Here is a 54866-nt window from a genome sequence, read left to right as displayed (position 1 = left end):
CTGGATTTGCTGCTTCCGAACATCTGCCTACTCCCCTTTGCTGGCCGGTGCGCCGGCCTGTTTCCAGTCAAATACCTGGGTGGCGCCCCCCGCACCACTCCCCAATGTCACCTTCACCCGTTGCGGGGTGAAGTCAGCCGGCAGCATCACGCTGCCGGTGAGCTGCTGGAAGTACCGGAACGAGTAATCCTGTCCCGGCACCTTGCTGCGCTGGTGCAGTTCATCCCAGCTGATGGTGGCCAGCTTGCCGTTCTTCACGCCTTCCACCGTAAACCGCATCTGCCCCTGGCTGATCGCCCCGCGGTTGAGGTTCTGGGTCAGCACCACGCTGTACTGCCAGGTGCCGGCCGATTCCGGGCTGAACTCGATCGAATGGGTATTGAGGCCCTTGCGCTGGCTGGTCGAGCCCACCAGCCGCTCATAGAAGGCGACATCGGCCCGCAGCCCGGCGATTTCCTCATCGCGCTCGGCCAGCGAGGACTGCACTTCGTTGTTGGCCGCGCGGCTGATGCGGTCCGAGGCTTCCAGCGTGGCCTGCTTCTGGCGAAGTTCGGTCAGCTGGGTCTGCAGGGTGTCAGCGCGCTTCTCGGCGGCCTGTACGCGCTGGCCCTGTTCGCCACGCGGGGCGCCGAGCCAGCAGCCGCCAAGCACCGCCAGCACCAGGCTGAGCAGCCAGATGCCGGCCATCACCAGCAGGCGACGGCGGTCGGCGGGCGGTTGCTGCGCACCCGGCAGGCGGACCTGCACACGCATGGGAGGGCGGTTGTTCATGGGTAGTCTCCGTGGCATCGCAGTGGCGATGCCAATACGGCCCCTGGGGCAAACGACGGGCTAGTGTATGACAGGAACGGCAGCTTTCCGGCGTGCCGGCCGGCAATGGCCGGTGGTATTCAGCCACTTCATCGTCGATAGTGTGGCACCCCGCACAGTTCCGTCGCTGGAGCCCGCCATGACCGAAGCCCACCTGTTCGTGATCGGCATCCTGCTGGCCTGGCTGGCTGGCATCCGTGTCTATCTCACCGTGTTCGGCGTGGGCCTGGCCGGCCTGCTGGGCTGGGTCGACCTGCCGCCCGCCCTGCAGGCCACTGAATCGTGGTGGGTGCTGGGCACCTCGGCCGCACTGGCAGTCGCCGAATTCTTCGCAGACAAGATCCCCGGGGTGGATTCGGCCTGGGACCTGGTGCAGACGCTGGCCCGGGTGCCTGCCGGTGCGTTCCTGGCGGCAGCGACATTGTCGCCCGATGGTGATCTGGGTACCGGCGCCCTGGTGGCCGGTGCCGGCGTCGCACTGGCCAGCCACGGCCTGAAGGCGGGAACCCGCGCCCTGCTGAACACCTCGCCGGAACCGGCCAGCAACTGGGTGGCCTCCGCCGCCGAAGACACCGTGGTGATCGGCGGGTTGGCGCTCGCGCTGGCCCATCCCTGGATCGCGCTGGTGGTCGTGCTCACCTGCAGCCTGGCCGGTGCCCTGCTGGTCTGGCTGGTCTGGCGCGCCCTGTGGAAAGGCGTGCGCTGGCTGGCGCGTGGCGGCAGCGATGGCGGACAACGAGAACCCCGTACCGGCTGACCGGCAGGCTTGTCGCATAATGGCCGCGAACACCAGGAGCATCGATGGCCGCAAACGAATCCGCCGCGGGCCCCCGCCCGGCGCGTGCTGAAACCCCTCCGGCCGATCATTGGCAACGCTGGGCCACCGCGGCCGCCGCACCGGCGCCGCCGGTATTGGCGCCGGTGCCACCGGTGCCGGCCCCGGCATTGACCGCGCCCGCTGACGGTCGCCTTGCGGCGCCGCCGCCGTTGCCTTCGGCCGCTACGCTGCCCGAAGCGGGCAACAGCGATGCAGCGCCGGTCGACGCCGACGCTCCCTATCGGGTGCTGATCGTCGAAGACGACCGTGCCCAGGCCCTGTTCGCGCAGAGCGTGCTGCACGGTGCGGGCATGCAGGCCATCGTGCTTGGCGATGCCGATGGCGTACAGCAGGCCATGCGCGAGCAGCGCCCCGACCTGATCCTGATGGACCTGCACCTGCCTGGACTGGACGGCATGCGCTTGACCGCGATGATCCGCCAGCAGCCGGGCATGCAGCTGCTGCCGATCGTGTTCCTCAGCGGCGACCCGGACCCGGAACGGCAGTTCGAAGTGCTCGACTGCGGCGCCGACGATTACCTCAGCAAACCGATCCGGCCACGCCACCTGATTGCCGCCGTGGCCAACCGCATCCGTCGCGCGCGCGCGCAGGCTGCGACCCTGCCGGGAGCCAACGGCGCACCGGCAACCAGCAACCCGGAAACCGGGCTGCCGACCCGCCATCACGTGCTGCAGCAGCTCAACGCCACACTCGCCCAGCAGGAACGCGGCGGTGTGTTCTTCGTGGAGATATCCAGCGCGCTGGGCCTGCGTGAGCGCTATGGCTATGCGGCATTCGAACGACTGATGGTGCAGGCCGGGCAACGCCTTGCCGAGGCCGGCCACCCGCACCTGCTGGCACGCCTGAACGACAACAGCTTCCTGCTGCTGGCGCGCAATGCCGATGAAGAAAGCCTGGAAGCCATCGCCGGCACCCTGCGCGAGCAGCTGTCCGCGCGTGCCTTCGTGATCCGCGACGATGAGTCGGTGCACCTGCGCGGCGTGGTTGGCTACGCGCCGCTGTCGTCGGGTTTCGACGATGCCAACAGCGCGCTGGAAGCGGTCGAACGCACCACCCTGCAGGCACGCCTGCTCAGCGCCGGCGTAGCCGGCCACGTGCATCGCCAGGTGACGACCGAACAGGAACATCTGGCGCTGCTGGAAGGCCAGCTGGAGCTTGCCTACCAGCCGATCGTCGCCGTTGCCGGCGGCAGCAGCGCGCAGTACCAGCTGCTGCTGCGCCTGCGCCAGAACGACGGCACCGTGCTGACCGCCGGCCAGGTGATCCCGGCTGCGGAAGCGGCCGGCCGTATTGCCGACCTCGACCAGCAGGTGCTGGAGCACGCGATGGGTCTTCTCGACCTGTATCGCCATGCCACCCAGCCACTGAACCTGTTCGTTTCGCAATCGCTGCGCACCCTGCAGCGCGATGCGTTTGCCGATTGGCTGCTGGAATCGCTGCAGCAACGCGATCTGCCAGGCAGTGCGCTGGTGATCGACGTGCGCCTGCCCGATGCACTCATCCATACCGTCCCGCTGCAGCAGTTCTGCCAGCGCATGGCCAGCGCCGGCGTGCGTTTCTGCCTCAGCCAGTTCGAGCCGGGCAGCGAAGCCCTGGCCCTGCTCACCCAGCTGCCGCTGTCATTCGTGCGCATGGCCGCACGCTTTTCCAGCAGCCACTCCAACCCGGATACGCGCGAAGAACTGCGGCGCTCGATCGAGCAGGCCCATGCAGCCGGCCTGCAGATCATCGGCCAGCAGATCGAGGATCCGCAGGCCGCAGCGGCGATGTGGGTCGGTGGCGTCGATTACATCCAGGGCAACATGGTGCAGTCGGCCGGCAGCGACCTGAACTTCGACTTCCACAACGCGGTGCTCTGAGTGCCGATGGTGGTCGCCCTGCTGGCGGCACTTGCACTGGCAGGCATCGCGCTGCTGGTGCTGGGCATGCGGTTGCGTTCACGCAATCGCACGCTGGCGGCGCTGCAACGCGATCGCTTGACCCTGGCCAGCGAGCGCGACCAGCTGCGCCGCACAACCGAGCGCCAGGGCCAGCTGGAACAGCAGCTGCTGCAGGCCAAGCAGGCCGCCGAGGCCGCCGTGCTGGCCAAGGGGGAGTTCCTGGCCACCATGAGCCACGAGATCCGTACGCCGCTCAACGGCATCCTGCCGATGCTGGAGCTGATCGCACGCGGCCCGCTGGGCGAAGACCAGCGGCAGATGCTGGCCACCGCCTCGGCCAGCTCGCAGCAACTGCTGCGCATCGTCGATGACATCCTCGATTACTCGCGGCTGGAAGCACAGGCGCTGGAACTTGAGATCACCACCTTCAACCTGCGCGAACTGCTCGACGGTGTCGTGCAGCTGCTGCAGCGTGCCGCCGAGGCCAAGGGCCTGGCGCTGAGCCTGCACCTGGATCCGGCCGTGCGCCTGCCGGTGCGCGGCGACCCGGTGCGCCTGCGCCAGGTGCTGGGCAACCTGCTGGCCAACGCCATCAAGTTCACCGCACGTGGCCAGGTGCAGTTGCGGGTAATGCGGCTGGGCGAGGGCCCTGCCCAGCACCAGCTGCGATTCGAAGTGGTCGACACCGGCATCGGTATCGACCCATCCCTGCAGGCACGGTTGTTCCAGTCGTTCAGCCAGGCCGATGCCTCCACTACCCGCATCTATGGCGGTACCGGCCTGGGCCTGGCCATCTGCAAGCGCATCACCGATCTGATGCACGGCGATATCGGCGTGCGCTCCACGCCCGGCCAGGGCGCCACGTTCTGGTTCGAAGTACCGCTGCTGAAAGTGCCTGGCGACCTGCCCGCGCTGGCGCGCGCGCCGGCGCCATTGCTGCTCTACAGCAGCGACGCGCAGCTGCAGGCGCGGGTGGAACGCATCGCGGTACACCACGACCTGCAGGTGCAGCCCCTGGCGAGCCTGGACGATGTGATCGAACGCCTGCGCAGTGCAGCGCGACCGGGCCACAGCGCGCCACTGTGGCTGCTGGTGGATGCACGCCGGCGCCGCAATGGCGAAGCGGCGCTGCAGCGGGCGTTGGCCGAACGTGGCGACGACGATGCGCTGCAGGTGGTGTGGCTGCAGGACGAAGCGCTTGAACCCCGCGCGCGCCAGCAGGCGTTGCCGGGCACGTTCAGCGACGCCGCCCTGCATGCACTGCTGGGGCAGCCGACGGCCGTCGCGCGTCCGACCGCGTTGCTGGCCGACGCCGGCAACGCGATGCCGCCCGCCGCCTTGCCAGCCCTGGATCTGTGCGTGCTGCTGGTCGAGGACAATACGGTCAACCGGATGGTGGCCGAGCACCTGCTGAAGACCTTCCATTGCCGGGTCCTCAATGCCGCCGATGGCGAACAGGCATTGATCGCACTGCGCGAAGGCGGTATCGACGTGGTGCTGATGGATTGCCAGATGCCGGTGCTTGATGGCTATCGCGCGACGCAACGCTGGCGTGACGAGGAAGCCGAGGCAGGCCGCACGCGGTTGCCGATCATCGCGATGACCGCCAATGCCATGGCCGGTGATCGCGAGCGCTGCCTGCAGGCGGGCATGGATGACTATCTTTCCAAGCCGATCGCCCGCGAAGGGTTGCATGCCCTGCTGCAGCGCTGGGGCCAACGGGCCGGCACAACCGTGGCGCCGCGTGTGCCCGAGCCGGTCACAGTCGATGCCCCTCCTGCAATGGCGACGCCGCCGTCGCAACCCGTGCTCGATCGCAGCGTGCTGGAGGAACTGCAGGCGGTGATCGGCGATGCCGCCAGCCAGATCGTCGCGGTGTTCCTGGAGGATGCTCCCCTGCTGGTACAGCATCTGCAGCAGGCCGCGCAGGCCGGTGATATCGAACACCTGCAGGCGTTGTCGCACAGCCTGAAATCGTCCAGCGCGAATGTCGGCGCGTTGTCGCTGTCAGCGGTCGCGCAACGGATCGAACGTGAGGCGCGCAGCGGCAGCCTGCAGCGCCCTGCGGTGGCAGTGGCGCTGCTGGTGGCCGAATTCGCCCGCGCACGGGTGGCCCTGACCGGTTACCTGGCGCAGCAGCGCAGCGACCCGGTCGGCTGAATCACTCTTCGAGCTTGCTCAGCAGGTACTTCGGCTCGCCGATACGCTCGATCAGCTCAAGCTGGGTTTCGAGCCAGTCGATGTGCTCTTCCTCGGAATCAAGGATCTTCACGAACAGCTGGCGGCTGACGTAATCGCCAACGGAATCGGAATAGGCCACCGCCTCGCGCAGGGTAACCACGCCATCGCGTTCCAGCGACAGGTCGCACTGCAGGATCTCGGTCGGGTTTTCACCGATGCGCAACTTGCCCAGCGCCTGGAAGTTCGGCAGGCCTTCAAGGAACAGGATGCGATCGGCAAGCATGTCGGCATGCTTCATCTCTTCGATCGACTCCTTGTACTCATGCTCGGCCAGTTCCTTGATGCCCCAGTTCTTGAGCATCTTGGCGTGCAGGAAGTACTGGTTGATCGCGGTCAACTCGTTGTAGAGGACCTTGTTGAGGAATTCGATGACCTTGGTGTCGCCCTTCATGGGGATGCTCCTGCACGCTGAAATCGCGGGCACTGTAACGCCTTGCGCGTGCGCGTGAAGGAACGCGAATCGTGCGCATTGGCCTGTGCGGCCAGCAGTGAAGGAGAGGAGAGCGCGGCGTCAACGCACCGCCAATGACTCAGGCGACCTGTGCCAGGCCCAGTACCGGCAACGGCAGATCGTGGGTAGCGCGTGCCTTGGCCAGCAGATCGCCGGCCATGTCCAGACAGGAACCGCAGGTAGCGCCGCATCCGGTACGCATGGTCAGCTCGGCCACCGACGTGACGCCATGGCTGGCGGCTTCGCGGATCTGGTGGTCGGTAACACCGTTGCAGATGCAGACGTACACGGGCAGGAACCAAGGCAGCAGGCCGGTAGCGGCCTGATGGCTATTCCAATGGAAACGAGAATGGTTGTCAATCAGAGACCTGAACCATTCTCGATACCGTTCAGCCGCTCAGGTGATCGGCCCGTCGCCCTGTGCCTTCTTGGGCCAATAGCCGCGGCTGCGCGGACGCTTGCGGGGCCGGTCGTGGCCGGCGGTATGGCCGGGCATCCAGGCCTCCGCCGCGCTCTTGGGCATGGCACTGATGCCCTGCCCTGCCACGCCTTGGGCCAGCGGTGCCAGATGACGCAGCGCACGCGCATAGACGCCCCGCTTGAACACCACCACGTGTTCCACCGGGTACCAGAAATCCACCCAGCGCCAATGATCGAACTCGGGCGAGTCGGTGTGGTCCAGGCTGACGTGGGCTTCATCACCGGTCAGCCGCAACAGGAACCAGACCTGCTTCTGGCCGATGCAGACCTGGCGCTCATTGCGACGAATGGCACGCGCCGGCAGCTTGTAGCGCAGCCAGCCCGGTGTCGCTCCAAGCACTTCCACGTGCTCGGGCAGCAGCCCGGTTTCTTCCTGCAGTTCACGATACATGGCCTCGACAGGCGTCTCGTCGGTGTTCATGCCACCCTGCGGGAACTGCCAGCCATCCCGGCGCACGCGTCGTGCCCAGAACACCTGCCCGTCCTGCCGCATCAGCACGATGCCGACGTTCGGTCGATAGCCGTCCGGATCGATCACGATGCGGACTCCTAAGAAAATCTACTGGCTGGGACTATCCCATGCCCTCTGCCGGGCCACAAGCACGATACAAAAGTGTTGACAGTCCTCGTACACATCAGCAGAATAGCGGGCTCACCAAGGCTATGTAGCTCAGCCGGTTAGAGCACAGCACTCATAATGCTGGGGTCGGTGGTTCGAGTCCACCCATAGCCACCATGTTGAAGTTGTTTTTCAACATGAAAAATGTGAAAATAGTTCTACGTTACATTGCCCCTTAGCCAAGCGGTAAGGCACCTGACTCTGACTCAGGCATCGGTGGTTCGAATCCATCAGGGGCAGCCAAATTAAAAAGCAAAAGGCCTGATCGAAAGATCAGGCCTTTTGCTTTTTAATTTGGTCGCGCATTCCACCCTATCCCCGCGCCGTTGGCGCGCCCCCTTGAACATCAAGGGGGCTCCTCTTCAGAAAGACCACCACCACGGGTAGTGCCGGCCGCTGGCCGGCAACCTGGTCACGCACTCCACCGCTGGCACCCGACCTCCAGGCCACCATTGCGCTTCTGGAGAAAAGCCCCCTTCTTGTTGAAGGGGGCGCGCCAACGGCGCGGAGATAAGGTGAAATGCCTGTCCGCAAGCCCATAACGCAAAAAGCCCGGCCAAAGGCCGGGCTTTTTGTAGTTCTGGGCGCAGTGGATCAGCGCTTGGAGAACTGGGTGGCGCGGCGGGCCTTGTGCAGACCGACCTTCTTACGTTCGACTTCGCGGGCGTCGCGGGTCATGAAGCCGGCCTTGCGCAGCTCGGACTTCAGGGTTTCGTCGTACTCGACCAGAGCACGGGCGATGCCCAGACGGATCGCACCGGCCTGGCCGGTGGTGCCGCCGCCAGCGGCGGTGACCAGGATGTCGAAGCTCTCGGTGTTCTTGGTCAGCTCGAGCGGCTGGCGCACGATCATGCGAGCAGTCTCACGGCCGAAGAACTCGTCCAGCGGACGACCATTGACGGTGATGTTGCCCGAACCCTTGCGCAGGAACACGCGAGCGGTGGAGGACTTGCGGCGGCCAGTGCCGTAGTTTTGAGTGATAGCCATGATTAGATATCCAGAACCTGCGGCTGCTGTGCGGCGTGCGGATGCTCAGTGCCGGCGTAGACCTTGAGCTTGCGGTACATCTGGCGACCCAGCGGGCCCTTCGGCAGCATGCCCTTGACGGCAGTCTCGATCACGCGCTCCGGGTGACGCTCAAGCGCCTGAGCCAGCGACTCGGTCTTCAGGTTGCCGATGTAACCGGTGAAACGGTGATACATCTTGTCCTGCAGCTTCTTGCCGGTGACGACAATCTTTTCTGCATTGATGACGACCAGGTAGTCGCCGGTATCAACGTGCGGGGTGTAGACCGGCTTGTGCTTGCCACGCAGACGGCGGGCCAGCTCGGTGCAGAGACGGCCCAGGGTCTTGCCCTCGGCGTCGACGAGGTACCAGTCGCGCTGGACGGTCTCGTTCTTGGCAGTGAAAGTGCTCATGAAGAACTCTAGTTAGGTCGGGCTCATTGCGGCGAAGGACTCGCCGGAACTCTGCCACGCGTTGTGAAAGATGGAGCGTAAGGGGCGGCATTGTACGCAGCTTGCCCTGCGGGCGCAACCAGCGCGTGGCGCCCGGCTTGGCAGGGGGGCGGGGGCGGGCGAGAATCGGGGTCTCCCCGCTCCACGCCGTGCCGCCATGACCGTGCTCCGCCAGACCACCCCGCTCGACCACCTGCTGACCGAGGCGCAGCGCGCCCTGGACACGGTGTTCGGCAACCCGCCGGCCAGCCGCCCCTACCCGGCCACCGATACCGGCGAGCCGGGAATGGACAGTGCCGAGCGCCGCCATGCGGCAGGGCTGATGCGGATCAACCACGTGGGTGAAGTCTGCGCCCAGGGCCTGTACTTCGGGCAGGCAGCGGTCGCGCGCGACCCGGCAACCCGCGAACACCTGCTGGACGCCGCCCAGGAAGAGACCGACCACCTCGCCTGGTGCGCCACCCGGCTTGGCGAACTGGACAGCCGCCCGAGCCTGTTCAACCCGCTGTGGTACGCCGGCAGCTACACCATCGGCACGCTGGCCGGGCTGCGCGGCGACGGCTGGAACCTGGGCTTCGTGGTGGAAACCGAGCGCCAGGTGGAAGCCCATCTGGATGAGCACCTGGTGAACCTGCCTCCGGCCGACCTGCGCAGCCGCGCCGTCATCCAGGTAATGAAGGAAGACGAGGCGCGTCATGCCGAACATGCCGAGCAGGCCGGTGCCCGCCGCCTGCCGTTCCCCATTCCCGGCGCGATGGCGCTGGCCTCCAGGGTGATGAAGGCCATCGCCTACCGCATGTGAAGGGGCAACCCCCACCAACGGTGGGGGCCTACCAAACCACGCGGTGGAGGCCTACCAAACCACACGGTGGGGGCCTACCAAACCACACGGTGGGGCCCGACCGTTGGTCGGGCCGCCTTAGTTCGGCGACACCAGCTTCAGGCCGATCACGCCAGCCACGATCAGGCCCACGCAGGCCAGGCGCGCCGGTGAGGCGCTGTCGTTGAACAGGTAGATGCCCAGCACCGTTACGCCCATGGCGCCGATGCCGGTCCAGATCGCATAGGCCGTGCCCACCGGGATGTTCTTCATCGCCTGGCTCATCAGGTACAGGCTGATCAGGGCCGACACCACCGTAAGTGCGGTGGGCAGGGGTTTGCTGAAGCCTTCGGAGTACTTCATTCCAAGGGCGAATCCGATCTCGAACAGACCGGCCAGCAGCAGATAGATCCAGGGCATGGGTGGGAGCTCCTTACCTTTTTGAAGAAAAACAAAACGGCCCGGTGTTTTCACACCGGGCCGTGGGTCGGTACATCACCGTGGAACGAACAACTGCGCAAGGCGCGCGTTCCACGGGGCGGGTCGTCCCGCCTGGGTGGCGATGCCCGGAGGCATCGCGCACGGGTCACTCAGCCAGGTTGCGCCCGTGGAACAGCTCTTCGATCTCACGCTTGAGCAGCGCTTCGATCTTCATGCGTTCCTTGAACGACAGGTTCTTGGCCTTTTCCTCGAACAGGTACTGGTCCAGGTCGAAGTCCTTCAGGTGCATCTTCGTGTGGAAGATGTTTTCCTGGTAGACGTTGACGTCGAACATCTCGTAACGCGACTTGATGTTCTTGGCCAGGAAGTTCTGGATCGAGTTGATCTTGTGATCGATGTAGTGCTTCTTGCCCTTCACATCGCGGGTGAAGCCACGCACGCGGTAGTCCATGATCACGATGTCCGATTCCAGACTCTCGATCAGGTAGTTCAGCGCCTTCAGCGGCGAAATGACGCCACAGGTAGCCACATCGATGTCGGCGCGGAAGGTCGCGATACCTTCCTGCGGGTGCGTTTCCGGATAGGTGTGCACGGTGATGTGCGACTTGTCCATGTGCGCGACCACGGCATCGGAGATCAGCTCCTTGCCGGCCTGCTTCTTGTCGATCACCGGTTCTTCGGAGATCAGGATCGTCACCGAGGCACCCTGCGGATCGTAATCCTGGCGGGCCACGTTGAGGATGTTGGCGCCGATGATCTCAGCGACATCGGTCAAGATTTGAGTCAGCCTGTCGGCGTTGTACTCTTCATCGATGTATTCAATGTAACGCTGACGCTCCTCTTCGGTGCGCGCGTAACACACGTCATAGATGTTGAAGCTCAGCGCCTTGGTGAGGTTGTTGAAACCCTGCAACCTCAGGCGAGGCAACGGCTTGACCACGGCGGTCGATTCCTGTGTAAGAAGAGAAAGGATGAATTATGCGGCATAAGTGTCCCCGGGGGGAACGTGAAGACGCTCAGGTTCTGGCACACTGTTTGCCCTTAACAATTGCGCTGGTTAAGCTCCGCTATCGACCCCGTGAATCCATTCATGGAATCCGTTCATGCGCAGAGGGAGCGCCCCTATCGTGTCAACCGTGCGCCTAGCTAGCAGCCCATTGGCCTTGGACATCGCAACAATCGACCGCTTCCTGGCCCACAGCCACCGGCGGCGCTATCCCACCCGGACCGACGTCTTCCGACCGGGTGACCCGGCGGGAACCCTGTATTACGTCATCAGCGGCTCGGTTTCGATCATGGCCGAGGAGGACGAAGACCGTGAGCTCGTGCTGGGCTATTTCGGCGCGGGCGAGTTCGTCGGCGAGATGGGCCTGTTCGTGGAGTCGGACCGCCGTGAGGTGATCCTGCGCACCCGGACGGCCTGTGAACTGGCAGAAATCAGCTACGAGCGCCTGCATCAGCTGTTCCTCGGCCCACTGTCGGCCGACGCCCCGCGCCTGCTCTACGCGCTGGGCCAGCAGATTTCCAAGCGCCTGCTGGACACCAGCCGCAAGGCCAGCCGCTTGGCATTCCTGGATGTCACCGACCGCATCGTGCGCACCCTGCACGATCTGGCCCAGGAGCCGGAATCGATGAGCCACCCGCAAGGCAGCCAGCTGCGCGTCTCGCGCCAGGAACTGGCCCGCCTGGTCGGCTGCTCGCGCGAAATGGCCGGCCGCGTGCTGAAGAAGCTGCAGACCGATGGCCTGCTGCACGCGCGTGGCAAGACCGTGGTGCTGTACGGCACGCGTTGATGGCTGGGCAGTCGCCGGGCACGACCCGGCGCTACCCAAGGTGTCCACCACGGTAGCGCCGGGCCATGCCCGGCGGATCGCGGCAGGTGCGACCTACCATCGCACGTCCCGCACACCCGCTTCCGCTAGGCTCGGGGAATGGAACTGAGCAGCGAATTCTGGTGGTTCATCCTCATCGGCCTTGGTGCACAGCTGGTCGATGGTGCGCTGGGCATGGCCTTTGGCCTGGTCTCCTCGTCGGTGATGCTGGCCATGGGCATTCCGCCGGCACAGGCCAGCGCGGCCATCCACACCGCCGAAGTGTTCACCACGGGGGCGTCCGGCGTGTCGCACCTGGTCGCCGGCAATGTCGATAAACGCCTCTTCTTCCGATTGGCCCTGCCCGGTGCGCTGGGTGGCGCCATTGGCGCCTACGGGCTGACGCAGTTGCCCGGCGAAGTGATCCGTCCGCTCATCTACCTCTACCTGCTGGTGCTGGCCATCATCATCCTGGCCCGCGCGGCCCGCCGGCTGATGCCCAGGGGCGAGGTCAAGCGCGTGCCTGTGCTGGGCTTCGTGGCCGGCTTCCTCGATGCCAGCGGCGGCGGTGGCTGGGGCCCGGTGGCCACCTCGACCCTGCTCGCCCGCGGCGGCCAGGCACGTACCACCATCGGCACGGTCAATGCCGCCGAGTTCGTGGTCACCCTGACGGTTTCCGCCACCTTCCTGCTGTCGATGGGGTTGCACCACCTGCAGATCGTGGCCGGCCTGCTGATCGGCGGCATGATGGCCGCGCCAGTGGCGGCCCTGCTGGTGAAACGGCTGAAGGAGCGCTGGGTGCTGGTGGCCGTCGGTGTGCTGGTGCTGGCCATCAGCCTGTTCCAGATCGGCCACGCGGTGACCGGGTACCTGGGCCGCTGACCGCTCGCCGGGCATGGCCCGGCGGACCTCATGGATCAGATCTTGTCGCCGCCGCGATCGACGCAGCCCCAGTTGAGGATGCGGGTGCCGGCCGGCAGCACGCGGCGGAAGAACGCCACCTTGGCCGGTTTCGGGTTGACCACGACCGGTGCCTTCGCCGCCAGCAGCAGCGGCAGGTCGGCGGTGCTGTCCGAGTAGGCGATATCGATGTCGCCGTAGCCGCGTTCGCGCAGCATGCGCATCTTTTCTTCATTGTGGCAGTGCCGGGTCGGCCCGACGCCGCCCATCCGCGGCCCCACTTCGGTGCCGATGACCGGCACGTCCTGATGGGCGACGAAGGCCAGGATCGCGCGCGCCAGCTCCGGCGGCGCACCGGTGGCCACCACCACACGATCGCCCCTGGCGCGATGTGCAGCAAACACATCCAGCGCCTGTGGCAGCAGTTTCGCGCGCATCTGCGCTTCATTGCGGATCACATAGGCGTCGATCACCTTGTTGAACTCGCGCGCGCGGTGCAGGCCAAAGCTGCCGATCCACACATAGACCGAGATGCCCGCGCGCCGGGTCGGCAACATCGCCACCATCGGCCCGGCAATCGGGGTGACCAGCAGCGCGGCCAGCATCCGCAGGGGATTGCGCTTGATCAGCGAGGCGAACAGGTGGGTACCCGAATCACCGTCGTACAGGGTGTGGTCGAAGTCGAAGACCACCAGCGGCGCATCCTCGCGCGGCGTTGGATAGTGCGTTTTCATGCAGCGAAGAATAGCTGACGCAGGCCCTCGCCCGGCTCTTCAACCCGCATGAAGGCCTCGCCCACCAGGAACGTGTGGATACCGGCATCGCGCATCAGGGCTACGTCCTGCGGGCCGAGGATGCCGCTCTCGGTGACCAGCAGGCGGTCGCGCGGCACCGCGTTGCGCATGTCCAGCGTGGTCTGCAGCGATACCTCGAAGGTGCGCAGGTTGCGGTTGTTGATGCCGATCATCGGCGCCGGCACCTGCAGTGCGCGCTCCAGTTCGTCGATGTCGTGCACTTCCACCAGCACATCCATGCCCAGCGACATCGCCAGTTCGGAGAGCGTGGCCAGCTGGGTATCGTCCAGCGCGGCCACGATCAGCAGGATGCAGTCGGCGCCAAGCACGCGCGCCTCATACACCTGGTAAGCGTCGATGACGAAGTCCTTGCGCAGCACCGGCAGCGTGCAGGCCTCGCGCGCCTGCTGCAGGTAGGCGTCGGCGCCCTGGAAGAAATCGACGTCGGTCAGCACCGACAGGCAGCTGGCGCCGCCGAACTCGTAGCTGACGGCGATGTCGGCCGGGCGGAAATCGGCACGGATCACACCCTTGGACGGGCTGGCCTTCTTCACCTCGGCAATCACCGCCGGCTCGCCATTGGCAACGGCCGCCTGCAGCGCGCGCACGAAGCCGCGTACCGGCGGGGCGCTCGCCACGGCAGCCTGCAGGTCTTCAAGCGGGCGCTGGGCGCGGCGCAGGGCCACTTCTTCGGCCTTGCGGGCCAGGATCGTCTGCAGGATATCGCTCATCGTCGTCGGGTCGGTGCTGGGGCGGTGAGGACGACCATTATCGGCCATCGGATGGGTCAGGCTGAACCGGGCGCTCAGGCAACCAGTGCACGGGTAGTCTGCACGTACTGCTGCAGGCGGTCACGGGCACTGCCATTGGCGATGGCGGCGCGGGCGCGGGCCAGGCCATCGCCGATGTCGCTGGCCACGCCCGCCACGTACAGGGCGGCGCCGGCATTGAGCGCGACGATGTCCAGCGCCGGGCCCGGCTCGTTGTCCAGCACCGCACGCAGCATGGCAATGGACTGCTCTGGGCCGTCCACGCGCAGGTTGCGGCTGGCCGACATGGCAATGCCGAAGTCTTCCGGGTGGATCTCGTACTCGCGCACCTTGCCGTCGCGCAGTTCGCCGACCAGAGTGCCGGCACCCAGCGAGATCTCGTCCATGTTGTCGCGCCCCCAGACCACCATGGCGCGCTCGGCGCCCAGTTCGCGCAGTACCCGCGCCTGGATACCCACCAGGTCGGGATGGAACACGCCCATCAGCACCGACGGCGCATTGGCCGGATTGGTCAGCGGGCCAAGGATGTTGAAGATGGTGCGCACGCCCATCTCGCGGCGCACCGGCGCGACGACCTTCATCGACGGATGGTGGATCGGCGCGAACATGAAGCCGATGCCGGTCTGCTCGATGGCCGCGGCCACCTGTGCCGGCTGCAGTTCGATGGCCGCGCCCAGCGCTTCGACCGCATCGGCGCTGCCGGACTTGGACGACACGCTGCGGTTGCCGTGCTTGGCCACTCGCGCGCCGGCGGCGGCGGCGACAAACATCGCGCAGGTGGAGATGTTGAAGGTGTGCGAGCCATCACCACCGGTGCCGACGATGTCGACCAGGTGCGTGGTATCAGCCACCGGCACCGCCAGCGCGAATTCGCGCATCACCGTGGCCGCAGCAGCGATCTCATCGATGGTTTCCTTCTTCACCCGCAGGCCGGTGAGGATGGCGGCGGTCATCATCGGCGAGACGTCGCCGCGCATGATCTGCCGCATCAGGTCGACCATTTCGTCGAAGAAGATTTCGCGGTGTTCGATGGTGCGTTGCAGGGCTTCCTGGGGGGAGAAGCTCATCGGAATGCTCCTTGGATCAGGCCGCCGGGCGCTGCAGGAAATTGCGCAGCAGGGCGTGGCCGTGTTCGGTGAGAATGGATTCGGGGTGGAACTGCACGCCCTCTACCGGGAATTGGCGGTGGCGCAGGCCCATGATCTCTTCGATCGAGCCGTCCTCGTTCTCGGTCCAGGCAGTCACTTCCAGCACATCGGGGAGGCTGTTCTTGTCCACCACCAGCGAGTGGTAGCGGGTGGCTTGGTAGCGGTCCGGCAGGCCGGCGAACACGCCCTTGCCCTCATGGCGGATGGGCGAGGTCTTGCCGTGCATGATGTTGCCGGCGCGGATGACCGTGCCACCGTAGACCTGGCCGATGCCCTGGTGGCCCAGGCAGACGCCGAGGATCGGCGTGGTCGGCCCCAGGCGCTCGATCAGCGCCAGCGACACGCCCGCTTCGTTGGGCGTGCACGGGCCGGGCGAGATGACGATGCGTTCGGGCTTCTGCGCGGCGATCTCATCCACGCTCATCGCATCGTTGCGCACCACCTTCACCTCGGCACCCAGCGTCTGCAGGTACTGCACGAGGTTGTAGGTGAAGCTGTCGTAGTTGTCGATCATCCACAACATGGTCAGGTTCCGTCGCTTATCAGGAAAATGGCGTACACGTTTTCGGTGTAGGTGATGGGGCCGGCTTCGATGGATTCGCGCAGGCGTGAGCCGGTGGTCTCGATCATGTCCGTCTGCACAGGCGACGGCAGCGATGGCGGTGTCACCATGTCGTCGCTTCTGGGCCAATTGCCCGCCTGCACGCCATAGGCGAAGTTCGGCGCCACATCGGAGATGCTGTACAGCCCGCGCAGCTTCGTGCCGTAGGCATTGGCAAGGCCCTGCGCGGATTGGCGCGTCGACGCCGCGGCCTCACCCTTGAGTTCCCGGCGCAGCGCCACTTCACCGGAGTACGTCGGTGCCATGCTGCTGACCTGTACGTTCTCGTTGGCCTTCAGCGCGCCCAGCACGTCCTGCATCTGCTTCACGCTGGCGAAGCTGGCGCGCAACTGGCGCGACACCTGGGTACCAATAAAAACCTGCCGGCTCTGCTCATAGCGGGTTGCCGGGCCGATCCGCAGGTTGTCCGCACGTACGCTGCCTTCCACCGCCTTGTACTGCTTGAACAGCGCCAGCACGCGGGCGACGTTGTCCTGCACGCGGCGGCGCGCGGCGTCGGCATCCATGTCGGTCTCTTCGATGTTCAGCTGCAGGCCGAACCGGTCCGGCATCACCGTCCGCGTGCCCTGCCCCTTCACCAGCAGGTGCGGCTGCGAGGGAATGGTATTGGCCTGCGCCCACGCGGAGGGAGCCATCGTGGCCAGCAGTGACGACCACAGCAATGCACTCAGCAGCTTCATGCGGTACTCCTTGTCTTGAATGGGAACAGCGGAACAACCACGGCGCGGCGGCCGTGGCGAGGCAGGCTTACAGGCCCTTGGCAGCCTGGGCGACGGCACGGAACAACGCGCGGCCCTTGTTCATCGTCTCGTCCCATTCCTTGTCCGGGTCCGAGTCGTAGACGATGCCGGCGCCGGCCTGCACGTACAGGCGGCCATCCTTGATGACCGCGGTGCGGATCGCGATGGCGGTATCGGCATCGCCGTGCCAGCCGATGTAGCCGATGCTGCCGGCGTAGACATTGCGCTTGATCGGTTCCAGCTCGCGGATCACTTCCAGCGCGCGGATCTTCGGCGCGCCGCTGACCGTGCCCGCCGGGAAGGTGGCACGCAGCACGTCGGCGTAGCTCAGGCCCGGCTGCAGCTGGCCGGTCACCTCGCTGACGATGTGCATGACGTGGCTGTAACGCTCGATCACGAACTGTTCGCCCACCTCCACGGTGCCAGCCTTCGACACGCGGCCGGCATCGTTGCGACCGAGGTCGATCAGCATCAGGTGCTCGGCGCGCTCCTTCGGATCGGCCAGCAGTTCGGCTTCCAGCGCCAGGTCCTGCTCGACGGTGGCACCGCGCGGGCGGGTACCGGCGATCGGGCGCACGGTCACTTCACCATCCTGCAGGCGCACCAGGATTTCCGGCGACGAACCGACCACCTGCAGGTCGCCGACATCGAGGAAATACATGTACGGCGACGGGTTCAATGCACGCAGCGCGCGGTACACATCCACCGGGCGCGCCTTGAACGGCACGCTCAGGCGCTGGCTGAGCACCACCTGGAAGATGTCGCCGGCACGGATGTATTCCTTGCTGCGCTGGACCGCATCGACGAAGCCTTCGCGGGTGAAGCCGGAGACGAAATCGGACTCGTCCAGCACGTCGCTGGTGAGCGGTGCGGGGTAACCGGCGCCCGGTGCGCGCAGCTTGGCCGTCAGTGCATCTAGGCGCGCCTGCGCCTTTTCGAAAGCACCCTCGGTACGCGGGTCGGCATGCACGATCAGGTACAGGCGGCCCTTGAGGTTGTCGAACACCGCCAGCTCGTTGGAATCCAGCAGCAGGATGTCCGGCGTGCCCAGCTCATCGCGGCCGGCTGGCGGCGCCAGGCGCGGCTCGATGTAGCCGATGCACTCGAAGCCGAACCAGCCGACCAGACCACCGGTGAAGCCCGGCAGGCCGTCCAGCTTGGGCACCGAGTGGGCGCTGCGCAGCGCCTCGACCTCGGCGAACGGATCGGCCACCTCGCGGGTTTCCACGACCTGGCCATCTTCACGCACGGTGAGGGTGTGGCCATGGAAGGCGTACACGCGACGCGCCGGCAGGCCGATGATCGAGTAGCGACCAAAGCGCTCGCCGCCTTCGACGGATTCAAACAGGTAGGTATTGGGGCCGTCGGCGAGCTTCAGATAGACCGAAAGGGGCGTGTCCAGGTCGGACAGCACTTCGCGGACGACGGGAATATGGGTGTGGCCTTCAGCGGCCTGCTGCTGAAACTGGGCGTGCGAGTTCAAGACGACTTTCCTTCCGGGACACAGCGTTATGGGGACGGACGACGGCAACAGGCCACCATCGCCACCAACGGCGTGCGGAAGAAAGGGTATGCGGGGTCGTCAGGCTGGACACCCGTTGACTGTATCGCAGCTTGAGCGGGAGGGAAACCCTGCGAAACTGAACGACGCAGAGCCCGGGCGGGCCGGCCAAGGGGACCGGTAGAGTCGACTCTCAGTCGACCTGCGCCCGAAGCGCTGGCATTTCGGACATCTGTTCGAAGAGCAGTTGACCAACAGTCGACCCTACCTTCCGCCGGATGCCCGGCCCAGCAGCGCGCAGTCATCCGGCAGATGCATCCGCACCCGGCCCGCCACGCAGTCGATGCGGAAGCTGCGCGCCTGCACGGGTTCGCCATCAAGATTCAGGGTCAACGGCTGCGGCGCATCGATCTGCAGCCAAGGCAACTGCGCGCGGGTCGCCACGCGCTCGAGTGCGGCTTCTTTGCCACCGGTGAGCATCTGGCCGAGCGTTGCGGCCACCTCGCCTTCCAGTTCGGGCACCACGGTAACGTCCAGCAGACCGTCATCGATCACTGCCTGCGGGCACAGCTGCTGGCCGCCACCGGCCTGGCGGCCGTTGCCGATGCCCAGCGCGATGAAGCCGCCTTCCCACTGGAAATCGGGCCCGCTCAGCCGCGCGGTGATCGGTTCGATGCGGCCGAGTTTGGCGATACCGGTGATCACATAGGCCAGGCCGCCGAGCATCTTCTTCAGGCCGGCATCGGTTTCCACTGTCACCTGCGTACCGAAGCCACCGCTGGCGAGGTTGGCGCACCACCACGGCTTGCCGTCGGCATCGACGCGCAACAGGTCCATCGGATGTGGCGCGCTGCTGGCGATCAACGCGAAGGCTTCCTGCGGCGCTACCGGAATACCCGCAGCGGTCGCGAAGTCGTTGGCGGTTCCCATCGGCACCAGCGCCAGCGAAGGCAGGGCCTCGGCCGGCTCGTCGCGATGCGCCAGGGTCTCGGCCACCGCGCTCAACGTGCCGTCGCCACCGGCGGTCACGATCACATCCACGCCATGGTCGATGGCCTCGGCGACGTAGCGTTCGGCGTCACCGTCTTCCCAGGTCACCCGCACTTCCAGCTGCACGCCGCGTTCGCGCCAGTGGCCCACGGCATCGCGCAGGTCGTCGTTGCCTGCGGATTTTCCGTTGAGGATCAGGCGCCAGCGCGGGGTGGTCATGCGGTGCATCCAGGCAATGGGGTGGCACAGGCTAGCAATGCGCTGTTTGTCCCCAGTGAATGTCACGAACGTGTCATTCAGCCAGCGGAGAATGAAAGGCCATAGCAGGGACGATGGATGGAGGCAGGATCAGCCTCCCACGCATGCAGCAAGGCCACGCCAGTGTTTGGCGTGGCTTTTTTTTTGTCTGCCAGGAGCATCCACGCATGGCGTGGATCTACTGAAGACCGTGCATGAACACAGTAGATCCACGCCCTGCGTGGATGCGTTTCGCCTCAACCGTTGGCGAAATCGTGCAATGCCTGGCCTTCCAGCCGGTACACCGTCCACTCGTCCTGCGGCTTGGCACCGGCGGCGGTATAGAACTCGATGGCCGGGGTGTTCCAGTCCAGTACCGACCACTCGAAGCGCCCGCAGCCTTCAGCCACCGCCTGCCGCGCGATGTATTTCAGCAGTGCCTTGCCCGCGCCGGAACCGCGCCTGTGCGGGCTGACGTACAGGTCTTCAAGGTAGATGCCCTTGCGCCCCAGCCAGGTGGAGTAGTTGTAGAAATACACCGCATAGCCGATGGCCTCGCCGTCGGCTTCACAGACCAGCGCGCGGGCGGTGGCGTCGGCGCCGAACAGGCTTTCGGCAATGCCGATCTCGTCGGTCTGCACCGAATGCTCGGCCTTCTCGTAGATGGCCAGTTCGCGGATGAACTGCAGGATCAGGCCGGCATCGGCGACGGTGGCCGGGCGGATGTTGAGGACGGCCACCGTGCTCATGGCTCAGCCCCGCGCCGCAGCGACGTTGGCGCGCATCTGCGCGATCACGTCCTGGTAGCTGGTCTTGGCGTTGAAGATGGCCGAACCGGCGACGAAGGTGTCGGCGCCGGCAGCGGCGATCTCGCCGATGTTGTCGGCCTTCACGCCACCGTCGATCTCCAGGCGGACGTCACGGCCGCTGGCATCGATCTTCTGGCGCACCACGCGCAGCTTGTCCAATGCCGAAGGAATGAAGGCCTGGCCGCCGAAGCCGGGGTTGACCGACATCAGCAGCACCAGGTCCAGGTCATCCAGCACCCAGTCGAGGATATCCACCGGGGTGGCCGGGTTGAGCACGATGCCCGGCTTGCAGCCCAGCGAACGGATCAGCTGGATGGTGCGGTGGACGTGGCGGCTGGCCTCCGGGTGGAAGCTGATGTAGGTGGCACCGGCCTCGGCGAAGTCCGGGATGATGCGGTCCACCGGCTCGACCATCAGGTGCACGTCGATCGGCGCGGTGACGCCGTGCTTGCGCAGCGCCTGGCAGACCATCGGGCCGATGGTCAGGTTGGGCACGTAGTGGTTGTCCATCACATCGAAGTGGACCCAGTCGGCGCCAGCGGCCAGGACGTTGTCGACTTCCTCGCCCAGGCGGGCGAAGTTGGCCGAAAGGATGGACGGAGCGATGAGGCAGTTGGACATGGCCGGGCCTTGATGCGGTAGGAAAGGGGGTCAGCGCTTGCGCAGCGTCTTGATGCGGTCGTAGGCGGCGTTGATGCGCCGGGACTTCTGCTCGGCCTGCTGCTGCAGCTCGGGAGCCGCGCCGCCCAGCTTGTCGGGGTGGTACTGGGAGATCAGCTTGCGGTAGGCACGCTCGACCTCGGCATCGGTCGCCTCGGAGGTCAGCCCCAGCTCGCGATAGGGGTTCTCCTTGTTCAGGCGGAACCAGTCGCTGTCGAAGGCATGGCCGAGCAACAGGCCAACGACCGCGCCAAACAGCGGATTGGGCCTGAACAGCAGGGCCCCGGCGATGAATCCGAGCAGTTTTCCGTACCAGCGCATGGCGCTCCGGGGTCGACCGACGAAATGGACACTCATTTTACGTCACAGCGGGCCCGGACCGCTTTACACTAGGCCGCCCGCTGACCAGTTGCGGGCCCGCCGGGTCCCCTGGGCAGCCGTCTCGACGAAGCCCCAGGAGTGCCCGTGCCAACCACGCTGTTGCAATCCGATCTCCCCGGCCTGCCCTTGCGCCATCGCGGCAAGGTGCGTGATGTGTTCGATATCCCGCGCGAGCGACTGCCGGCCGGTACGCCGCCGGGGGACTACCTGTTGATGGTCGCCACCGATCGCCTGTCGGCCTTCGACGTGGTCCTGCCCGACCCGATCCCGGGCAAGGGCGAGATGCTGTGCCAGGTATCCAACTTCTGGTTCGCCAAGACCGCGCACCTGATGCCCAACCACCTGACCGGCATCGACGTGGCCAGCGTGCTGCCCGAGGGCGTGGACGCGGCCCTGTACGCCAAGCGCGCGGTGGTCACCCGCAAGCTGAAGCCGGTGCCGGTGGAAGCGATCGCCCGCGGCTACCTGATCGGCAGCGGCTGGAAGGATTACCAGCGTACCGGCAAGGTCAGCGGCATCGACCTGCCCGATGGCCTGCGCCAGGCCGAGCAGCTGCCCGAGCCGATCTTCACACCCTCGACCAAGGCCGCCGTCGGCGACCATGACGAGAACATCGATTTCGATGCGATGGTGAAGGCGGTGGGTGCGGAGATGGCCGAGCGCGTACGCGACGCCACCCTGCGCATCTACAAGTTCGCCGCGGACTACGCACGCGAGCGCGGCATCATCCTGGCCGACACCAAGTTCGAGTTCGGTACCGATGCCGATGGCCGCCTGTACATCATGGACGAGATGCTGACGCCGGATTCCTCGCGTTACTGGCCGGCCGACGAGTACGAGGTGGGCACCAGCCCGCCGAGCTACGACAAGCAGTTCGTGCGCGATTACCTGGAGACGCTGGACTGGGGCAAGACCGCCCCGGGCCCGGGCATCCCGGCGGAAATCATCGAGCGCACCCGCGCCAAGTACGCCGAGGCGCTGCAGCGCCTGGCCGGGATCAGCGTCGACTGATCCCTTTGCGCCCCCGGCCGGTCTGGCTGGGGGCGTTCTGAATGCGATAGTGCCGGCCGCTGGCCGGCAACCTCGGCGAACCTGCTGCCAGGCCTGGCCTGGCTCTACTGTCGGCCCCGGCCGGGGTATGCTGGCCGCATGCAGACCACCACCCAGCTTGCGCGGCCGATCGACCGCTACTTCGCCAGCTATTCCGACGACCACCGCAATGTGATCAACCAGCGCATCCACGTGGTGGCGGTGCCGGCGATCCTGTGGTCGGTGGTGGCCCTGCTGTGGTGCGTGCCGCCGCTGATCACCTGGTTCCAGTACGGTATCTGGGCCGCCTTTGCGATGTTCAGCGCGTGGTGCTTCTACAACAAGCTGTCGCGGCCGCTGGGTATCGGCATGCTCATCCAGTTCTTCGTGTTCGGCTGTCTGTGCCGGCTGCTGGAGGCCGAAATCGGCCTGCACAACCTGTTGTGGCTGGCGGTGGGCGTCTTTGTGGTGGCCTGGGTCGCGCAGTTCGTCGGTCACAAGTTCGAGGGCCGCAAGCCCAGCTTCCTGACCGACCTGACCTACCTGCTGATCGGCCCGGCCTGGGTGATGGCCAAGGCCTACCGCAAGCTCGACTGGCGCTACTGACCCGTCCGCTCGCGCCATTGCGCGTCGTTTCCTGAACGGGGGAAGCCCGTCACCCGGATTGCACTGGCAGGCTGCCAGCCTGCAGTGGTCACCCCTGCCGCCCCTTCCGTCCTGCAGTGACAGCCCCTGTGCGACAGGGCCTGCGCTGCCCCTGCGCCGGCGTAGGGGGTGCCGGAGAGCGACCGGAAGGACACCGCAGTAACGGCATGCTGCGTCGCAGAAAAAATGAATCAGCGAACGTTACATGCAATTGATCGCTGTTCGAAGGGTTTCGGCGACATTTGACGGCCTGTTATCCTCCCTGACCTGCTCGTGAATCATGGATTCCCTGCATGCTCCCCAGCCTGCCCCTGCTGCTGGCCCTGCCGTTCCTGATGGCAGTGGCTGTTGCAGCCTTCCCCCGTAGTTCGCGCTCGACTGCTGCCTGGCTGGCGGCGCTGGCGCCGTTGGGCGGGCTGGCGATCCTCGCCTGGCTGACCCCATCGGTGCTCGATGGCCAGGTGGTACGGACGATGGTGCCGTGGCTGCCGCAGATCGGCCTGGACTTCACCCTTCGCCTGGACGGCCTGGCCTGGATGTTCGCCGGGCTGGTGCTGGGCATCGGCGCGCTGGTGGTGCTGTACGCGCGCTACTACCTGAGCAGCCACGACAACGCGCACCGCTTCTATACCTACCTGCTGCTGTTCATGGGCGCCATGCTGGGCATGGTGCTGTCGGGCAACCTGTTGCTGCTGATGATCTTCTGGGAAATGACCAGCATCAGCTCGTTCCTGCTGATCGGTTTCTGGTCGCACCGCCAGGATGCCCGCGAAGGCGCGCGGATGGCGCTGGTGATCACCGGCGGCGGCGGCCTGGCCCTGTTGGCCGGCGTGCTGCTGATCGGACGCATCGTTGGCAGCTTCGATCTTGATGTGGTGCTGGCGGCTGGCGAGCAGATCCGTGCCAGCGCGCTGTACCCGTATGCCCTGTTCCTGGTATTGGCCGGCATCTTCACCAAGAGCGCGCAGTTCCCGTTCCATTTCTGGCTGCCGCATGCGATGGCAGCGCCCACCCCGGTGTCGGCCTACCTGCATTCGGCCACCATGGTGAAGGCTGGCGTGTTCCTGCTGGCGCGCCTGCATCCGGCGCTGGCCGGCAGCGACCTGTTCTTCTATACGGTCAGCGGCGTCGGTGCGATCACCCTGCTGATCGGTGCCTGGAACGCGATCTTCCAGCACGACCTGAAGGGCCTGCTGGCCTATTCGACGATCTCGCACCTGGGCCTGATCACGCTGCTGTTCGGCCTCTCCACGCCGATGGCGGTGGTCGCCGGCGTGTTCCACATCATCAACCACGCCACCTTCAAGGCCTCGCTGTTCATGGCCGCGGGCATCATCGACCACGAAACCGGCACCCGCGACATGCGCAAGCTGGGGGGCCTCAGGAAGCTGATGCCGTTCACCAGCGCGCTGGCGATCATCGCCTCGCTGGCGATGGCCGGCATCCCGCTGCTCAACGGCTTCCTGTCCAAGGAAATGCTGTTTGCCGAAGCGCTGAGCGCTGGCGGCACCGACACCATGCGCATGGCGGTATCGATCGCCGCGCTGCTGGCCGGTGTGTTCGGGGTGGCTTACAGCCTGCGCTTCGTGCACGACACGTTCTTCGGCAAAGGCCCGCATGACCTGGACCGCGTACCGCATGAGCCGCCGCGCTGGATGAAGGTGCCGGTGGAAATCCTGGTGGTGATCTGCGTGGCGGTGGGTATTGCCCCCGCACTGACCGTCGCACCGGTGCTGCACGCCGCTGCGGCCTCGATCCTCGGCAATGCGATGCCCGAGTACAGCCTGTCGGTGTGGCATGGCTTCAACCTGCCGCTGGCAATGAGCGCGATCGGCGTGATCGGTGGCGTGGCGCTGTACTTCGGCCTGCGCAAGCTGATCGACCTGCACGGGGTAACCAACACCTCGCCCGGCCGCAATGCCTTCCACCACCAGCTGGACCTGCTCTCGGCCGGTGCACAGCGCCTGACCGCCGGCATCGCCAACGGCAGCCTGCAGCGCATGCTGCTGGGCCTGGTGGTGGTGGCGATCGTGGTCGCCGCCGCGCCCTACATCGCCAACCCGGCGTCGCCGGAATGGACCAGGCCGCAGCCGATCCCGCTGCTGGGCTGGGCGCTGTGGCTGGTGATGATGTCCTGCGCGGTGGCCACGCTGCGCATGTACAAGCAGCGCCTGCTGGCGGTGCTGCTGGTCGGTGGCGTCGGCCTGATGGTGGCGCTGACCTTCGTGTTCCTGTCCGCACCGGACCTGGCGCTGACCCAGCTGCTGGTGGAGATGGTCACCCTGGTACTGATGCTGCTGGGGATGAACTACCTGCCTGCACAGTCCGGACCGGAGCGGCCACGCTGGCGCAAGCGCCGCGACGCGGCGATCGCGATCATCGCCGGTGCCGGGCTTGGTGCGCTGGCTTACAGCGCCATGACGCTGCCGCCGAATACGATGGCCGGCGAGCTGCTGGGCCGTGCCCTGCCCGAGGCGTACGGCCAGAACGTAGTCAACGTGATCCTGGTCGACTTCCGCGGTTTCGATACCTTCGGCGAGATCACCGTGTTCGGCATCGCAGCGCTGGTGGTGCATGCACTGCTGCGGCGCACGCGGATGGCGCCGGAGCAGATCATGCCCGGCCCGCCGATCAAGCTGCCGGTGCCGGCTGATCTTGCACAGATCATGTTCCCGCTGACCCTGACCGTGTCGATCTTCCTGTTCCTGCGCGGCCACAACGCACCCGGCGGCGGTTTCATCGCCGGGCTGGTGCTGGCGGTGCCGCTGCTGATCCAGTACGTGATCCAGGGTACGGCGTCGGTGGAGTCGCGCTTCGGCTTCGACTACATCCGCTGCATCGGCACCGGCCTGCTCATCGCGATCCTCAGCGGCAGCGCCTCGATGTTGTTTGGCGTACCGTTCCTGACCAGCGGCCACGTGGACCTGCACCTGCCGCTGATCGGCGAGGTACCACTGGCCAGTGCGATCGGCTTTGACATCGGCGTGTACCTGGTGGTGTTTGGTGGCGCGATGCTGATGCTTTCGATGATGGCGACCGTCAAACCCTCGCGCACCCGCACCGCGCGCAAGGGCGAGATCGACCTGCAACGCCGCTCGGCACGAACGGGGGAGATGCACTGATGGAACTGGCCCTGGCCTCTGCGATCGGCGTGCTGACCGCCATCGGTATCTACCTGCTGCTGCGCGCGCGCAGCTTCGATGTGATCCTGGGCATGACCTTCCTGTCCTATGCCACCAACCTGCTGATCTTCGCCGGTGGCCGCGTGGTACAGGGCAAGGCGCCGGTGCTGCAGGAGGGCGTGGAAAGCCATCTGGGCAACTACACCGACCCGCTGCCGCAGGCGCTGGTGCTGACCGCCATCGTCATTGCCTTTGCGATGACCGCCGTCAGCATCGTGCTGGCCATGCGCAGCCGCAGCGACAACCACAGTGACCACGTGGACGCGCACGAGCCGGACGATGATGCACCGCCGCGCCGGGGCGAGGACCGCGCATGAATCATCTGGTGATCCTGCCGATCCTGGTACCGCTGCTCGGCGCTGCGCTGTCGCTGTTCGTCGAACACCGCCGCTATGGGCCGAAGGTGCAGCGCGCCGTGGCGTGGACCGCACTGGGCGCGCTGGCGGTGGTGGTCGGGCTGTTGTTCGCCGACACCGCAGGCGGCGACATCCGCGTGTACCTGCTGGGTGACTGGCCGTCACGCCTGGGCATCGCACTGGTGGCCGACCGGCTGTCGGCGTGGATGCTGCTGACCACCCTGCTGCTGGCCATTCCCTGCCTGCTGCATGCCTGCTCGGGCTGGGACCGGCGCGCGCCGCACTTCCATGCGCTGTTCCAGTTCCAGCTGGTCGGCCTCAACGGCGCGTTCCTGACCGGCGACATCTTCAACCTGTTCGTGTTCTTCGAGGTGATGCTGATCGCCTCCTACGGCCTGCTGCTCAGCGGCGGCCGCGGCCTGCGCATGCGCATCGGCCTGCACTACGTGGTCTTCAACGTCACCGCCTCGACCTTGTTCCTGATCGCGCTGGGCCTGCTGTACGCCTCGCTGGGTTCGTTGAACATGGCCGAGCTGTCGCAGCGCATCGCCGAAGTGCCGCCGGCGCAGCTGACCCTGGTGAAGGCAACGCTGGGCCTGCTGCTGCTGGTGTTCTGCGCCAAGGCAGCGCTGATGCCGCTGTACCTGTGGCTGCCCGAATCGTACGCACGCGCGCCGGCTGCGGTGGCTGCGCTGTTTGCGATCATGACCAAGGTCGGCCTGTACGCGGTACTGCGCATCCAGATGCTGTGGTTCGGCGAGGATGCCGGGGCGATGGCCGGTTATGGCCGCGAGTGGCTGTTGTGGGCCGGCGTGGCGACGCTCGTGCTGGGCGGTCTGGGCGCGTTGGCAGCGGCGCGCCTGCGCGTGCTGATCTCCTACCTGGTGATCGTGTCGGCCGCGACGCTGTTCATCGCCTTCTCGGCAGGCACCCCGGAAGTGCTTTCGGCCGGCCTGTATTACCTGCCGCATAGCAGCTTCGTCGCCGCCGCGCTGTTCCTGGTGGCCGACCTGATCCGTCGCCGACGGGGGGGCGCCAGCGACCGCAAGGAAGTGATCGCGCCGATGCCGGGCAAGGAAACGCCCGCCGTGCTGTTCCTGATTGCCGCGGTGTCGGTGGCCGGCCTGCCGCCGTTGTCCGGCTTCCTGGCCAAGGCCGCGCTGCTGGCCGGCATGCCCGCGCAGTACACCGCTGCGGTGTGGACCGCGGTGCTGGTCAGCAGCCTGCTGGTGATCATGGGCCTGACCCGCGGCGGCATCCGCCTGTTCTGGCGCGTGCCGCTGCCCGACCCCGAGGCGCCGCCACCGCGCAAGGCACCACTGCGCCGGGTTGAGCTGTTTGCCGCCTGCATCCTGCTGGCCTACGGCATCGGCATGACCCTGTTTGCTGCCCCGCTGATGCAGCACACCGATGCCATCGCCACACAGCTGCTGCAACCGGGCGACTATGTGCAGCAGCTGCGCGCGACCACGCCGGAGATCCGCCAGCCATGACCGCCAAGCGCTCCCCGCTCCGCCGCCTGCTGCCCTCGCCCGCGCTCAGCGTGATGGTGGTGGTGTTCTGGCTGTTGATGTCCGACAGCTTCACCTTCGGCCAGTTCCTGCTGGGCCTGCTGCTGGGCCTGGTGATTCCGCTGTTCGCCGCGCGGCTGGACCGCGAGTTCGCCCGCATCGGCACCCTGCGGCCACTGCCCAAGCTGGTGTGCGTGACCCTGTGGGACATCCTGATGTCCAACATCCGCGTGGCCATCCAGGTGCTGGGCCCGGAAAAGAACATCCATCCCGGTTTCATCTGGTTGCCGCTGGACATTGCCAACATCCACGGCATCGCGGCACTGACCAGCATGATCACCCTGACCCCCGGCACGGTATCGGCCGCGCTCAGCGACGACCGCAGGTTCCTGCTGGTGCACGTGCTGCACCTGGAAGACCCGCAGGAGCTGATCGACACGATCAAGCGCCGTTATGAAGCCCCGTTGATGGAGATCTTCCCATGACTGGATTCCAGATCATCCAGACCACCCTGGTGGTGTGCATGCATGTGGTTGGCCTGGCGATGCTGCTGGCCACCTGGCGGCTGCTGCGCGGCCCCACCGTGCCCGATCGCATCCTTGCGCTGGATACGCTGTCGGTGACTGCCATCGCCGAGCTGATGCTGTTTGGCATGTACCTGAACTCGGCCATCTATTTCGAAGCGGCGTTGATCATCGCCATGCTCGGCTTCGGCAGCACCGTGGTGCTGAGCAAGTTCGTACTGCGCCGGGACATCGTCGAATGATCACCGCCCTCCAGATCGGCCTGTCGATCCTGCTGCTGTTCGGCTGCTTCTTCATCCTGGTCGGCGCATTGGGGCTGGTGAAGCTGTCCACGTTCTTCAAGCGCCTGCATGCACCGACCAAGGCCAGCACGCTGGGCGTGGGCTGCGTGCTGGTGTGTTCGGTCTGCTACCACATCTTCCTGGGGCAGGACCCGCAGCCGCGCGAGCTGCTGATCACCGTGTTCCTGTTCATCACCGCACCGATCAGCGCGCACCTGATGGCCAAGGCCGCGCTGTCGCTGCTGATGGAAACCCGCCCCAGCCTGCCGGGCAACGAGCGTGCGGAAGACGAGCAGCTGCCGCCGCCGGAACCGGAGCGGGAAGAGGAAACCACCGCGCGTTGACGGTGGGTGCCGACCGTTGATGGTGGGTGCCGACCGTTGGTCGGCACGGCCCGTTATCCACGCATGGCGTGGATCTACATCACCAGCGCGATTTCCAGGCCCAGCCAGGCCAGGAAGGCGCCCATCAGCACGGCACCTTCGACGCGGCTGATGCGCAGGTCGCCCCGCAGCATGGGGTACAGCACCAGCGCGAATGCCAGCACGGCCGGCAGCTCCAGGCGCACGAACGAAGCCGGCAACGCGAGTGGCTGCAGCAGGCCCATCGCGCCGATCACCAGCATCAGGTTGACCACGCTGGAGCCGAGCACGTGGCCCAGCACCATGTCACCGTGACCGCGACGCGCGGCGGCAATCGCTGCGGCCACCTCAGGCAACGCGGTGCCGATCGCCACCGGAAGCAGGCCGACCAGCAGCGGCGTCCAACCCAGCGCGGTGCCAAAATCAGCTGCAGCCCCTACCATCAGGCGCGCGCCCCAGTACAGGGCAACGGCGGCCAGCAGCACGCGCAGTACATTCAACGGCAGGCTGGTACGGCTCAGCGCCGATTCGGCGATGAGCGCCTGTACCTCGGCGCTTTCCCTGCGCCCGCGCCGCAGCAGCAGGAACTGCACCACCACGAACCCGGCAACCAGTACGCCCGCTTCCCAGCGCACCAGGCGGCCATCAAGACCGAACACGATCAGCAGCAGCCCCGCGGCCAGCAGGGCCCACCACAGCAGCACCTGCAGGCGGGCACGCAGCAGCAGTGGGGCCACCATGGCGGCCACGGCCAGGGTCAGGCCGAGGTTGACCACGCTGCTGCCGATGGCATTGCCCAGGGCGAGCTCCGGCTGCCCCACCACCAGCGCGCGGGCATTGACCGCCAGCTCCGGCAACGAGGTGGTGATGCCCAGCAGCAGCAGGCCGGCGGTGAACGCGCTGGCTCCGAAGCGCTGCGCCAGGCCGGAAACGGCCTTGACGATGGAATCCCCGCCCAACGCAAGCAGCAGCAGGCCGAGCAGGAACCAGGCAATGGCAATCGCGATCATCGAGCACTCCCCAGCGGTCGTGGCGAGATTCTACGCCCGGCCTGCCCGCAGTGGGCGGCCGGGCCCCGGGCGTCAGCCGCAGCCTTCGGCGTAATCGACCTGTGGGGTCTTGCCGACCCGCCAGCCAGCGACCTTGCCGTCGGCGCCAAGGGCGAAATCAACGATCGCCCCGCCTTCCTGCGCCGGGCGCACCCGCAGATGCTGGGCCTTGTCGTCGTACTTGTCCGGCACGACGTCACCGCGGTCGGGATACAGCACCTGCAGCTCGCCCAGGGTCATGCCGACCCGGCCGCCGCCGGGGGCGACAATCGCCTGGCTGCGCACGTCGTAGCGCACCAGCTTGCGTCCTTCGATCATCAACTTCGGGTCTTCGGCATCCTGCGGGCGCAGGAAGTAGCAGCCTTCGTTGCCATCATCGGCAGGCAGCGGCTTGCCCGCCGCGTCGCTGCCCAGGCCCTGCAACGGCGCACCGAAACCACTGCGCACTGCTGCGATGCCGGCGCCCAGGGCGACGCCGCCGAAACCATCCAGGCGCGCCGGGCTGTCCTGCCGCGTGTCGACCGGCGACGTAGTGGACAGATCGGCATCGGCGGGCGCCGAGGCATCCTTGGCCGGCTGGGCCGCAGGGGCTGGCGCGGTATCGGCCGGAGTGCCGGCATCGGGGCTTCGGTTGCAGGCGGCCAGCGACAACAGCAGCAGGCCAGCGATCGGGAGGGACTTCATGGGCGCGGATCCTTGGCACGAGGTGGCTGCACGCTAGCGCAGCGCGCGTGCAGGCGCTGCATTGTCATCGCCGTTTCATCGCCCTCATTCAGGCTGGGCACGCACCGACTTGGCTGTCCTTCCCATGCAACCGCGCAAGACCGATCTCGCCCGAACCGCGCTGCAGGCCCATCGCGCGCCGCTGGACATGCGCCAGCGCCGGTTGCTGATCCTGTGCGATGGCCAGCGCAGCATTGCCGAACTGACGGCATTGCTGGGCCAGGATGCAGCGGCAATGGTGATCCAGCTGATCCAGGCCGGCTACCTGGCCACGGCCGCGGATGCTGCGCCCCCTCCCGCCCCTGCACCGATTGCGGCACAGCCGCCAGTACCGACGGCAGCACCGTCTGCGCCCGCCGCGCCGGTCGAGCGTCGCCGCTCACTGGTCGCCGCGCGCATCTACGTACTGGGCATCCTGGAGATGCAGCGGCACCCGACGGCGGCAGCACTGTTCCGCGACCTGCAGCAGGCGCGAGCCGATGCCGACGTGCTGCGGGTGATGCGGCTCACGCTGCAGGCGCTGCCACAACTGACCTCGGAGGGCTATTGCCAGCGGGTGCGGCAGCGCCTGGTGGAAGCGCTGCCGATGGAGCATTGCGACGCCTTCGCCGAAGTGGCGTAATCGCAGGTTCCGGCGGCAAGCATCCACGCATGGCGTGGATCTACTGGATCACATCGCCGCCGGATAGATCCACGCCATGCGTGGATGCCGTGCACGTGGTCCTAGCGGGACGACCGGAAGTTGTTGCGCAGGCCGTTCCAGCACTGCTGGTAATCGCCCTGCCGATGGCCGGCAGACAGCGCCTGCGCCGTCGGGCGGATCACACCGCGGGTCTCGAACATGAAAGCCATGGTGTCCTTGATGACGTCCGGCCTGGACAGATCGGCGTTGGAAGCCTTGTCAAAGGTCGGCGCATCCGGGCCGTGGCCGCTCATGCAGTTGTGCAGCGAGGCCCCACCCGGCACGAAGCCTTCCGCCTTGGCGTCGTATGCCCCGTGCACCAGGCCCATGAATTCGCTGGCGATGTTGCGGTGGAACCACGGCGGCCGGAAGGTGTTCTGCGCCACCAGCCAGCGCGGCGGGAAGATCGCAAAATCCATGTTGCTGGTCCCGGGCGTATCGCTGGGCGAGTGCAGCACCAGGAAGATCGACGGGTCCGGGTGATCGTGGCTGATCGAACCGATGGTATTGAACCGGCGCAGATCATAGCGGTATGGCGCGTAGTTGCCGTGCCAGGCGACCACGTCCAGCGGCGAGTGATCGATCGGCGCGCGCCACAGGCGGCCGTCGAACTTGGCGATCAGCTCGAAGTCGCCGTCGATGTCTTCGAACGCCGCGTGCGGGGTCTCGAAGTCGCGCGGATTGGCCAGGCCGTTGGAACCGATCGGGCCGAGGTCGGGCAGCTTCAGCAGCGCCCCGAAGTTCTCGCAGATGTAGCCGCGGCTCGGGCCATCGGGCAGCTCGACGCGGAAGCGCACGCCACGCGGAATCACCGCGATCTGCTGCGGCTCGATCTCGATCACGCCCAGCTCGGTCAACAGGCGCAGGCTGCCCAGCTGCGGCACGATCAGCAGCTCGCCATCGGCATCGTAGAAGTAGCGGCCGACCATGTCGCGGTTGGCCGCGTACAGATGGATGCCAACACCGGCGTGCGCGTCGGGCGAGCCGTTGCCGCCCATCGTGTACAGGCCTTCGACGAAGTCGGTCGGCAGTTCCGGCATCGGCAGCGGGCTCCAGCGCAGCTGGTTCGGCGAGGCCGGCTGTGCGCCGAAATCACACTGCAGCTGCGACTGCGCGAACGGGGTGAACTCACCGTGGGTGACGGCCGGACGGATGCGGTACAGCCAGCTGCGGCGGTTGCTGCCGCGCGGCGCGGTGAAGGCGGTGCCGGTCAACTGTTCGGCGTACAGGCCGTGGGCCGCTTTCTGCGGTGAGTTCTGCCCGACCGGCAGCGCGCCGGCGACGGCCTCGGTGGCAAATTCGTTGCCGAAACCGGACTGGTAGCCGCGGGCGGCGATGGCGGTGGACATGGTGGCTCCTGGAAACGGCTGGGCCGGAACGGAAAGCAGCCGAGCATGGCTCGGCTCTACAGGTGAGCAGGCGCCGGGCAGGACCCGGCGCCTGCCGGAACGTTACAGCACGCCGCGGCGGATCTGGTCGCGCTCGATGCTCTCGAACAGCGCCGTGAAGTTGCCTTCGCCGAAACCTTCGTTGCCCTTGCGCTGGATGATCTCGAAGAAGATCGGGCCGATGCAGTTCTGGGTGAAGATCTGCAGCAGCTTGCGCTGGTGGGTTTCCGGGTCAGCGTCGATCAGGATCTTGTTCCTGGCCAGGCGCGCAACATCTTCGCCGTGGTTCGGCACGCGCTGGTCGATCACATCGAAATAGGTCTCCGGCGTGTCGAGGAAGTCCACGCCCTGTGCGCGCATCGCTTCAACGGTCTCGTAGATGTTCTCGGTGAAGCAGGCGATGTGCTGGATGCCCTCGCCCTTGTACGCGTCCAGATATTCGTTGATCTGGCTCTTGGGGTCGGACGATTCGTTCAGCGGGATGCGCACGATGCCGTCCGGTGCGGTCATCGCCTTGGACACCAGGCCGGTCTTCAGGCCCTTGATGTCGAAGTAGCGGATCTCGCGGAAGTTGAACAGGCGCTCGTAGTAATCCGACCACTGCTGCATGTTGCCGAAGTACAGGTTGTGGGTCAGATGGTCGATGAAGGTCAGACCGAAGCCCTTCGGGCGCAGCTCGGCGCCGGCGATCAGCTCGTAGTCGCCATCGAAGATGCTGCCGGCATCGCCGTAGCGGTCCACCAGGTACAGCATGCAATCGCCGATGCCCTTGATGACCGGGGCATTGACCGCCTTGCTTTCCGGCTTGAAGGCGATCGGCTCGGCACCGTTGCCCAGCGCGGTCTGGTAGACCTCGGCGCCCGGCTTCTTGAAGCGGATGGCGAAACCGCAGGCACACGGACCATGCTTTTCGGCGAAGTCGGCGGCGAACGAATCGGGGTCTTCGTTGACCAGGAAGTTGACGTCGCCCTGGCGATAGACGGTAATCGGGCGCTGCTTGTGCTTGAGCACCGCGCTGAAGCCCATCTTGCGGAAGTACTCGTGCAGCTCGGCACCACGGCCGGCCGGTGCGGCGAATTCGACGAACTCGAAGCCGTCGATGCCCATCGGGTTTTCGAAGGTGGTGACCTGCATGCCGGGGTTGGGGTGCGAAGCGGTCGGGACTGCGGTATTCATGGCGTGGCTCCGAATCGGTGCCGCATCGGCACAAACCAGGTGCGGGCGGGGTTGGACCCGGCGAGAATGCAGGGTACGGACCCATTACTTATAGTTACACTTGAAACCACCAGCAAGGTGCACCGCAACATGAGCCCCGATCCCGCCTCCACCCGCCTGCGTGCTTCGCACGTCCTGCTCGACCTGGAACAGTTCCTGCCGTACCGGCTGAGCGTGCTGTCCAACCGGGTCAGCGGCAATATCGCCAAGCTTTACGGCGACCGCTATGGCCTGGCCATTCCGGAATGGCGGGTGATCACCATCCTGGCGCTGTACCCGGGGTCGTCGGCCAGCGAGGTATCCGACCGCACGGCCATGGACAAGGTGGCGGTGAGCCGGGCGGTGGCGCGCCTGCTGGAGCGCGGTTTCATCAAGCGTGAGACGCATGGCGATGATCGCCGGCGCTCGGTGCTGGCGCTGTCGGCGGCGGGGTTCGAGGTGTACGAGACGATCGCGCCGATGGTGATCGAGATCACCCGCAAGCTGATGTCGGTGCTGAGCGAGGAAGAGGAACAGGTGCTGGAGAAGTTGATCCTGCGCCTGGCCGGGGATGGCTTGGAGCGGATGGGCGAAGGGGTCTGACCCCGGGGCGACGCCCCCCGCCGCCGACCGTGGTCGACACATGGATCCACGCCAGGCGTGGATGATGTCGCGGGCTGCGCTGTGAGGGATCCGGCGCAGGCCATTGATGACGTGCAACGCACGGTGTTCATGACCCGCCGACGAACGGTCTTTCGGCCGGGTTCGACTCAAGGTGTCGCGTTTACCACCTGATGTTTCGGCATCGGGCCGGTAGAGTCCTGACCGACAGAGCGGCTGTATCGAAATTCGCGTATCGAGTGGCATTGCCTATTGGACGGCCGGTTCCATCGGCCTGACGGTAGACGCGCAGCGGAGCACCGCTGCCGGGGTTGAAAGCCCGATGATCCGAAGGAAACCACGCCGCACCCGCCGTCGCCCATCGCGGGCGCCGGCGACTCGCGCTGCACCGCTTTGGCGGGCGGTGCGTGGGGCCGCTTGGCCGCCGTTCTTCCTTCGGATCACGGTCTTTCAACCACGCATCGCCTGCCGCCTTTCCGGTGGCCCCGCCACGGAGCTTCGTCATGACACGCCCCCATCCCCCCACCACCGCGCCCATCGACCATGAAACCGACCTGCAGCGCATCGACGAGGCGCTGGCCACGTTGGAGAACGTCGCCGAGGCGTGGTTTCAACATCATCGACTGAAGCGGTGCGAACCGGGCCTGCTGTTGTCGTTGAACCGGCTGCTCGATCTGACCAGTCTCGCCAAGGGCTACGCCAGTGCGCTGCGGGTGATTGCCGAGCCCTGACCCTGCTGGGACGCACCTCATGGATGACACACCCTCGCCCCTCCTGCCGCACACCAACGATCTGCTGGCTGACATCCGCGGATTGATCTCCACCTCCCGCGCCGGGATGGTCAGGACCGTCAATGCCGAACTGACACTTCTGTACTGGCAGATAGGACGCCGAATCCATGTCGATCAGCTGGATGGACGCCGGGCACGCTATGGAGATGTCCTGCTCAAGCGCATCGCCAGGACCCTCACTGCCGAGTTCGGCGGTTCGTTCGGTGAAAAGAGCCTGCGCAGGATGGTGCAGTTCTCCATTGCATTTGCCGACGAGCAGATTGTCGTATCACTGCTACGACAATTGAGCTGGACCCATTTCATCGCGCTGATTCCCCTGTCTGATCCGCTCAAGCGCGACTTCTATGCCCAGATGGCCAGTACGGAGGGTTGGAGTGTGCGCATGCTGCGACAGCGCATCGACTCGATGCTGTACGAACGCACAGCACTGTCTAGCCAGCCTGAGCAGACCATCGCAAATGAGCTGTCTGCACTGCGCAGGAACCAGCAGCTTTCCCCCGGGCTGGTCCTGCGCGACCCCTATGTGCTGGATTTTCTCGGACTCAAAGAGTGTTGGGACGAACAGGAACTGGAAGGCGCCATCCTGCGCGAAATGCAGGGGTTCCTGCTTGAACTCGGCGCGGGATTCAGTTTCGTCGCGCGTCAGAAGCGCATCCAGATCGATGACGACGACTTCCACCTGGACCTGCTGTTCTATAACCGTCGCCTGCGCAGACTGGTTGCCGTCGAACTGAAGATCGGTGACTTCAAGCCTGCGTACAAAGGCCAGATGGAGCTCTACCTGCGCTGGCTGGATCGCTATGAGCGGGAGGAAGGTGAGGAGGCACCACTGGGCATCATCCTCTGCACGGGGAAGAAAGCGGGCCAGATCGAGTTGCTTGAACTTGACCGCTCAGGCATCCATGTTGCGGAGTACCTGACATCACTCCCCTCGCGGGAGGTTCTCAAACAGCGGCTGCAGGCCGCCACTGAGCGTGCCCGGCAACGCATGGATTCCGCTGCCGCAGACACCGACCTATCGCCGCGCCGCGGGAGGAATCGGTAGATCCACGCCATGCGCAGGCGAGCCTCGCGCTCAGCTCAGATGCTTGCGCCGCGCGTGGATCCACGGCACCGCCAGCGCACCAATGGCGCCACCGGCAAACCCCAGTGAAGCCGCGACGGTTGCCGCTTCCACTGCACCCGGCAACGCCAGCGCTGCGGTCACCAGCAGCAGCGAAGGCAGGCCGATGAAGCAGCCGAGGAAGAAGGTCCAGCGTGGCGACCAGGTGTTGAGCTGCAGCAGGCTGACCGGCTGCCATTGCTCGGACGAAGCATCTTCTGCGATCTTCGCCACGAGCTTGCCAAGATCCACTTCCGGCACCAGCTTGCCCGGGCGCGCGGCAGCAATCGCTTCGGCCACGGCTTCAACCGGTGGGTAGCTGGCGGGCCAGGCCACCGGCGACGGTACGCTGTAGGCCGTCAGCAACGGCACGCTCAACCACGGCGCCACCAGTGGGCGCAGGCGCCGGCGACCGTGCACGCACCAGATCTGCGGCTGGCCATGTGCGGTCACGCTGTACAAGGCCAGTTCGCCCGGCGGCGGGTAACCGAGCATGGTGACCCGCGCGGCCAGGCTGTCCTGGTCCATCGCACGCAGGAAACCGGGACGGCTGCGCCCCTCCTGCATCCAGGCAAGACCGAGTGCGCCGACCAGATAGGCCTCGGCGACGTCCTTGCTGCCAGCGCTGGCACGGTCATCGCTGGCCAGGTACCACGCCAGCGATTTCGGTTCGGGTACGTCGCCCAGCCCCCAACGGCTGTCGTCGCCGAGCACATGGCGCACGGGAAGACGCGCGGGCGCGGTTTCGCCGCGTTCGCCGGGCTGCAGGAACGGCAGCACGCCCTGCACGAAACTGGACAGGTCGATGGCGCGTACGCCGTTGCCGTGCCATTCCGGCGGCAACAGCGCGGCCAGCTGGCCTTCGGCGGCGATACGATCCAGGCGCGATTTCTGTTCCACCAGTTTCTGCACCGCGCCTTTCAGCACCACGTTGTCGGGCAAGGCAATCTGCGGCAGCCGATGGCGGGGCGGGGCCAGGTCGAGGGTGTCTTCGCCGGTGCCAGCGTCATCCAGCAGGGATTCCTGCGGCGGCAGGCTCACACCCTCGGGCGCCACGGCGTCGGCCAGGTCGCTGGCAGGTTCGGGCAGGCGTTCGGCGTGGTCGCTGTGCATGGGCGCTCCGGAAGGTAGAGAGTCGACGTTCCTGTCGACTGACGTCCTTGCCGTTAGCGGCCGTAGAGGCGTGATCTGTAGATCGGCGCCGCGCGTGGTGGATCGGAGAAGCCGCCGGGCACGGCCCGGCGCTACCGTGCCGTTGGCGATGCCCATTGCTTGAGGAAGGCCATCACGCGCGCGACCGGGTAGGCATTGCCTTTGCGCAGCACGTCGACAGGCTGCGGCGCCAGCAGGGTACCGTCGGCATCCAGCACCAGCAGGTGAGGGTGTTCGCCCTGTATCTGCGGGAACTGGCGGAGGAAGTCCGCGTTGGCGTTCTCGGCACTGTCGTTGACCTTCATCCACACATAGTGGGCATCGCGGAAGCGGCGCAGGTCGCCGTTGCCTTCCACGGTTTCATCCAGCAGATGGCAGGGCTCGCAGGCCGTATTGCCCACTTCCAGGATGATCCGCTTGTTGCCCCGCTGGGCTTCGACCTTGGCACTTTCCAGGTCGGCGGCAGGGTTGCGGGCCGGGTCGAACTGCGCGCCCAGCCCCGCGATGGCGGCGATGTCGGCCGCCGCCGGGGTGTTGCCCGAGGCCACCGGTTCGCTGGGGTCAGCGACCGGTGGCTCGGTGGGACGGGTATCAAGGGGCTGCGTGGGCGCGGGGGCCGCGGGAGGTTGAGGCTGCGAACAGGCGCCGATCAGCGCCGCACACACCACTGCCACCACTGCACCACCGAACGCTGTACGCATGCCCACTACCCTCTCATTACTTCACGCCGTGCATCAGCTTGTTGATCAGCGGGGCGACCAGGAACAGCACCACACCCGAACCGATCAAGGCCCAGAACCCGAAGGTATACCCCTTCAGTGCCGATTCGATCGTCATGCCGCCTTCACCACTGACGGCACCGGCGAAGATGCCCGACAGGTTGTTGCCGATGCCGGTGGACAGGAACCAGCCGCCCATGCCGAAGCCGACCAGGCGCACCGGGGCCAGCTTGGTCACCATCGACAGGCCGATCGGCGACAGGCACAGCTCACCGACGGACTGGATGACGTAGACCATGAACAGGGTCCAGAACGGGATCTTGCCGTCCACCACCATGGTCGACAGTGCGAACATCAGCAGCGCGAACGCGGCGCCGTTGAACAGCAGGCCGAGGCCGAACTTGCGCGGGATGGACGGATTGGCGCGGCCCAGGGCCACCCAGATCCAGGCGATGATCGGCGCCAGGGTGATGATGGCCACCGAGTTGACCGACTGGAACCAGGCGGTCGGGAAGGTCCACTCACCCATCTGGCGGTTGACGATGTTCTCGGCCAGGAAGGTGAAGGAACTGCCGGCCTGTTCGAAGAACATCCAGAACATCACGTTGAAGGCGAAGATGATCAGCATGGCGATCACGCGGTCGCGCTGCACCTTGCCCTCGCGGATGCCTTCCACCAGCAGCAGCACGGCCAGCGCGGCGAACATCACGCCGAGGATCCAGGCCAGTGCGGTGGCGCCGGTGGCCAGCAGGAAGTAGGCCACCGGAATGGCGAACAGCGAGCCCACCAGCACCATGACGACGCGGCCGAAGCCTTCGGCACCGGCCGGCGGCGCACCGATGCCCTTCAGGCCGGCGCGACCGATGTAGAACCACACCAGGCTGACCAGCATGCCCACGCCGGAGGCGATGAACACCACCTTGTAGGACGGCATTTCCGAGGTGCCGAAGACCTTGCGGGCCAGGTACTCGGTCAGCACCGGGGCGATCATCGCGCCGATGTTGATGCCCATGTAGAAGATGGTGAAGCCCGAGTCGCGGCGCTCATCCTTCAGGCCGTACAGCTTGCCGACCATGGTGGAGATGTTCGGCTTGAACATGCCGTTGCCGACGATGATCGTAGCCAGGCCGAGCTTGAAGATGTGCTCCTGCGGCAACGCGATCATGAACAGGCCGGCGGCCATGATGACCGCGCCGGTCAGGATGGACCGCTGGTAACCCAGCACCCGGTCGGCCACATAGCCACCGAAGATCGCTGCGGCGTACACCAGCGCCAGATAGGCGCCGTAGATGCGACTGGCGTCGCCTTCACCGGCGGCGTTGCCGTCGCGGAACTGGGCGACGATGTACAGCACCAAGGCCCAGCGGATGCCATAGAACGCAAAGCGTTCCCAGAACTCGGTCATGAACAGCATCCACAACGGACGCGGGTGGCCCATCATGGTCTTGAAGTCCGGCACAGCCGGCTCTGGGGTGTTCGCAGTGGCGTTTACGCTCATGCGGAATTCCTGGTTCGGTGGATGGGTGGCACGTCCGGTGTGCGCTGAAGCAACGCGCGAGGATCACCGACTTTCGGCGTTCACGTCAAATACACGCCGTTTGAGGCAGGTGGCGGCCTGCTCGCTGAACTTGCATCTGAAACAATCAAACCGGGGCCGGCGGCCAAGCTGAATTGGGGAGTCAGGCCGGGTCGGCCGGGGGTGCGACCTGCAGGCTGGTGCGCACCTGGAACAGTTCGGGGAAGAAGGTCAGTTCCAGTGCCTTGGCCAGGAAGCCGACGCCGGAAGAGCCGCCGGTGCCGCGCTTGAAGCCGATCACCCGCATCACGGTGCGCATGTGGCGGAATCGCCACAGCTGGAAGGCGGTTTCCAGATCCACCAGGTCCTCGCACAGCGAGTATTCACGCCAGTAGCGGTCGGTATCCTGGTAGATGCGTTCGAACACCGGCTGCAGCGCATCGTCGGACACATGCGGCTGGGTCCAGTCGTGCGCGTCATACACCGCCGGGACGGCGTGGCCGAAGCGGGCCAGGTACTTCAGGAACTCCTCGTACAGGCTCGGCGCTTCCAGCACGGTGCGCAGCTGCGCCTGCCCGGCCGTGTCGTGCTCGAACACCTGCAGCATCTGCGCGTTCTTGTTGCCCAGCAGGAACTCGATGTAGCGGTACTGCAGCGACTGGAAGCCCGAGGACGGGCCGAGCACGTCGCGGAAGCCCATGTACTCGGACGGGGTGAGCGTTTCCAGCACCGACCACTGTTCGGTCAGCTGGCGCAGCACCTGCTTGCTGCGCGCCAGCACCTTGCGGCACTGCCAGACCTCGTCGCGCTGCAGGAAGCCGATGGCCGCGCCCAGTTCGTGACCCAGCAGCTTCAGCCACAGCTCGGAGGTCTGGTGCTGGATGATGAAGAGCATCTCGTCGTGGTGCGGCGGGTTGGACAGCGGCTGCTGCGCGCTGAGCAGCTGGTCCAGCCGCAGGTAGCCGCCGTAGGTCAGCCGCCCCTGCAGATCGGTGTGGATGCCGGCTTCGAGATCGCGTTGGTTGTTGTCGACGGACATGGGCGGGACCAGATCGGGGGCGGCAAGGGTAGCGCGTTGCCGCCATGCTGGCAGCCGCGAGCACCGTACCGGGCCGTGCGGTCGGGCTGTGGATCGCGCCTGCGGGCCCCGCTTGCGCGTGGAACCGTTTGCCCCGTTCTACTGGCGCTCAGCCCCGGACGGCCTGTGATGCTTTGCAGCAATGGCTGAATACGTTGAAGTTATTGGCATCGTGCGCCAGGAAGGGCGTACAAAGGGGAGCATTCGTGCTGCGCCGCAGGACGGCTTTCCCGTACGCATTCCTTAACATGGCGATTCATATCATTTGTAACTTCTCTGTCGAAGGTGCAGTACGCAATGACGGTTGCCGCTGAGTTCAAGATCGAATACCTGCAGTATCTGGACACGGACGGCACGCTCGTCCGCAATGATCTGCCCGAAGCCCTGCGCGATCCGCGCGCACTGCTGCCGATGTTCAAGCAGATGCTGTTCGTGCGCGTGTTCGACGGCAAGTCGATCGCGCTGCAGCGCACCGGCAAGCTGGGCACCTATGCCGCCTGCCTGGGTCACGAAGCCGCGCACGTGGGCATCGGCGCGTCGATGCAGAAGGACGATGTGTTCGCACCGTCCTACCGCGAGTACGGCGCCATGTTCATGCGTGGCGTGCGCCCGCACGACGTGCTGATGTACTGGGGCGGCGACGAGCGCGGCAACGACTACGGCGGCAACGCCGCCAAGGACTTCCCGTTCTGCGTGCCGATTTCCACCCAGTGCCTGCATGCGGCCGGCGCAGCGCTGAAGTTCAAGCTCAACAAGGAACAGCAGATCGCCGTGGCCGTGTGTGGCGACGGTGGCAGTTCCAAGACCGATTTCTACGCGGCACTGAACTCGGCCGGCGCCTACAAGCTGCCGCTGATCCTGTGCATCGTCAACAACGGCTGGGCCATCTCGGTTCCGCGTTCGGCCCAGACCGGTGCCGAGACGCTGGCACAGAAGGGCCTGGCCGGCGGCCTGCACTGCCTGCAGGTGGACGGCAACGACCTGATCGCGGTGATGGCGGCCATGCTGCAGGCACGCGAGCGCGCGCTGGCTGGCGATGGCGGCACCGTGCTGGAACTGATGACCTACCGCCTGTCCGACCACACCACCGCCGATGACGCCCGCCGCTACCGCGACGACGCCGAAGTGAAGGACGCCTGGCTGCGCGAGCCGATGCTGCGCCTGCGCAAGTACCTGACCAATGCCGGTGTGTGGAGCGAGGAAGAGGAAGCGGCGTGGACTGCCGAGTGCGGCAAGCGCGTGGACGAGGAAGTGAACCTCTACCTCAACACGCCGGTGCAGCCGGTCGAGGCGATGTTCGATTTCCTCTATGCCGATCCGCCGCAGGACCTGCTGGCCCAGCGCGCCCAGGCGATTGCCCTGGAGCAGCGCAATGGATGAGATCAAGAACGGCGCGCCCAGCGCGCACACCAACGCCGCCGACAGCGCCGCCGTCGCGCGCGGAGAACAGATCATGACCGACACCCCGATCACCCTCATCGAAGCCATCACCCAGGCGCTGGCCTGGGAGCTGGAGCACGACCCGTCGGTGCTGGTGCTGGGCGAGGACGTCGGCGTCAACGGTGGCGTGTTCCGCGCTACCGCCGGCCTGCAGCAGCGCTTCGGCGATGACCGCATCCTCGACACGCCGCTGGATGAAACCACCATCGCCGGCCTGACGATCGGCCTTGCCGCACAGGGCATGAAGCCGGTGGCCGAAGCCCAGTTCGATGGCTTCATGTACCCGATGGTGGACCACATCATCTGCCACGCTGCACGCCTGCGTTACCGCACGCGTGGCCGCCTGCACTGCCCGATGGTGCTGCGCGTGCCGTGGGGCGGCGGCATCCGTGCGCCGGAACACCACAGCGAAGCCAACGAGGCGATCTTCACCAACGTGCCGGGCCTGCGCGTGGTGCTGCCGTCCTCGCCGCAGCGTGCCTACGGCCTGCTGCTGGCCGCGATCCGCGAACCGGATCCGGTGATCTACATGGAACCCAAGCGCATCTACCGCCAGTACAAGGAAGTGGTCGTCAACGACGGCGAAGCCTTGCCGCTGGATGTCTGCTTCGTGCTGCGCGACGGCACCGACGTGACCCTGGTGACCTGGGGCGCACAGGTGAAGGAAGCGCTGGAAGCGGCCGACAAGCTGGCCGGTGAAGGCATCAGTGCCGAAGTCATCGACGTGGCCACGCTGCGTCCGCTGGACTTCGCCACCATCGCCGAATCGGTGGCCAAGACCGGCCGCTGCGTGATCGTGCAGGAGGCTCCCAAGACCGCGGGCTTCGGCGCGGAAATCGCTGCCCGCCTGGCCGAGGAATCGATCTACGACCTGCTGGCCCCGGTCGAGCGTGTCACCGGCTACGACACCCACATTCCGCTGTTCCGCCTGGAAATGAAGTACCTGCCCAGCGTTGAGCGGATCGTGGCGGCGGCCAAGCGCGCGGTGGCGGCAGGCTGACATGCGGGCCCGCCTTCTCGGGGCTTACCGCAGCCAGTATCCCAATCCGCTCCGGTTCCGCACCGGCCAGATCGTCGAAGTGGGTGTACGTGACGAGGAATGGCCGGCGTTTGCCTGGGTACGCACCAGCGATGGGCGTGCCGGCTGGGCACCGGTAGCGTGGTTGCAGCTGTTGGACGATGGCCGCGCAGAAGCCCTGCGCGATTATGACGCCCGCGAGCTGGATGTGGAGAACGGCGAGATGGTCAAGCTTCATCACGAACACGGTGGGTGGTGGTGGTCCGAGCGCGCCAATGGCGCGACGGGTTGGCTGCCGGCCCGCGAACTGGAACTGCTGGAAGAGAACTGCAAATGAGCCAGACCAAGAACTTCAACCTGCCCGACCTGGGCGAAGGCCTGCCCGACGCAACCATCGTTGAATGGTTCGTCAAGGAAGGCGATGTGATCATGCTGGACGCCCCGCTGGTGTCGATGGAAACCGCCAAGGCCGTCGTCGAAGTGCCCTCCCCGTTCTCCGGGACGGTGCTGAAGCTCTCCGGCGCAGCCGGTGACATCATCCCCACCGGTTCGGTGCTGGCCAGCTTCGCGCTGGACCCGAACCTGCCGCAGCGTGCCGATGGCCAGGACACCGGCCATAGCCACGGCCATGCCGCACCGGCGGCTGCGCCGAGCCCGCCGCCGCTGCCGGCCGCAGCGGTCGCTGCCGAAGAAACCAAGCCTGCTGCCGCCGAGCGCGATGACGCCGGCACCGTGGTGGGCGCGATGCAGAGCTCCAATGCCGTGCACGCCGAACAGGCGCTGGCCGTTGGTGGCGTCAAGGCCGTGCCGGCGGTACGCGCCACCGCGCGCAAGCTGGGCGTCGATCTGAGCCGCGTGCGTGCCACCGGCACCGACGGCGCAGTGACCATGGCCGACGTCAAGCAGGCCGCTGCCGATGGCAGTGCGAAGATCGGTGCGGCTCCGGCTGCGGCCGCGGTTGCTGCACCGGCTCCGGCACAGGTGGCCGCACCGGCTGCGGTGCAGAGCGACGCGCGTACTCCGCTGTCCGCCGCTGGCAAGCCGATGCGTACCCAGCCGCCGGGCGTGGTCGCCAAGGGCCAGCCGGAACCGCTGAAGGGCGTGCGCCGCAACATGGCCCGCGTGATGGCCGATGCACACAGCAAGGTGGTTCCGACCACGCTGAACGACGACGCCGACATCCACGCCTGGCTGCCGGGCAACGACGTCACCGCGCGCCTGGTGCGCTCGATCGTGGTGGCCGCGCAGAAGGTGCCGGCGATGAACGCCTGGTTCGACGGCGAAGCACTGACCCGCACCCTGCACGCGCAGGTGGACATCGGCATCGCCGTGGACACCGACGACGGCCTGTTCGTGCCGGCACTGCGCAATGCCGACATGCTCGATGCACGCGGCATCCGCGAAGGCGTCAACCGCCTGCGCGAGCAGGTGGAATCGCGTTCGATCGCCGCCTCGGAACTGAGTGGCTACACCATCTCGCTGTCCAACTTCGGCATGTTCGCCGGCCGCTACGCGACCCCGGTCGTGGTGCCGCCGTGCGTGGCCATCGTCGGTGCCGGCCGCGCCCGCCACCAGATGACCCCGGTGATGGGCGGCGTGGAAGCGCACAAGGTGATCCCGCTGTCGGTCACCTTCGACCACCGTGCGGCCACCGGCGGCGAAGCGGCCCGCTTCCTGCGCGCGATGATGGACGACCTGGCGCTGGCCAGCTGATCGCCCACCTGATCGGTGGGTGCCAACCGTTGGTTGGCACACATTGGAAGAAAATGCCGGGCACTGCCCGGCGTTTTTGTGTCTGCTCCACTGTAGAACCGAGCCATGCCCGGCTGCTTTCCAGTAGATCCACGCCATGCGTGGATGAAGGCATGAAGCAAGCCGGGCTTGGGCTCGGCCATACAAAATGTCTGGATCAATCGCGCGCGACCAGACCCTCGGCACGGCTGTACACACGCAGGCGGTGGCCATCGGGATCAGCACCAACGAAGGTGTGGCCGAACTCCAGCGTCACTGGCGCCTGCTGGATCTGCACGCCGAGTGCGTGCCACGCATCGTGCATCTGCTGCACGGTCTCGGGGTTGGCGACCACCATCGCCAGCTCGGCGGCGCCGGCCTGCGCGGACACCGGCGGCTGCACGTCATCGCGCTGCCACAGGCCGAGTGCGGCGCCGTCGCCAAGCAGGAACAGGGCGAAGCCGGGCGACTGCTCGACCGGCGGCTTGCCGAGAATGCCGCTGTAGAAGGCGGCGCTGGCGGCGACGTCGCGTACGTATTGCAGCAGGGTGCTGGGCGTGAACATGGGCAAGCTCCGTTGTTGGGAGCGTTCATGGTGGTACGGCCCTGCTGACAGATTCTGTCAGTAGCGTCGAGCTTGCTCGACTGCTGTTGCCCCTGCCTTGGTAGAAGTCGAGCTTGCTCGACTGCTGTTGCCCCTGCCTTGGTAGAGGTCGAGCTTGCTCGACTGCTGTTCGCGAAGATCAAAGGCGGTCGAGCAAGCTCGCCCCCTACCAGAAGCAGAGAGCAAAGGCCGCCAACCCATCCCATCAGGAGCCGGATGCGAAGCGCGGAAGCAGGCGAGCAAATTCGGCGCTACGAACGGTCCAGCCAGTCCGGTGCGATGCCCTGCGCCTTCTGCCAGCGCCGCAACAGAGTGGCACGCGGCACCAGGTAGCGATCCTCCAGCGCGCGCACCTGGCGGATGCGGTCCAGCCGGAAATGGCGGAAGTCCTCGCGGCTCTCGCACCATGCTGCCAGCATCGGCACTTCATCGAAGTAGCCCAGCGCGAACGGCCAGACGATGCGTTCGCTGCGTTGGCCCTGCGCATCCTCGTAGCCGAAGCGCAAGCGCCGCTGTGCACTGACCGCTTCACGCACGGCCTGCAGTCGCGCGGCCGGCACCTTGGCCGCCGCACGCGAAGGACCCACGCGTAGGCCGCTGTCACGCAAAGCCTCGCGGCGCGCGGCAGGCAACACGTGCGCGATGCGCGCCAGCGCATCACGCGCCGCCTCGGCCAGTGCCGGTTCGGTGCGCGCCGCCACCCAGCGCAGGCCCAACACCAGCGCATCGATCTCGGCCGCTGGCAGGTTCATCGGCGGCAAGGTGTCGCCCGGCACCAGCAGATAGCCGACACCGGCCTCGCCGCGCAGATCAGCACCCTGCTCGCGCAGGGTCTCGATATCGCGGTACAGCGTGCGCAGGCTGATGCCCAGTTCCACGGCCAGCGCCTGTCCGGCCACCGGCCGGCGGTGGCGGCGCAGCATCTGCAGCAACTGATTCAGGCGCAACGCGCGCGACATCAGCCGACCAGATCGCGCGACGGCACCACGTGCTCGCCCGGCTGCGCCGCCAGCGCCGCCTCCACCAGCGCGCGGGCAATCACCGGTGCTGGATTGATCCGCCACCCGCGCGGCAGCACCGGCCCCAGTGCGCCCAGCACCGTCAGTGCGAAGTGCTCGCCACGGCGGACCTGCTGGCGTTCACCACCGATCAGTCCCGGACGCACCAGCGTCAACGACGCGAAACCCAGTGCACGCAGATCGCGTTCCAGTTCGCCCTTCACCCGGCTGTAGTAGATCGACGACCGGGGGTTGGCTCCCGCAGCGGAGTTCAGCGCGTAGGCCTGCGCACCCTGTGCCTGCGCCAGGCGCGCGAAGGCCAGCGGGTAGTCGTGGTCGATGCGGTGGAAGGCCTCGCGGCTGCCGGCCTGGGCGATGGTGCTGCCCAAGGCACAGACCACGGCGTCCACCGCTGCCCATTCCGGCCGGGTGGGCAGCGCATCGAAGGCCAGCACCGGGTTGTCGAGCCTGGCGTGCTGCACGGCCAGCGCACGGCGGCTGGGCGCGACCACCGCGCTGCAGCGCGGGTCGTCCAGCAGCATCGACAGCGCCTGTCCGCCCACCAGGCCGGTTGCCCCCAGCAACATCACGCGCATCACCACCTCCACTCCGGCATTCTGTCGCCCATCCTAGCGTTCAAGCCGCCGGCCGTTGCGCCGATATGCTGTGACCAGCCCCCTGCCAGCCCAGGATTCGTTCCATGACGGACCAGCCCGACCCTCGCCCCACCGCCCCCGGTACCGCCCTCGGGCCACTGGCACGCGTGCGCGCCGTGGTTGACGACGGGCACGGCGACCGGGTGGTGCTGCAGGGCGGCGGCGGCGTGGCGCTGCAGCAGCTGTTCGCGGGCGCCGATGCACCGGAGCCGCTGCTGGCCGCATTCGCCAATGGCATGGCCACCCTGCCCGGCGAGCTGGGCGACATGGGCGACCGCCTGCAGTCGGCGCAGGCCAGCGCCGACTGGCCGCGCTATGGCCGGGCCATGCGGCAATTGATCGACAAGTACATCCGCACCATCGAGCAGCACTCGCCCGACGGGCAGCCCGACAGCCTGCGCCTGTCCGAGCAGCTGCGGTTGCTGCTGGGCGGCGCGGTGGTCGCCCTGCTGCAGCACGACCCCGACCTGCGCGAACAGGCACAGGCGCTGGCCGGACGCTTGCGCCAATGGCAGCCCGGTGCCGCGCTGGAACCGATCGAACAGGGCGTGCGCGAGCTCGGCCACCAGATTGGCGTGCGTGCGGAAAGCTGGCAGGAACAGCAGGCGCTGCTGCTGGAGCTATTCGCGCTGCTGCTGGAAAACGTGAGTGAACTGCTGGACGACCGCAGTTGGCTGCAGGGCCAGATTGCGGCCGTGCGCCAGTTGCTGGCCGGGCCGCTGGAGGCCGAATCGGTCGAGCGCACCCGTGCCGAGCTGCGCGAGGTGATCTACAAGCAGGGCCTGCTGCGGCAAGGCATCGATGATTCAAAGGCTGCCATGCGCGGCTTGATGGGCGAGTTCATCGAACGCATGGACGGCATGGCAGCCAGCACCGGCGAGTACCACGACCGCATCGGCAGCTACGCGCTGCAGCTGCGCGAAGCACGCAGCATCGCCGACCTCAACCATCTGCTGCAGGAAGTGATGCAGGACACCGGCAAGGTGCAGCAGCAGGCCGCGCAGGCGCGCGATCACCTGGCCAGCGCGCGGCAGGAAGTGGAACGCGCCGAACAGCGCATCAACCAGCTGGAACAGGATCTGCGCGCGGCCGGCGACCTGGCCCGCATCGACCCGCTGACACAGGCACTGAACCGCCGTGGCCTGGACGAACTGCTGCAGCGTGAACTGGCCCGCGCCGCACGCCACAACGCGCCACTGGGCGTGGCGATGATTGATCTGGATGATTTCCATCAGACCAACGACACCCATGGCCATGCCGGTGGCGATGCGCTGCTGCAGCACCTGGTAGCGGTGTGCAAGCTGCTGCTGCGTGCCACCGATGGCATCGCTCGGCTGGGCGGGGACGAATTCGTGCTGGTGCTGCCGGAAACCCCGGGCGCGGACAGCATGGCCACCGTGCAGCGCCTGCAACGTTCGTTGGCGCACCGCGTACTGACCGTGCAGGACCGGCGCGTGCCGGTTCATTTCAGCGCTGGCCTGGCGCAATGGCAGCCCGGTGATGATGCCGAAGCCCTGCTGCGCCGCGCCGACGATGCGCTGTATGTGGCCAAGCGCGAAGGCAAGAACCGGGTGCACGCGGGCTGAGGCGGTCCGCCGGGCATGGCCCGGCGCTACCCTCGCCTGGCACGCGCGGGAAACAAAGCGCCGACCAAGGTCGACCTCTACCGGTCAAAGGCCGCCGTTTACTTCCCGCGCAGCTTCTGTACGCCGGTCACCACCGCCAGCACGATCGCACCGGCGATGATGCCGACCACCATGTTGCCCAGCGCGCTCACCAGCCAGCCCCATTGGCCTTCGCCCCCCATCGCCTGCACCGCGTGATGCAGCGCCGGCACGTTGTGCACCAGGATGCCGCCGCCGACCAGGAACATCGCGGCCGTGCCCGCCACCGACAGGAACTTCATCAACCACGGCGCCGATACCAGCAGCCCGCGGCCGATCGCGGCCAGCGCAGCGCCCTTGCGCGACAGGTACAGGCCCAGATCGTCCAGCTTGACGATGCCCGCCACCAGGCCGTAGACGAAGACCGTCATCGCCAGCGCGATCACCACCAGCGTGGTGATCTGGTTGGTGAACGACGCCGTTGCCACCACGCCCAGCGACAGCACGATGATCTCGGCCGAGAGGATGAAGTCGGTACGGATCGCACCTTTCACCTTGTCCTTTTCCCAGGCGACCATGTCCACCTGCTCGTTGGCCAGCGCCTGGCGACGCTCGGCCTGGTGCTGGGCGTCCTCGTCAGGCGAATGCAGGAAACGGTGGGCCAGCTTCTCCACGCCTTCAAAGCACAGGAAGGCACCACCGATCATCATCAGCGGCACGATCAGCGGCACGTTCCAGCCGCGGCTGTGCATCCACGCCTCCAGCGCACTGATGGCCAGCGCGGCAGGCACCAGGATCACCTTGTTGACCAGCGAGCCCTTCGCAACGGCCCACACCACCGGCAATTCCCGGTTGGCGCTGACGCCGGTCACCTGCTGCGCATTCAGTGCCAGGTCGTCGCCCAGCACGCCAGCGGTCTTCTTGGCGGCGACCTTGGTCAGCACTGACACGTCGTCCAGCAGTGAGGCGATATCGTCGAGCAGGGCAAACAGGCTGGCACCGGCCATGGGGAATCCAGGAAAGGGAATGAGCGGATTCTGACCGATCCGGCGCCCGCTGCGTAGCGGGTTCACCGTGTGCCTACCCGGGCATGGCGACACTGGCCGGGTATCCGATCCGCCGGGCATGGCCCGGTGCCAGCCATGTGGCCCGTCGGGCCTACAGGAGTGTCGCTTGAGCTGTCCGCCCACCGTTCCAGGCAATCCCCCGCTGGTCAAAGGCATGAACCGGCGCAGCCAGATCCTTCGCCTGCTGATGCGCTATCGCCACTCCGGCGTGTTTTCCGGCATGAACCTGGATGCTGCCGGCAGCCATGGCGACGTGCCCGCCGATGGCAATCCGGAGCAGTTCGTCACCGATCTGGAGGCCCTGGGACCGACCTTCGTCAAACTCGGGCAGATGTTGTCCACACGCCCCGACATGGTGCCGGTGGAGTTCGCCACCGCACTGGAGCGCATGCAGGAAAAGGTCGCGCCGATCCCCGTGGAGCGCATCCATGCCATTGTCGAACAGGAACTGGGCGCACCGGTGAACAAACTGTTCGCCGCATTCGACGCGCAACCGCTGGGCTGCGCCTCCATCGCACAGGTACATCGGGCAGTGCTGCACGACGGCCGCGAAGTGGCGGTAAAGGTACAGAAGCCCGAGGTGGCCGCGCAGCTGCGTTCGGATCTGGAAGTGCTGCGCAGCTTTGCGCTGGCGGCCGACCACCTGACCCAGGTTGGCCGGCGCGTGCGCCTGCGCGACTGGCTCAACGAGTTCGCCAAGACCCTGATGCAGGAGCTGGACTACCACGCCGAAGCGGAAAACCTGGCCCGTTTCGGCCGCCACCTCAAGCCCTTCCGCCGCCTGTGGATTCCACAGCCGCTGTGGGACTACAGCAGCCATCGGGTGCTGACCATGGAACTGGCCAGCGGCGTGCGGGTGGATGCGATTCCCGATGTGCGCCGTACCGAACAGGCGATGGACCCATTGGCGGCCGCGCTGATCCGGGGCTATCTGGACCAGATTTTCGTGCATGGCGAAATCCATGCCGATCCACACCCGGGCAACCTGCGGGTGATGCCCGACGGGCGACTGGCGATCTTCGACCTGGGCATGGTCGCGCACATGCCGCCACGGCTGCGCGAGCGGCTGTTGAAGATCCTGTTCGCGGCGGTCGATGGCCGCGGCGAGGAAGTGGCCGATGACCTGATCAGCATCAGCACACGGCTGGAGGCCTTCGAAGAAGAACGCTACCTGCGCGAGACCGGCCAGCTGATTGCCCGCTATGCGGCCAGCGCCAACTTTTCCGAAGGCCGCGTGGTGCTGGACATGGTGCGCATCGCCACCTCCAGCGGGCTGCGGACACCGCCCGAACTGAGCCTGCTGGGCAAGGCCCTGCTCAACCTTGAGACCGTATGCAGGCTGCTGGCACCGGACCTGGACACCCGCCGCATCGTCGAGCGCCAGCTGCAGCATGTGATGCGCGCGCGCCTGAAGAAATCGCTGTCAGCAGCAAACCTGGCCAGCGAGGCGATGGAAGTGCAGCAGCTGCTGCGCGATGGGCCACGCAAGCTGTCGGACATCATGGCGCTGCTGGCCGAGAACCGCCTGCAGATGAAGGTGACCGGGCTGGAAGAATCGCGCCTGATGGAAAACCTGCAGAAGATCGCCAACCGCGTGGCCGCCGGCATCATCAGCGCGGCGCTGATCATGGCTGCGGCATTGATGATGAAGATCGATACCGGCTGGCATGTGTTCGGCTATCCGGCCATCGCGCTGGTACTGCTGTTGATCGGCGTGGTGCTGGGCCTTGGCATCGTGACCAGTGCGTTGTTGTTTGATCGGCGTGCGCGTGCGCGCGAGGAACGTGGTCACCGGTAGTGCCGGTCGGAAATGCATCCGTGCATGATGCGGATCTACTGTATTCATGCAGTTTTTAATGCAATCCAGCGGGAGTTTTCACGCTGGATTTACCAGCGCGACGTGATATCACGCGCGTGATTCGAACAAACATTTCAGTCAGGTTCGTGCATGCACTATCGGGTCATCGGCCTGTCATGCATGTGTGCTTGCGGCAGCGTCGGTCGGATGGACACGCGTCGGTACGACGTCCATCACCACCACCCTTCACTGCCGAAGCTGCCTATGCTCTGGATTCTGCTGCTGTCGCTGTTGCTGCTGTCCTGGTTGTTCCTCGCGTCCGCAAAGTGGGTGTGGTGGAAGGCCAGCCTGTTCTCGATCCTGCTGCTGGGTCTGAGCACCTGGTGGTTGATCGACAAGCTTTCAGGCGATGGCCTCAACGCCGCCACCCTGTATCACCTGGGGGCGGACATGGAAGGCGCGGGCGTGTCCGACTTCAAGGGCTATATCGCCGGCTACATCGTGCTGCTGGTGGTCTCGCTGCTGCCACTGTTCGCCACGCGGGTGCAGCGCTGGCGCCGCCCGCGTGCTGGCGGTGCATGGTTCGCCGGTTTCGCTGCCGTGTGGGTGGCAACCATCCTGATCAGCCCGCTGGCCCGCGATGGTCAGCGCCTGTACCAGCAGCTGCGCCCGGTTGATTTTGCCCGCATCGCACCGGAATACCAGGTGCCGACGCAGGCCCTGCAGCGTCCCCGCAATGTGGTGTGGATCTATGGCGAAAGCCTGGAGCGCACCTATCTGGATGAAACGGTATTTCCGGGCCTGATGCCCAACCTCAATCGCTTGGCCGGGCAGTCGCTGGACGTACGCGGACTGGCCTCGGCCGAAGGCAGTGGCTGGACCATCGCCGGCCTGGTGTCGTCGATGTGCGGCGTGCCGCTGACCACCTCGCAGGGTGATGAGAACAGCATGGACCGGATGGGCAGCTTCCTGCCCAAGGCCGTGTGCCTGGGCGATTACCTGAAGCAGCAGGGCTACACCAACCATTACCTGGGCGGCGCCAACGGCCAGTTCGCCGGCAAGGGCCAGTTCCTGGCAAGCCACGGTTTTGATGAAGTGCACGACCTGGCGTGGTTCAAGCAGCAGAAGAAGATCGGTCGCATTCACTACTCCGCATGGGGCGTGCACGACGATGTGCTGCTGGATACCGCCTACCAGCGCTTCGAGCAGCTCTCGCGCGCCGGCGCGCCCTTCATGCTGACCACCCTGACGATGGACACGCACCATCCGGCCGGGCACCTGCCGGTGTCGTGCAAGGGCGAGCGCTACCAGAGCCAGTACGGCAACATCGGCCTGCTCAATGCACTCAAGTGCAGCGACCGCCTGATCTCGCAGCTGGTCGAGCGCATCCAGGCCAGCCCGTACGGCAAGGACACGCTGATCGTGATCGCATCCGATCACCTGGCCATGCCCAATGATCTCAGCCACATCCTGGCCAAGCAGAAGCGCGAGAACCTGCTGCTGTTCCTCGGCGATGGCGTGGCCCCGCGCCAGCTGGCCGCAGAGGACGGTTCGACCCTGGATTCCGGCGCGACCCTGCTCAGCCTGCTGGACCCGGCCCTGCAGACGATGGGCTTCGGGCGCTCGCTGCTGGACCCGCAGCGTGCCCCCAGCGCCAGCGTTGCCGCACACCGCGAGGGTGGCCGCGACTATCCGCAGTACCTGGCCTTTGCACGCTCGCTGTGGCTGGGCGAGCCGACCCGACAGTTGAAGATCGACGGCGATGACCAGGTGGTGGTCGGCCTGCAGCACGTGCAGCCGCCGGTGCTGCTGGAGTACGACAAGGATTGGGACCTGAAGTCGGTGTACCTGGAAAACACCTCGCGCCAGTTCGACGACGCCGATCCGGACAACACGCTGGCCTATGTTGATCGCTGCACGGCGTTCGAAGATGGTTCGGCCGATGGTGACTGGTGTGCGCTGCTGGTCAACCGGGACAACGGCATCAAGCTGTTCCGCGACGGGCAGCTGCGCAGCGGCATCGATGTGGATGCACCGTTGGACACCCAGCCCGGCCCCCGCCCGAGCGTGCGCCAGGCGCACATGATCACCCAGAAGGGTCGCCGCACCCGCGCCGGCCAGTACATGCTGCAGCTGGCCACCAGCACCCGCCCGGACCGTGGTTTCTGGATCGAAGCGGTTTCCTCGCAGCGAAAAGTGGTGCTGGCCCAGCAGTGGGTGCAGCCCGATGCCGACGGCAGGATCAACGTGTCCTTCGGCCTGGACCACGCGGTGGACGATCTGGAGATCCGCGCGTGGTTGAACCATGCCGAGACGCTGGCGGTGGATACGTTTGCGCTGGTGCCCTCGCGCGGGCGACCGCGGGGGTAAGGTTGTTTCGGCAGGGCTGCGCCCTGCACCTGCAGAGGCAACAGCCGAAGCACAAGCAACAGCAACAGCAACAGCAACAGCAACGGCAACAGCAACAGCAACGGCGGGCATTCCGCGGTTTGGCGGGACGGTGTCGGAGTGCGGGGACGCCGCAAGTACATCCCTGTAGGCTTGGCAGCCGCTTGCTCGCGTGCGCGTTCCTGCGCACACGGCAAGACCGGGGTTGGGCGTCCTGCCCAACCCGCCCGAGGCATGCCTCGGGCCCATGCGGCTGA

55 protein-coding genes, 2 tRNA genes and 1 pseudogene (1 of these 58 running past the window's edge) are annotated in these 54866 nt (G+C 66.3%); 27 read left to right on the top strand and 31 right to left on the bottom strand.

All coding sequences use genetic code 11. From position 1 onward, the window contains the following. Nucleotides 1–23: the beginning of a bactofilin family protein gene (locus ACVOLJ_RS03435; RefSeq protein WP_475278557.1), read on the bottom strand. Its footprint begins 442 nt before the window's first position; 23 of the gene's 465 nt are visible here — the first part of the coding sequence; its start codon is at nucleotides 21–23; its stop codon lies beyond the left edge, outside the window. A 4-nt stretch (nucleotides 24–27) separates the two neighbouring features. Next, nucleotides 28–771 carry a DUF6776 family protein gene (locus tag ACVOLJ_RS03430; RefSeq protein ID WP_475278558.1) on the bottom strand — a complete coding sequence of 248 codons (744 nt, stop codon included), beginning with the start codon at nucleotides 769–771 and terminating at the stop codon, nucleotides 28–30. 178 nt (nucleotides 772–949) lie between these two features. Between ACVOLJ_RS03430 and ACVOLJ_RS03425 the strand changes: the two genes are divergently transcribed. Genes ACVOLJ_RS03425 through ACVOLJ_RS03415 form a run of 3 tightly spaced genes read left to right on the top strand, consistent with a single transcriptional unit; the run spans nucleotide 950 to nucleotide 5688 of the window. After that, complete coding sequence (locus tag ACVOLJ_RS03425; RefSeq protein WP_481563455.1) at nucleotides 950–1567, top strand: DUF4126 domain-containing protein; 618 nt, start codon at nucleotides 950–952, stop codon at nucleotides 1565–1567. A 44-nt stretch (nucleotides 1568–1611) separates the two neighbouring features. After that, nucleotides 1612–3507: an EAL domain-containing protein gene (locus ACVOLJ_RS03420; protein WP_481563454.1), complete on the top strand. Its 1896-nt coding sequence runs from the start codon at nucleotides 1612–1614 to the stop codon at nucleotides 3505–3507. Nucleotides 3508–3513: 6 nt separating this feature from the next. Continuing rightward, a complete protein-coding gene (locus ACVOLJ_RS03415) occupies nucleotides 3514–5688 on the top strand; it encodes an ATP-binding protein (protein ID WP_481563453.1) in 2175 nt (724 codons plus the stop codon). Nucleotide 5689: 1 nt separating this feature from the next. Here the strand turns inward: ACVOLJ_RS03415 and bfr are convergent, their stop codons facing one another. From bfr to ACVOLJ_RS03400, 3 genes are all read right to left on the bottom strand, one after another. Then, nucleotides 5690–6160 carry a bacterioferritin gene (bfr, locus tag ACVOLJ_RS03410; protein ID WP_475278562.1) on the bottom strand — a complete coding sequence of 157 codons (471 nt, stop codon included), beginning with the start codon at nucleotides 6158–6160 and terminating at the stop codon, nucleotides 5690–5692. Between the two features lie 139 nt (nucleotides 6161–6299). Then, nucleotides 6300–6509, bottom strand: a complete 210-nt coding sequence (locus ACVOLJ_RS03405) for a (2Fe-2S)-binding protein (protein ID WP_089237360.1) — start codon at nucleotides 6507–6509, stop codon at nucleotides 6300–6302. 108 nt (nucleotides 6510–6617) lie between these two features. Continuing rightward, nucleotides 6618–7238, bottom strand: coding sequence for an RNA pyrophosphohydrolase (locus ACVOLJ_RS03400; protein WP_475278563.1), 621 nt, complete (start codon nucleotides 7236–7238; stop codon nucleotides 6618–6620). A gap of 121 nt (nucleotides 7239–7359) precedes the next feature. On the opposite strand from ACVOLJ_RS03400, the gene ACVOLJ_RS03395 reads away from it, so the two are divergent. Together ACVOLJ_RS03395 and ACVOLJ_RS03390 are read left to right on the top strand one after the other, a co-directional pair. Further along, a tRNA-Met gene (locus tag ACVOLJ_RS03395) sits at nucleotides 7360–7436 on the top strand. A 52-nt stretch (nucleotides 7437–7488) separates the two neighbouring features. Further along, nucleotides 7489–7562 (top strand) — tRNA-Gln (locus ACVOLJ_RS03390). 351 nt (nucleotides 7563–7913) lie between these two features. Here the strand turns inward: ACVOLJ_RS03390 and rpsI are convergent. Then, entirely contained in the window at nucleotides 7914–8306 is a 393-nt protein-coding gene (rpsI, locus tag ACVOLJ_RS03385) for a 30S ribosomal protein S9 (protein WP_005411311.1), read from the bottom strand. Nucleotides 8307–8308: 2 nt separating this feature from the next. After that, nucleotides 8309–8737, bottom strand: a complete 429-nt coding sequence (gene rplM / locus ACVOLJ_RS03380) for a 50S ribosomal protein L13 (RefSeq protein ID WP_006398837.1) — start codon at nucleotides 8735–8737, stop codon at nucleotides 8309–8311. Between the two features lie 196 nt (nucleotides 8738–8933). On the opposite strand from rplM, the gene coq7 reads away from it, so the two are divergent. Next, entirely contained in the window at nucleotides 8934–9578 is a 645-nt protein-coding gene (gene coq7 / locus ACVOLJ_RS03375; protein ID WP_481563452.1) for a 2-polyprenyl-3-methyl-6-methoxy-1,4-benzoquinone monooxygenase, read from the top strand. A gap of 117 nt (nucleotides 9579–9695) precedes the next feature. Here the strand turns inward: coq7 and ACVOLJ_RS03370 are convergent, their stop codons facing one another. Continuing rightward, nucleotides 9696–10016, bottom strand: a complete 321-nt coding sequence (locus ACVOLJ_RS03370) for a DMT family transporter (protein ID WP_475278565.1) — start codon at nucleotides 10014–10016, stop codon at nucleotides 9696–9698. Between the two features lie 166 nt (nucleotides 10017–10182). Continuing rightward, entirely contained in the window at nucleotides 10183–10977 is a 795-nt protein-coding gene (gene speD / locus ACVOLJ_RS03365; RefSeq protein WP_176022125.1) for an adenosylmethionine decarboxylase, read from the bottom strand. A gap of 163 nt (nucleotides 10978–11140) precedes the next feature. Here speD and crp point away from each other — a divergent pair, with 163 nt between their 5' ends. Both crp and ACVOLJ_RS03355 read left to right on the top strand, forming a co-directional pair. After that, nucleotides 11141–11830 (top strand): cAMP-activated global transcriptional regulator CRP, encoded by a 690-nt coding sequence (gene crp, locus ACVOLJ_RS03360; RefSeq protein WP_132823893.1) that lies wholly within the window; start codon nucleotides 11141–11143, stop codon nucleotides 11828–11830. A gap of 138 nt (nucleotides 11831–11968) precedes the next feature. Next, nucleotides 11969–12730: a sulfite exporter TauE/SafE family protein gene (locus tag ACVOLJ_RS03355; RefSeq protein ID WP_481563451.1), complete on the top strand. Its 762-nt coding sequence runs from the start codon at nucleotides 11969–11971 to the stop codon at nucleotides 12728–12730. 35 nt (nucleotides 12731–12765) lie between these two features. On the opposite strand, the gene ACVOLJ_RS03350 is transcribed toward ACVOLJ_RS03355, so the two are convergent. The 10 genes from ACVOLJ_RS03350 to ACVOLJ_RS03305 all read right to left on the bottom strand — a co-directional run bounded on the left by ACVOLJ_RS03350 (nucleotide 12766) and on the right by ACVOLJ_RS03305 (nucleotide 21340). Then, nucleotides 12766–13482, bottom strand: coding sequence for a haloacid dehalogenase-like hydrolase (locus ACVOLJ_RS03350; protein WP_475278567.1), 717 nt, complete (start codon nucleotides 13480–13482; stop codon nucleotides 12766–12768). Beyond that, entirely contained in the window at nucleotides 13479–14273 is a 795-nt protein-coding gene (gene trpC, locus ACVOLJ_RS03345) for an indole-3-glycerol phosphate synthase TrpC (RefSeq protein ID WP_475278568.1), read from the bottom strand. Before trpC ends, ACVOLJ_RS03350 begins: the two co-directional genes overlap by 4 nt. A gap of 74 nt (nucleotides 14274–14347) precedes the next feature. After that, nucleotides 14348–15379 (bottom strand): anthranilate phosphoribosyltransferase, encoded by a 1032-nt coding sequence (trpD, locus tag ACVOLJ_RS03340; RefSeq protein ID WP_475278569.1) that lies wholly within the window; start codon nucleotides 15377–15379, stop codon nucleotides 14348–14350. Nucleotides 15380–15395: 16 nt separating this feature from the next. Continuing rightward, a complete protein-coding gene (locus ACVOLJ_RS03335; protein ID WP_475278570.1) occupies nucleotides 15396–15983 on the bottom strand; it encodes an anthranilate synthase component II in 588 nt (195 codons plus the stop codon). Between the two features lie 2 nt (nucleotides 15984–15985). After that, nucleotides 15986–16762: an SIMPL domain-containing protein gene (locus tag ACVOLJ_RS03330; protein WP_475278571.1), complete on the bottom strand. Its 777-nt coding sequence runs from the start codon at nucleotides 16760–16762 to the stop codon at nucleotides 15986–15988. A gap of 67 nt (nucleotides 16763–16829) precedes the next feature. Next, nucleotides 16830–18305 carry an anthranilate synthase component I gene (gene trpE, locus ACVOLJ_RS03325; RefSeq protein WP_475278572.1) on the bottom strand — a complete coding sequence of 492 codons (1476 nt, stop codon included), beginning with the start codon at nucleotides 18303–18305 and terminating at the stop codon, nucleotides 16830–16832. Nucleotides 18306–18587: 282 nt separating this feature from the next. Continuing rightward, complete coding sequence (gene yegS / locus ACVOLJ_RS03320; RefSeq protein WP_475278573.1) at nucleotides 18588–19532, bottom strand: lipid kinase YegS; 945 nt, start codon at nucleotides 19530–19532, stop codon at nucleotides 18588–18590. A 275-nt stretch (nucleotides 19533–19807) separates the two neighbouring features. Beyond that, a complete protein-coding gene (locus tag ACVOLJ_RS03315; protein ID WP_475278697.1) occupies nucleotides 19808–20290 on the bottom strand; it encodes an N-acetyltransferase family protein in 483 nt (160 codons plus the stop codon). A gap of 12 nt (nucleotides 20291–20302) precedes the next feature. Next, nucleotides 20303–20980 (bottom strand): ribulose-phosphate 3-epimerase, encoded by a 678-nt coding sequence (gene rpe / locus ACVOLJ_RS03310; RefSeq protein WP_475278574.1) that lies wholly within the window; start codon nucleotides 20978–20980, stop codon nucleotides 20303–20305. 30 nt (nucleotides 20981–21010) lie between these two features. Continuing rightward, complete coding sequence (locus ACVOLJ_RS03305) at nucleotides 21011–21340, bottom strand: J domain-containing protein (protein ID WP_025874605.1); 330 nt, start codon at nucleotides 21338–21340, stop codon at nucleotides 21011–21013. A gap of 144 nt (nucleotides 21341–21484) precedes the next feature. On the opposite strand from ACVOLJ_RS03305, the gene ACVOLJ_RS03300 reads away from it, so the two are divergent. From ACVOLJ_RS03300 to ACVOLJ_RS03265, 8 genes are all read left to right on the top strand, one after another. Beyond that, the gene (locus ACVOLJ_RS03300) at nucleotides 21485–22411 is read left to right on the top strand and encodes a phosphoribosylaminoimidazolesuccinocarboxamide synthase (RefSeq protein ID WP_475278575.1); all 927 of its coding nucleotides are present in this window, start codon (nucleotides 21485–21487) and stop codon (nucleotides 22409–22411) included. A gap of 138 nt (nucleotides 22412–22549) precedes the next feature. Continuing rightward, nucleotides 22550–23035: an Mpo1 family 2-hydroxy fatty acid dioxygenase gene (locus ACVOLJ_RS03295; protein ID WP_475278576.1), complete on the top strand. Its 486-nt coding sequence runs from the start codon at nucleotides 22550–22552 to the stop codon at nucleotides 23033–23035. Between the two features lie 332 nt (nucleotides 23036–23367). Further along, complete coding sequence (locus tag ACVOLJ_RS03290; protein WP_475278577.1) at nucleotides 23368–26196, top strand: monovalent cation/H+ antiporter subunit A; 2829 nt, start codon at nucleotides 23368–23370, stop codon at nucleotides 26194–26196. Next, nucleotides 26196–26573: a Na+/H+ antiporter subunit C gene (locus tag ACVOLJ_RS03285; RefSeq protein WP_025874601.1), complete on the top strand. Its 378-nt coding sequence runs from the start codon at nucleotides 26196–26198 to the stop codon at nucleotides 26571–26573. The genes ACVOLJ_RS03290 and ACVOLJ_RS03285 overlap by 1 nt, the downstream gene beginning before the upstream one ends. Continuing rightward, nucleotides 26570–28105 carry a monovalent cation/H+ antiporter subunit D gene (locus ACVOLJ_RS03280; protein ID WP_475278578.1) on the top strand — a complete coding sequence of 512 codons (1536 nt, stop codon included), beginning with the start codon at nucleotides 26570–26572 and terminating at the stop codon, nucleotides 28103–28105. Before ACVOLJ_RS03285 ends, ACVOLJ_RS03280 begins: the two co-directional genes overlap by 4 nt. Further along, nucleotides 28102–28608: a Na+/H+ antiporter subunit E gene (locus tag ACVOLJ_RS03275; protein ID WP_475278579.1), complete on the top strand. Its 507-nt coding sequence runs from the start codon at nucleotides 28102–28104 to the stop codon at nucleotides 28606–28608. The genes ACVOLJ_RS03280 and ACVOLJ_RS03275 overlap by 4 nt, the downstream gene beginning before the upstream one ends. Further along, entirely contained in the window at nucleotides 28605–28889 is a 285-nt protein-coding gene (locus ACVOLJ_RS03270; RefSeq protein WP_025874598.1) for a K+/H+ antiporter subunit F, read from the top strand. Before ACVOLJ_RS03275 ends, ACVOLJ_RS03270 begins: the two co-directional genes overlap by 4 nt. Then, a complete protein-coding gene (locus ACVOLJ_RS03265; protein WP_475278580.1) occupies nucleotides 28886–29272 on the top strand; it encodes a Na+/H+ antiporter subunit G in 387 nt (128 codons plus the stop codon). Before ACVOLJ_RS03270 ends, ACVOLJ_RS03265 begins: the two co-directional genes overlap by 4 nt. Before the next feature lie 74 nt (nucleotides 29273–29346). Here ACVOLJ_RS03265 and ACVOLJ_RS03260 read toward each other — a convergent pair whose 3' ends face one another. Both ACVOLJ_RS03260 and ACVOLJ_RS03255 read right to left on the bottom strand, forming a co-directional pair. Further along, nucleotides 29347–30300, bottom strand: coding sequence for a sodium:calcium antiporter (locus ACVOLJ_RS03260; protein WP_481563450.1), 954 nt, complete (start codon nucleotides 30298–30300; stop codon nucleotides 29347–29349). 72 nt (nucleotides 30301–30372) lie between these two features. Then, entirely contained in the window at nucleotides 30373–31023 is a 651-nt protein-coding gene (locus ACVOLJ_RS03255; RefSeq protein WP_475278582.1) for a hypothetical protein, read from the bottom strand. Between the two features lie 124 nt (nucleotides 31024–31147). Between ACVOLJ_RS03255 and ACVOLJ_RS03250 the strand changes: the two genes are divergently transcribed. Continuing rightward, entirely contained in the window at nucleotides 31148–31684 is a 537-nt protein-coding gene (locus tag ACVOLJ_RS03250; RefSeq protein WP_475278583.1) for a hypothetical protein, read from the top strand. Between the two features lie 101 nt (nucleotides 31685–31785). On the opposite strand, the gene hmgA is transcribed toward ACVOLJ_RS03250, so the two are convergent. Continuing rightward, nucleotides 31786–33093 (bottom strand): homogentisate 1,2-dioxygenase, encoded by a 1308-nt coding sequence (gene hmgA, locus ACVOLJ_RS03245; protein ID WP_475278584.1) that lies wholly within the window; start codon nucleotides 33091–33093, stop codon nucleotides 31786–31788. Between the two features lie 102 nt (nucleotides 33094–33195). Beyond that, entirely contained in the window at nucleotides 33196–34308 is a 1113-nt protein-coding gene (gene hppD, locus ACVOLJ_RS03240) for a 4-hydroxyphenylpyruvate dioxygenase (protein ID WP_475278585.1), read from the bottom strand. A 129-nt stretch (nucleotides 34309–34437) separates the two neighbouring features. On the opposite strand from hppD, the gene ACVOLJ_RS03235 reads away from it, so the two are divergent. From ACVOLJ_RS03235 to ACVOLJ_RS03225, 3 genes are all read left to right on the top strand, one after another. Beyond that, nucleotides 34438–34929, top strand: coding sequence for a MarR family winged helix-turn-helix transcriptional regulator (locus tag ACVOLJ_RS03235; protein WP_475278586.1), 492 nt, complete (start codon nucleotides 34438–34440; stop codon nucleotides 34927–34929). A gap of 521 nt (nucleotides 34930–35450) precedes the next feature. After that, entirely contained in the window at nucleotides 35451–35678 is a 228-nt protein-coding gene (locus ACVOLJ_RS03230; RefSeq protein ID WP_475278587.1) for a hypothetical protein, read from the top strand. 19 nt (nucleotides 35679–35697) lie between these two features. Beyond that, complete coding sequence (locus tag ACVOLJ_RS03225) at nucleotides 35698–36783, top strand: PDDEXK nuclease domain-containing protein (protein WP_481563449.1); 1086 nt, start codon at nucleotides 35698–35700, stop codon at nucleotides 36781–36783. A gap of 30 nt (nucleotides 36784–36813) precedes the next feature. On the opposite strand, the gene ACVOLJ_RS03220 is transcribed toward ACVOLJ_RS03225, so the two are convergent. The 4 genes from ACVOLJ_RS03220 to ACVOLJ_RS03205 form a co-directional block, all read right to left on the bottom strand. Next, a complete protein-coding gene (locus ACVOLJ_RS03220; RefSeq protein ID WP_481563448.1) occupies nucleotides 36814–37953 on the bottom strand; it encodes a hypothetical protein in 1140 nt (379 codons plus the stop codon). 131 nt (nucleotides 37954–38084) lie between these two features. Then, nucleotides 38085–38693, bottom strand: coding sequence for a thioredoxin family protein (locus tag ACVOLJ_RS03215; RefSeq protein ID WP_481563447.1), 609 nt, complete (start codon nucleotides 38691–38693; stop codon nucleotides 38085–38087). A gap of 16 nt (nucleotides 38694–38709) precedes the next feature. After that, complete coding sequence (locus ACVOLJ_RS03210; RefSeq protein WP_475278591.1) at nucleotides 38710–40209, bottom strand: peptide MFS transporter; 1500 nt, start codon at nucleotides 40207–40209, stop codon at nucleotides 38710–38712. A 181-nt stretch (nucleotides 40210–40390) separates the two neighbouring features. After that, nucleotides 40391–41266, bottom strand: coding sequence for a tryptophan 2,3-dioxygenase (locus ACVOLJ_RS03205; RefSeq protein ID WP_475278592.1), 876 nt, complete (start codon nucleotides 41264–41266; stop codon nucleotides 40391–40393). Between the two features lie 336 nt (nucleotides 41267–41602). Here ACVOLJ_RS03205 and pdhA point away from each other — a divergent pair, with 336 nt between their 5' ends. From pdhA to ACVOLJ_RS03185, 4 genes are read left to right on the top strand one after another with little or no spacing between them, the layout of a single operon-like run. Beyond that, nucleotides 41603–42685 (top strand): pyruvate dehydrogenase (acetyl-transferring) E1 component subunit alpha, encoded by a 1083-nt coding sequence (pdhA, locus tag ACVOLJ_RS03200; protein WP_475278593.1) that lies wholly within the window; start codon nucleotides 41603–41605, stop codon nucleotides 42683–42685. Next, complete coding sequence (locus ACVOLJ_RS03195) at nucleotides 42678–43745, top strand: alpha-ketoacid dehydrogenase subunit beta (RefSeq protein ID WP_475278594.1); 1068 nt, start codon at nucleotides 42678–42680, stop codon at nucleotides 43743–43745. The genes pdhA and ACVOLJ_RS03195 overlap by 8 nt, the downstream gene beginning before the upstream one ends. A gap of 1 nt (nucleotide 43746) precedes the next feature. Continuing rightward, entirely contained in the window at nucleotides 43747–44100 is a 354-nt protein-coding gene (locus tag ACVOLJ_RS03190; RefSeq protein ID WP_025874583.1) for an SH3 domain-containing protein, read from the top strand. Beyond that, complete coding sequence (locus ACVOLJ_RS03185; RefSeq protein ID WP_481563446.1) at nucleotides 44097–45476, top strand: dihydrolipoamide acetyltransferase family protein; 1380 nt, start codon at nucleotides 44097–44099, stop codon at nucleotides 45474–45476. The genes ACVOLJ_RS03190 and ACVOLJ_RS03185 overlap by 4 nt, the downstream gene beginning before the upstream one ends. A 196-nt stretch (nucleotides 45477–45672) precedes the next feature. On the opposite strand, the gene ACVOLJ_RS03180 is transcribed toward ACVOLJ_RS03185, so the two are convergent. The 3 genes from ACVOLJ_RS03180 to ACVOLJ_RS03170 form a co-directional block, all read right to left on the bottom strand. Continuing rightward, nucleotides 45673–46059: a VOC family protein gene (locus tag ACVOLJ_RS03180; RefSeq protein ID WP_481563445.1), complete on the bottom strand. Its 387-nt coding sequence runs from the start codon at nucleotides 46057–46059 to the stop codon at nucleotides 45673–45675. 290 nt (nucleotides 46060–46349) lie between these two features. Then, nucleotides 46350–47057, bottom strand: coding sequence for a helix-turn-helix transcriptional regulator (locus tag ACVOLJ_RS03175; protein WP_475278598.1), 708 nt, complete (start codon nucleotides 47055–47057; stop codon nucleotides 46350–46352). Beyond that, on the bottom strand, nucleotides 47057–47692 hold the full coding sequence (locus ACVOLJ_RS03170) for a Rossmann-fold NAD(P)-binding domain-containing protein (RefSeq protein ID WP_475278599.1): 636 nt from the start codon (nucleotides 47690–47692) through the stop codon (nucleotides 47057–47059). Before ACVOLJ_RS03170 ends, ACVOLJ_RS03175 begins: the two co-directional genes overlap by 1 nt. Before the next feature lie 104 nt (nucleotides 47693–47796). Between ACVOLJ_RS03170 and ACVOLJ_RS03165 the strand changes: the two genes are divergently transcribed. Continuing rightward, nucleotides 47797–49338: a GGDEF domain-containing protein gene (locus tag ACVOLJ_RS03165; protein ID WP_481563444.1), complete on the top strand. Its 1542-nt coding sequence runs from the start codon at nucleotides 47797–47799 to the stop codon at nucleotides 49336–49338. Nucleotides 49339–49436: 98 nt separating this feature from the next. On the opposite strand, the gene ACVOLJ_RS03160 is transcribed toward ACVOLJ_RS03165, so the two are convergent. Beyond that, the gene (locus ACVOLJ_RS03160) at nucleotides 49437–50363 is read right to left on the bottom strand and encodes a DUF808 domain-containing protein (protein WP_475278601.1); all 927 of its coding nucleotides are present in this window, start codon (nucleotides 50361–50363) and stop codon (nucleotides 49437–49439) included. Nucleotides 50364–50574: 211 nt separating this feature from the next. Between ACVOLJ_RS03160 and ACVOLJ_RS03155 the strand changes: the two are divergent. Together ACVOLJ_RS03155 and ACVOLJ_RS03150 are read left to right on the top strand one after the other, a co-directional pair. Beyond that, a pseudogene (locus tag ACVOLJ_RS03155) lies at nucleotides 50575–52221 on the top strand (ABC1 kinase family protein); the annotation flags it as partial. 264 nt (nucleotides 52222–52485) lie between these two features. After that, nucleotides 52486–54591 (top strand): phosphoglycerol transferase I, encoded by a 2106-nt coding sequence (locus ACVOLJ_RS03150; RefSeq protein WP_481563443.1) that lies wholly within the window; start codon nucleotides 52486–52488, stop codon nucleotides 54589–54591. The last annotated feature ends 275 nt before the right edge of the window (nucleotides 54592–54866 follow it).

Source organism: Stenotrophomonas sp. STEN046 (genome assembly GCF_056759755.1).
This window is presented reverse-complemented; position numbering and strand designations above follow the sequence as displayed.

Bases quoted from the DNA above. Each gene is read 5' to 3' on its own strand.
- ACVOLJ_RS03205 (WP_475278592.1), bottom strand. From the start codon at position 41,266: ATGTCCGTCGACAACAACCAACGCGATCTCGAAGCCGGCATCCACACC.
- pdhA (WP_475278593.1), top strand. From the start codon at position 41,603: ATGACGGTTGCCGCTGAGTTCAAGATCGAATACCTGCAGTATCTGGAC.
- coq7 (WP_481563452.1), top strand. From the start codon at position 8,934: ATGACCGTGCTCCGCCAGACCACCCCGCTCGACCACCTGCTGACCGAG.
- ACVOLJ_RS03330 (WP_475278571.1), bottom strand. From the start codon at position 16,762: ATGAAGCTGCTGAGTGCATTGCTGTGGTCGTCACTGCTGGCCACGATG.
- hmgA (WP_475278584.1), bottom strand. From the start codon at position 33,093: ATGTCCACCGCCATCGCCGCCCGCGGCTACCAGTCCGGTTTCGGCAAC.
- ACVOLJ_RS03150 (WP_481563443.1), top strand. From the start codon at position 52,486: ATGCTCTGGATTCTGCTGCTGTCGCTGTTGCTGCTGTCCTGGTTGTTC.
- ACVOLJ_RS03230 (WP_475278587.1), top strand. From the start codon at position 35,451: ATGACACGCCCCCATCCCCCCACCACCGCGCCCATCGACCATGAAACC.
- rpsI (WP_005411311.1), bottom strand. From the start codon at position 8,306: ATGGCTATCACTCAAAACTACGGCACTGGCCGCCGCAAGTCCTCCACC.
- ACVOLJ_RS03260 (WP_481563450.1), bottom strand. From the start codon at position 30,300: ATGATCGCGATTGCCATTGCCTGGTTCCTGCTCGGCCTGCTGCTGCTT.
- ACVOLJ_RS03250 (WP_475278583.1), top strand. From the start codon at position 31,148: ATGCAACCGCGCAAGACCGATCTCGCCCGAACCGCGCTGCAGGCCCAT.
- ACVOLJ_RS03350 (WP_475278567.1), bottom strand. From the start codon at position 13,482: ATGAAAACGCACTATCCAACGCCGCGCGAGGATGCGCCGCTGGTGGTC.
- ACVOLJ_RS03170 (WP_475278599.1), bottom strand. From the start codon at position 47,692: ATGCGCGTGATGTTGCTGGGGGCAACCGGCCTGGTGGGCGGACAGGCG.
- ACVOLJ_RS03195 (WP_475278594.1), top strand. From the start codon at position 42,678: ATGGATGAGATCAAGAACGGCGCGCCCAGCGCGCACACCAACGCCGCC.
- ACVOLJ_RS03370 (WP_475278565.1), bottom strand. From the start codon at position 10,016: ATGCCCTGGATCTATCTGCTGCTGGCCGGTCTGTTCGAGATCGGATTC.
- ACVOLJ_RS03355 (WP_481563451.1), top strand. From the start codon at position 11,969: ATGGAACTGAGCAGCGAATTCTGGTGGTTCATCCTCATCGGCCTTGGT.
- ACVOLJ_RS03175 (WP_475278598.1), bottom strand. From the start codon at position 47,057: ATGTCGCGCGCGTTGCGCCTGAATCAGTTGCTGCAGATGCTGCGCCGC.
- yegS (WP_475278573.1), bottom strand. From the start codon at position 19,532: ATGACCACCCCGCGCTGGCGCCTGATCCTCAACGGAAAATCCGCAGGC.
- ACVOLJ_RS03425 (WP_481563455.1), top strand. From the start codon at position 950: ATGACCGAAGCCCACCTGTTCGTGATCGGCATCCTGCTGGCCTGGCTG.
- ACVOLJ_RS03255 (WP_475278582.1), bottom strand. From the start codon at position 31,023: ATGAAGTCCCTCCCGATCGCTGGCCTGCTGCTGTTGTCGCTGGCCGCC.
- bfr (WP_475278562.1), bottom strand. From the start codon at position 6,160: ATGAAGGGCGACACCAAGGTCATCGAATTCCTCAACAAGGTCCTCTAC.
- ACVOLJ_RS03160 (WP_475278601.1), bottom strand. From the start codon at position 50,363: ATGGCCGGTGCCAGCCTGTTTGCCCTGCTCGACGATATCGCCTCACTG.
- ACVOLJ_RS03185 (WP_481563446.1), top strand. From the start codon at position 44,097: ATGAGCCAGACCAAGAACTTCAACCTGCCCGACCTGGGCGAAGGCCTG.
- ACVOLJ_RS03210 (WP_475278591.1), bottom strand. From the start codon at position 40,209: ATGAGCGTAAACGCCACTGCGAACACCCCAGAGCCGGCTGTGCCGGAC.
- ACVOLJ_RS03165 (WP_481563444.1), top strand. From the start codon at position 47,797: ATGACGGACCAGCCCGACCCTCGCCCCACCGCCCCCGGTACCGCCCTC.
- ACVOLJ_RS03290 (WP_475278577.1), top strand. From the start codon at position 23,368: ATGCTCCCCAGCCTGCCCCTGCTGCTGGCCCTGCCGTTCCTGATGGCA.
- ACVOLJ_RS03285 (WP_025874601.1), top strand. From the start codon at position 26,196: ATGGAACTGGCCCTGGCCTCTGCGATCGGCGTGCTGACCGCCATCGGT.
- crp (WP_132823893.1), top strand. From the start codon at position 11,141: ATGCGCAGAGGGAGCGCCCCTATCGTGTCAACCGTGCGCCTAGCTAGC.
- ACVOLJ_RS03190 (WP_025874583.1), top strand. From the start codon at position 43,747: ATGCGGGCCCGCCTTCTCGGGGCTTACCGCAGCCAGTATCCCAATCCG.
- ACVOLJ_RS03430 (WP_475278558.1), bottom strand. From the start codon at position 771: ATGAACAACCGCCCTCCCATGCGTGTGCAGGTCCGCCTGCCGGGTGCG.
- ACVOLJ_RS03295 (WP_475278576.1), top strand. From the start codon at position 22,550: ATGCAGACCACCACCCAGCTTGCGCGGCCGATCGACCGCTACTTCGCC.
- ACVOLJ_RS03180 (WP_481563445.1), bottom strand. From the start codon at position 46,059: ATGTTCACGCCCAGCACCCTGCTGCAATACGTACGCGACGTCGCCGCC.
- rplM (WP_006398837.1), bottom strand. From the start codon at position 8,737: ATGAGCACTTTCACTGCCAAGAACGAGACCGTCCAGCGCGACTGGTAC.
- ACVOLJ_RS03265 (WP_475278580.1), top strand. From the start codon at position 28,886: ATGATCACCGCCCTCCAGATCGGCCTGTCGATCCTGCTGCTGTTCGGC.
- trpC (WP_475278568.1), bottom strand. From the start codon at position 14,273: ATGAGCGATATCCTGCAGACGATCCTGGCCCGCAAGGCCGAAGAAGTG.
- hppD (WP_475278585.1), bottom strand. From the start codon at position 34,308: ATGAATACCGCAGTCCCGACCGCTTCGCACCCCAACCCCGGCATGCAG.
- ACVOLJ_RS03335 (WP_475278570.1), bottom strand. From the start codon at position 15,983: ATGTTGTGGATGATCGACAACTACGACAGCTTCACCTACAACCTCGTG.
- trpD (WP_475278569.1), bottom strand. From the start codon at position 15,379: ATGAGCTTCTCCCCCCAGGAAGCCCTGCAACGCACCATCGAACACCGC.
- ACVOLJ_RS03270 (WP_025874598.1), top strand. From the start codon at position 28,605: ATGACTGGATTCCAGATCATCCAGACCACCCTGGTGGTGTGCATGCAT.
- ACVOLJ_RS03275 (WP_475278579.1), top strand. From the start codon at position 28,102: ATGACCGCCAAGCGCTCCCCGCTCCGCCGCCTGCTGCCCTCGCCCGCG.
- ACVOLJ_RS03225 (WP_481563449.1), top strand. From the start codon at position 35,698: ATGGATGACACACCCTCGCCCCTCCTGCCGCACACCAACGATCTGCTG.
- ACVOLJ_RS03420 (WP_481563454.1), top strand. From the start codon at position 1,612: ATGGCCGCAAACGAATCCGCCGCGGGCCCCCGCCCGGCGCGTGCTGAA.
- ACVOLJ_RS03280 (WP_475278578.1), top strand. From the start codon at position 26,570: ATGAATCATCTGGTGATCCTGCCGATCCTGGTACCGCTGCTCGGCGCT.
- ACVOLJ_RS03415 (WP_481563453.1), top strand. From the start codon at position 3,514: ATGGTGGTCGCCCTGCTGGCGGCACTTGCACTGGCAGGCATCGCGCTG.
- ACVOLJ_RS03235 (WP_475278586.1), top strand. From the start codon at position 34,438: ATGAGCCCCGATCCCGCCTCCACCCGCCTGCGTGCTTCGCACGTCCTG.
- ACVOLJ_RS03215 (WP_481563447.1), bottom strand. From the start codon at position 38,693: ATGCGTACAGCGTTCGGTGGTGCAGTGGTGGCAGTGGTGTGTGCGGCG.
- ACVOLJ_RS03305 (WP_025874605.1), bottom strand. From the start codon at position 21,340: ATGCGCTGGTACGGAAAACTGCTCGGATTCATCGCCGGGGCCCTGCTG.
- ACVOLJ_RS03220 (WP_481563448.1), bottom strand. From the start codon at position 37,953: ATGCACAGCGACCACGCCGAACGCCTGCCCGAACCTGCCAGCGACCTG.
- rpe (WP_475278574.1), bottom strand. From the start codon at position 20,980: ATGTCCAACTGCCTCATCGCTCCGTCCATCCTTTCGGCCAACTTCGCC.